We start from the raw sequence: 57,047 nt of genomic DNA, 5'->3' as shown, positions 1-57,047 counted from the left end.
CACGCCTCGTCGTTCGGCGCAGCGGCGGTCGCATACGCCGAGCACCGACCGGACTACGCGCATGCCGCGGTGCGCTGGGCGCTCGAGCCCGCGCCCGGCCCGCGCGTGCTCGACCTCGGCGCCGGAACCGGCAAGCTGACCGCCACGCTGGTCGCACTGGGTGCCGAAGTCATTGCAGTCGAGCCCGACCCGGCGATGCTGACCGAACTGCGCCGCTCGCTGCCGGCTGTCCGTGCCCTGCCGGGCAGTGCCGAGGCGATACCGCTACCAGACGCGTCCGTCGATGCCGTGCTGGCCGGCAACGCCATGCACTGGTTCGACATGGCCGTCGCGGGACCCGAGATCGCCAGGGTCCTCGCACCCAGCGGCATCCTGGCCGGCCTGTGGAACGTCATGGACGACCAGGTCGAGTGGGTTGCCGGGCTCGCGCGGATCAGCGGGAGCGCGGCCATCGGCCCGCGTGACACGCCCACCAGCTGGCGCGCCGAGACGGCGGACATGCACCTTCCAAAGACCGGTGTGCCCGCCCGGTTCGGCTCGCCGGAGCAGGCCGAGTTCCCGCACGGGCAGCGCCGCACCGCCGACACCCTCGTCGCGACCATCGCGACGCGCGCGGGGGTGCTGGTCATGCCGGAACAGGAACAAGAGGCCACGCTGGGCCGGATCCGCGCCTTCCTTGCGAGCAGACCGGAGACCGCCCGCGGCGAGTTCACCCTCCCGATGCTGACCGGCGTGCTGCGCGTCCGCCGGGTCTGAAGCATCAAAAGGCTCATCCGCAGTCTCATCCGGCACCGGCAGTCGGTCCACATCGCTCGGAGAGCAGCAGCGATGTCCAACGCCAACTCATATGCACGCTCGCCGCTTGAGGCGCCGAGAAACAGATGACAACCAGCCCTGACGCGTGCCATGCACCCGTTTTTATCGGCCACGCGCACCCACACATTGCTGTGCAGTCCGGTACTTCCGTCTGCGTAATTGCACCTCCGCAGTCAGGATGCCGTGATCCCTTGGACACCGAGCCGCTGGACTGTCACGCGGCAGGGATCGGGGCGGAGGCAGACCACGCCAGTCCACTCATCGGGTTCCGTGATGCCGCATAGATGGCTTTGAGCCGAGAGTCGATCATCATGAGCGCTGCGCCCACATCCCCGACGGGAGCGTGCTGGGGGTCGCAGGGCGATGGCACAGGATTCCTCCTCAGCTGACCGTGAGCAGCGCGGCGTGTCCGTACAGTAACCCGCCGATGATGCTGGGTCCGAGGATTCCTGGGGATCGGCCGAAGACGCCCTGCACCACTCGAACTTCGACAGCGCAGGCTCAAGATCTGGTTGCACGGAACAAACTGTTGATCTGTCGCATCGAACGTTGAGCGTTTCCTTACGACGTCGCGCCGCCAGTGAAAAGCGGCGCCCCGGCGCCCAGCACGACGGGCGCCAGGTACAGCGTCAGCGCGTCGGACCGGCCCGGCGGCAAGCGCCGGGCCGATGGCGGCGCCGCCGCCCATGGGCCTGGACCCGTCAAACAGGCTGACTGCAGAAGCGACTCACTTCGATCATTTCAGTGTCCAGTCCGCGTTTCACCTGAGGCGACAGGGGCTTGAACGTATCCACCGTGACGGAGCGCCCTTCGTCACGACGACTCCAAGTAGCGATGGTCAGGCCGTCGACGATGACGGTGGGCCGGATGATTCCGCCTCCTGGCCAGACGCGGGCCTGGTGCGCCGCGGGAACGGAGACTTCGCGGGTCCGGTAGCCGACCAGTTAGTTGTCGTAGGCAGGGAGCATGCGCACGTCCGGGGCGTTGTATGGGTACCCCCGCTCCTCCGTCTGTTCGACGAGCGTAGTGAGCTCACGATGTTCGACGAACTGGCTGTTCACCGGCGATCTGGACAACGACGAGGCCGCGATCTGGCGGTGCAACAGCGCCGGATGCCACGTCGCGGTCCACGCAACCCGGCACCTGTGCCGGGCCTCCTACGAGCAGTTCCTCGAAAGCGGCCTGAGCCGCGAGGAGTTCGCCAAGGCGGCCGCCGGGCGGTGGTCCGCTCCCTGCCCGGGGAGCGGCCACCGTGTTCCGTCGACCGCGGCGGCCTGCGCTGTGCACGCGACCCGCGGTCGCAGGGCCTCGCCCTGGGAAGCCGCGATGAGGCCCCAAGTAGCTCTGCGTAGTGTTGCGACTTCTTGGCATCCGGCCACGGAGCCCCCGCAAGAAACCGTTTGGCGGACCACCGCGACCACTGCTACGTTTCCGGAGGCCGTGCTGGAGAACGAGGAGGTGGTACCCGTGAACGCAGTATCGACATGGGTGCTCCCCTCCGGGGTCACGGCCGGGCGATAGGTCGTCCGGGAGCGCCGTTCATGAGCACTCCCGAAAGGCACGACCATGCACTTCACTTCTGAACAGCGTCTCGACGACGGTGTCCTCGAGCGCGAATTCACCCTCGGCGAGATCCCCGGCATCCTGTGGACGCCCGCGTCCGTGTCCGCACCGGCGCCGCTGATCCTGATCGGCCACCCCCCACTGGGACTGCACAAGATGTACCCCCGGCTGGCGGGGCGGGCCCGGTACTACGCGGCGGAGTACGGCTTCGCCGCGGCCACCATCGAGCTCCCCGGGAGCGGTGACCGGCCCCGTTGGGCCGCCGTCGAGCAGGCTCGCGCCGACCTGCGCCGGGCGATGGAGGCCGGTGAGCCGGTCGGCGACGAGATCGTCGACGCCCTTGTCCTCCCGCTGGTCGAGAAGGCGGTCCCGGAATGGCGGACCACCCTGGACGCTCTCCTTGCGCTGCCCGAGATCGGCGGCCCGGTCGGGTACGAGGGGGGAGTGATCTCCATCGGCGTCCGGCTGGCGGTGGTCGAGCCGCGCATCGTGGCCGCCGGCTTCTTCGCCGGGAGTTTCGTACCCGCCGCCATGTTCGAGGAGGCCCGCCAGGTCACCATTCCGCTGCAGGTCCTGCTGCAGTGGGACGATGAAGGCAACGACCGGCAGGCGGCCCTGGACCTGTTCGACGCCTTCGGCTCGAAGGAGAAGACGCTGCATGCCAATCTGGGCGGGCACACCGGCGTCCCGCAGTTCGAGCTCGACGCCGGGGCCCGGTTCTTCGCCCGGCACCTGAAGTGAGGCCGGGCCGTCAGGCCACCAACAGACGGTAAGCCGTGTTGGCCAGGACGCTGCTCGTCGAGGGCAGGTCCCGGCCTCCACGAGCTGCTCGCGCCGGCCGATCGCACGCCACCTGGGCAGGGGGCTCAACACCGTGCTGCGATACGCCCGCGCCGCGCACTGGCAGGACACCCTCCGTGAGAACCGGCCTCGGCCCAGCAGGCTGGCCCCCCCTACAAGCCCTACTTGGAGCGACGCTTCGCCGCGGGACGCACGAGCGTCACCCGCTTGCACCGCGAACTCCTCGCCGAGAACGCTCCCATCACCTACGAGATGGTCCACGCTTACATCGCCACCCTGCGCGCCACCCCGCCGCAGGCGCCGCCTCCGCCACCGACGGTGGGCGACGGGTCACCGGCTGGCTTACCCGCCACCCCACAGCCCTGAGCGAGCCGGATTCGAACTACCCCGCAAGAGGGTCAAGGGACACCGGTGCTCATCTCTCGGGGGCGGGCCAAGTCGCCACAAGGGCTCGCCGATCTGGAAAGCGGGGACCAGAGACCGTCTCCTGGGTGATCTCACCGTTGAGCCAACACACTTGCTCGGGGCCGGCGTCGCCGGTGTCGAACAGGCAACACACTCCGCCGCTGGCGGCGGTGAGGTCGGTGAACACCCTCCTGATGTTGGGCGACCGCGCGAACAAGCGGCTCATCCCCGACGTCGCTGCCCAGAACTCCACCGACGCATAACCAGGGTGCAGGAAGGACTCGAACCGGATCGTCGCGTAGATGTACCCGATCTGGATGCGCCCGTCCGCCTCGGGTTCAGGGCCGTGCGTCTCCGCGTACTCGCGCAGTACGTCATCGACGTCGAACATGATGGACGTGTCGAGCTCGAGCGTGCTGCTCGTGGAGCAGTCGACCGGCTCGCTCTTGAAGTGGGACGTGAACGGGAGGACGAGCCGCTCACCGCCGGGCAGGGTGAGCTCGAGCGGCGGCACGCGAGGGGCCGGTGGCGCCAGCTCGGCCAGATTGGCCAGCGCCTTGGCGACGTTTCGGGGACGCAGGTAGATGTCGTAGCCGTAGGTCAGCCCCATTCTTCCCCCTCTGCCAGGTCGAACTGCACCTTCTCATGACCCACCCTGGCAGAGCCTGCCGGTTTCCCAGGGGCGCGCGCCGATCCGGCGCCATAGCCGTTTGCAACTGCCCCTTGCCTGCGTGGGATCACCGTGAAGCTGGTGCATCCTGGTCCCACCAACACGAACACCAACCCCGCCGACAGGCCGACCACCGAGACGATCAACGGCTTCACCGCGTTCGGGGCGCTTTGCGGACGCGTCCGAGATAGCGGCACGATGTCGGCGCTCCACACGACGGCGAGAGCGAGAGGTTGAGGGCAGCGTCAGCCCGAGCTGCGTCTCTTCGTCTGCGAGACGGCTCACGATTCCGTGAGGCTGCGGACGCATGCCGTCGGGCTTGAACTCGCCGGCCCCGGTCCGAAACCGTCTCGGGGCGATGAGCCGGACCCGTGATCTCTGTCCAGCATAGGTTGCAGGAGATCAGGTCGTTGTTCTCGATGAAGGCGAGATCCGCAGGCTGACCCGGTACAGCCTTGGCCACTGTAAGTCGGGCCACTCAAACTTGAACGACTCTACCGGCAGGTGCTGGAGCTGCTGGCCCACCTGTCCCCGGTCATCCAAGCGCTGCCGCCGACCTGCGCGCCGGTCGAACTCAAGGAATCGTTGCGCTACCCCGGCACCGACGCCCGCACCGGAGGCGTCCTCGCCATCACCCCCGACCAGGTCACGGGGCTGGCTCGGGCCGCTGCCGGTGGAGGTCCTGCCCGGCATCGGCCCCTGCCAGGCCGCCGTACTCGGTGACTACGGCATCCACTGCGTCGGGTTGCTGGCAGCCGTCTCATCGGAAACCGTGCAGCGCCTGCTCGGCAAGAAGGCCGGCCGCCTGGCCGCCGACCACGCCCGAGGTATCGAACCGCTCCCTCTCCTCTCCACGGCGCTGTCGGCCTCCGCTGCGGTGCGCCACCGTTTCGCCCGCCACACCCTCGACGGCGCCACCGTCCGGGCCGCCCTGCTCTATCTCGTCGTCCAGCTCGAACTGCTGCTGCGCCGCCGCGGACAGGCCGTTCCAAGTGCTCACCCTGACTCTGAAGTTTGCGGCGGCACCAGCTGGGAGAAGACCCGTCGACTGCCCGAGCCCTCCGCGCACGACGAAGACCCGCGCACCCTCGCCCACCAACTGATGCACGCCACCGGCCTCCAGCGCGCTCGACTGACCGGTATCACTCTCAGGGGCGAGGACCTCCTCGATGCCACCGGGTGCGCCCAGAAGATCAGCCTCGATGAGGCGCGCGAGTCCCGGCTTGTGACCGAAGAGGCCATGGACCGGCAGGTCATGAAGCGCGGCGGAGATTCGCGGTGGCGGCGGGGCCGACCGAGCCGGGGCCGAACTTCGCGCGGCAGGCCTCCGGCTGCCTGGCGGTGGCCTCACCCGGCAGGGTCATCCGGTGTGAGCCGGCTTCGGCTTCCAGATGCGCAGCGGGTCGAGCGACTTGACTGGCGCTGTCCTTGAGGAGGCTCCAGTTGTGGTCCTGGGCTGCTTGGAGACATTGCGTGAGGTGACCGCAAAGCGCGGCGTGTGCGTCGACGGCGCCGGCAGGCTTCTTCACGTCTTCGGCCGTGATGCATGGGCCATGGTGAGCAGGAGGAGTCCGCAGGCGGCGACCACGATCCAGCCCGGGTGCGAGGCGTGCGCGAGTTCCTCCGGCCTGGCATGTGCGACCAGGCCGCCGCCGAGGGCGATGCCGAGCGCAGAACCGAATTGTCGTGCGGTGGACGTGATCGCCCCGGCCACGCCGGCTCGGGTGGGAGGCAGCCCGTTGACCGCGGTGTTGGTGAGCGGGGCGTTGGCGAAGCCGAAGCCGATGCCGATGAGCAGGTAGGCCAGCAGGAGCAGAGGTATGCCCGTGTGCCGATCAAGCCCGACCAGGCACAGTCCGCCTGCCGTGATGAAGCCGCCGGCCAGGGTCAGCGGCAGCCGCGGTCCGATGCGACCGACCAGACGGCCGGACCAGGGTGCGCACACGGTGGCGCCGACGGCCATGGGCAGGGTCGCCACCCCGGCGGCAAGTGGCGTGAATCCCCGCGTTTTTTGCAGGTAGAGAGTATTGAGCAGCAGCGTCACGTTCAGCGCGACGAAGACCGCCATGGCGCCCAGCACCGCGCTGCTGAACACCGGACTACGGAAGAGGCGCAGATCCATCAGCGGCGCGTGTCGGTGGGACTCCACCCATACGAATCCGGCAGTCGCGAGGGAGGCCAACCCATAGGCGGTCAGCGCTGCGGGCGACGTCCAGCCGATGCGCGGCCCTTCGATGAGGGCCCCGACCCAGACGCCGATGACCACGGTCAGCAGGGTCTGCCCCGGAACGTCGAGCCGCTGCGCCCGCGGCGCCCGGGAATTGGGCACGAACAGCGCGCTGAGCACCAGGGCGGTCGCGATGACCGGGGCGTTGATCCAGAACAGTGACCGCCAGCCGAACCCCGCTAGGAGAGCGCCGCCCGTGACCGGTCCGACGGCCATGCTGAGCCCGAACACGGACGCCCAGACGCCGATCGCCTGCGCGCGCTCCCTCGGGTCGGGCATCGCGTTCACCACGATCGCGAGAGCCACGGGACTGAGCATCGAGGCGCCGATGCCCTGAACGGCACGGGATGCGACGAGCGCGCCAACCGAAGGTGCGATCGCGCAGGCCAGCGAGGCCGCCCCGAACACGACCAACCCGGACTGGAAGATCCGTCGGCGTCCGAACCGGTCCGCCAGCGCGCCGGAGGAGATCAGCAGACCAGCCAGGACGATGGTGTACGCGTCCACGGTCCACTCGAGACTGCGAGTGCCGACGCTCAGGCCGTGCCCGATGGCGGGCAGGCCCACGTTGACGATGGTGGTGTCCAGGCCCACCAGGAACATGCTCAGACAGCAGACGGCCAGCACCGTCCAGCGCCTGCGCGCGCTCAGAGGGGGCGGAACAGAGTGAGTCGTCGTCGCAGTCACTGGTTGCCTCTCACGTCCGGGAGTACCTGCCCGGCAAGGCTCAGTCAGGCCGACAAGCACCGACCAGCACTTTTGCGAGGACCGCAAAGAACCGCACACTGAGCCATGTGGACGCAGAACTGGAGCAGATCCTCGACAACATCGGGCCACGGCTTCGCACGTTGCGCCGGGACCGAGGACTCACGCTGGAGGCGCTGGCAACCACGACCGGGATCTCAGTGAGCACACTGTCCCGTCTTGAGTCGGGCATACGGCGCCCGACCCTGGACCTGCTCATCCCGCTCGCGCGGGCGCACCATGTCGCGCTGGACCAGCTGGTGGCCGCACCGGCCACCGGTGACCCCCGGGCGCATCTGAGGCCCTTGCGCAGAGGTGACGGCAGCATCCTCGTGCCCCTGACCCAGTACCCGGGCCGGGTGCAGGTGTTCAAGCACGTACTGGCTCCCCGCGAGCCGAAGCTGGTGACTCACGACGGCTATGAGTGGCTCTACGTCCTCGCAGGCCGGCTACGCCTCATGCTCGGAGAACACGAATGCATTCTCCACCCCGGCGAAGTCGCCGAGTTCGACACCAGAGAACCCCACTGGTTCGGTCCGGCGAACACGAGCGCCGTGGAGATCCTGCACTTGTTCGGGCCACGAGGCGACCAAGCCGTCGTCCGCGCAAGACCCCCGGCGGCCACCGATCCCTCCCTGGCGACTGCCGCCTCCAACCCAACAGTGTCATGACCGCAACACATAGCCCCCGACACTCTTGTCGGCCAGGTGCGCCGCGTCCTGGGACCGGGGGAGTGTTCGTCCACACGGTGCGGCACACCGGCGACGTCCACTACGGCGCCGGCACCGCTCATGGCGACGACATCTGGGACCACGGAGGCTTTGCCGTGCATTTCTTCCCCCGCGACCTGGTCGACGCGCTCGCCGAGGGATGGGTCCTGGCCGGCCAATCAGCGAGCTCGGGGTGGCCAACTGGCGGGTTCTGACCGTGCTGCCGTGAAACATCGACTCGCCGAGGTACCGACAGACGATGCGTCGATCGTAGCCGTCACGGGAGCGCGGCCAGAACCTCTCAGCCGGCCTTACGTTCCCGCTACGGGATGGTCGAGACCTTCGTACGAGGGCGGTAAGGACAGCATCAGTGCGGGGCTCGAGTGGCTCATTGGCCCTTCTCCGTGAACATGTCGATCAGGCCGTGAGCTGTGTTGTCGTCGGAGTCGGTCCTGTGGACCTCGATACCTTCGTAAGTGGCGCCCTCGGCGCTGCGGGGGAACATGGCCTGCTCATACTCGGTGAGCGCGGCCTCGACGTCGTCGGGGTGCGCGGCGAGGGCCTTGGCGAGTTCCGCGCCGTCGAGCATGGCCAGGTTGGCGCCTTCGCCGTTCGGGGCCTGGAGGTGGGCGGCGTCGCCGAGCAGGGTAACTCCCGGCACCCGGTCCCATCGGAGCCCGGTCGGCAGGGCGTGGAGCGAGCGCAGCACGGGCGGGGTGTCACCGTCGGTGATCAGCGAGGTGAGCTCCGGCGCCCAGCCGTCGAACTCCGCCGCGATGCGCGCGGTCGCCGCCGCGGCATCGGTGAAGTCGATGGTGGCGAACCAGTCCTGCGGCTTGCTGAGCCCCACGTAGATGTGCAGAGTGTCGCCGCTCTCCCGGTGCGCGAAGATCTCCTTGCCCGGCGAGGGCGCGATCATCGACCCGTCGCCGACCGTCTTCGCTGCGGCGGGGTGGCGGGTGTCGGCCTCGTACAGATAGAACTCGACGCACGACGTACCGGTGTACGTTGGGGTGGCATCGGAGAGCAGCGGCCGCACCCGTGACCACGCGCCGTCCGCGCCGACCAGCAGGCCGGCGACGACGGTGCCACCGTCGGCGAACGACACCTCGTAGCGGCCCTCGCCCACGGCACGGGTGCTGCTGACCTTGTGCCCCCACCGGACGGTGCCGGCCGGGAGCGATTCGAGCAGGATCCGCCGCAGGTCGCCGCGCATCACCTCGGGGCGTCCGCCCGTGCCGTCGTCGTCGGCCTGTTCGGACAGGACGGTCCCGTCCCGGTCGAGGACCCGCATCGCCTCGCGGCCCTCCAGGACGATGGCGCGGAACTCGTCCATCAGACCGGCCGCCTCGAGGGCGAGCTGACCGTTGTAGTCGTGGATGTCGAGCATCCCGCCCTGCCTGCGCGCCAAGGGGGAGGGATCGGCCTCGTAGACCGTGACCGGGATTCCGTGGACGTGCAGGACGCGGGCCAGTGTGAGTCCGCCGAGTCCGGCGCCGATGATCGTGACGGGAGTGTGCATGGTGGCTCCTTCGGGATCGGGCCGCCCGGTGACCTCCGGTCGGCCGTCTCTCGAAAGGTGTCAGCCTCCGCCGACGAGCCGCCGACATCCGACCGACAGCCGCCGACATCCGACCGACAGCCCCCGACATGTACGGCGCGCTCTGCGCATGGACACCGGCCTTGGCACTGGTGGGCGCGCCGGTGGCGCTGAGATTGAACTTGGTTCTGAGCTGACGTTCGTGGCTGGGTGGCCCGTCTTCTTGAGCGCCGGCGGGAGGCTCGCCGCAGGCGAGGGCCTCGACGGCGCTCGTGGGAGGAGGCCGCCCTGCAGGCGGCGGACGTCCTGGCAGGCCGCTGGTTACGTCGGCTTGGGGCCAGTTGCTGATCAGGCTGATGCGTCGGGTACGGCTTGGGCCAGTGGGCCGAGGTCGCCGTACAGGGCGGCGTGAAGTGCGGCGGCGAGTTCGCGGGTTCTGTCCTGGCTCTCCAGGTCGTACAGGGCGAAGTAGACCGGTCCGGCGCAGGAGTCGGGGCGGATCTCGCGGGAGCGGATCAGGCGGATGACCGCGTTGCGGACGGCGTCGTACACCGTGGCAGCGATGGTGTGCTGCCACCCGAGACGCCGCGCCGCCGACCGAGCTCTCGCCACCTGGGCTCGCCGCAACGCCGCCGACCTGCGCCGCATCGCCGGCCGGATCACCGCACTCACCGACCTTCCCACCGCTGCCCGCCTCCCCGTCAGCCAACTCGACCAAGCCCTCGCCCAGGACGACCCCGCCGCCCTGATCCGCCTCCGTGAACGCGGCCCGTCTGTCAGCTCCGCGCGGCAGGCGGGAGCGGCTTGGCTGCCGGGGTGAAGGACTGCCGTACGCCTCGCTCCCGCCCCGGTGCACTCCGCGCGGGCGGGGCCGGCCCGGTGACCTCCACGGTGGCCGGCCGCAGCAGGTGGTCGCCAAGACGGTAGCCGGGCCTGAGCACCGCCGAGCACACCAGGCGGTCCGACTCGGGGGCAACGTGGTGCGTCAGGGCGTCGTGGCAGGCGGGATCGAACCGATCGCCCACCTCGCCGAACGATGTGATGCCCAGCGAGCCGAGCTGCTCCTGCAGGCTGTCGGCGATGTCCTTCAGGCCCGGTGTCAGCGGCTCGTTGGCACACGCCCGGTCGACGGCGTCGAGCACGGGCAGCAGCGCCTTGAGCACGTTGGCCACCGCGATCTCGCGTACGGCCCGGCGATCCCGCCGCACCCGCTTGCGGTAGTTGTCGTACTCCGCCTTCACCCGCTGCAGGTCGGCGGTCCGCTCCTGAACCAGGCACCGTAGCTGCGCCAGCTCGGTGCGCAGCTGTGCCAGCTCCTCGCTCCGCGGCCCGGCTCCGGTCATCGTCAGCCAGCCTCCGGCTTGTCCTCGTCAACGATCTCGGCGTCCACCACCTCGTCCTCAGCCGGACCACCGCTCGCGCCGCCGCCTGCGGCACCGGTGGGCTGTTCGGCCCGCGACCTCTCGTACAGAGCCGTGCCGATCTTCTGCGCGGCCTGCGCGGTACGGTCGATCGCCTGCCGGATTGCCGCCGTGTCCGCACCCTCCTCCTTCAGCTTCTCCTTCAGGTCGGTCAGCGCCGTCTCCGTCTCGGACTTGGCGTCCGCCGGGATGTTCTCCGCGTTGTCCTTGAGGAGCTTCTCGGTGGAGTAGACGAGTTGCTCGCCCTGGTTGCGGGTCTCCGCCGCCTCGCGCCGCTTGCGGTCCTCCTCGGCGTGCTGCTCGGCCTCGCGGACCATGCGGTCGATGTCGTCCTTGGGCAGCGCCGAGCCGCCCGTGACGGTCATCTTCTGCTCCTTGCCGGTGCCCAGGTCCTTCGCCGAGACGTGCATGATTCCGTTGGCGTCGATGTCGAAGGCGACCTCGATCTGCGGCACCCCGCGCGGCGCCGGGGGCAGGCCGGTCAGCTCGAACATGCCGAGCTTCTTGTTGTACGCCGCGATCTCCCGTTCGCCCTGGTAGACCTGGACGGTCACCGAGGGCTGGTTGTCCTCGGCGGTGGTGAAGATCTCCGAACGGCGGGTGGGGATGGTGGTGTTGCGCTCGATGAGCTTGGTCATGATGCCGCCCTTGGTCTCGATGCCCAGGGACAGCGGAGTGACGTCGAGCAGCAGGACGTCCTTGACCTCGCCCTTGAGGACACCCGCCTGCAGGCTCGCGCCGACGGCCACGACCTCGTCGGGGTTGACACCCTTGTGCGGGTCCTTGCCGGTCAGCTCCTTCACCAGCTCGGTCACCGCCGGCATACGGGTCGAGCCGCCCACCAGGACGACGTGGTCGATGTCGGAGACCTTGATCCCGGCATCCTTGATCGCGTTGTGGAACGGCGCCTTGCACCGCTCCAGCAGATCCGACGTCAGCTGCTCGAACTGGGCGCGGGTCAGCTTCTCGTCCAGGTGCAGCGGCCCTTCGGCCGAGGCGGTGATGTAGGGCAGGTTGATGGTCGTCTCGGTGGACGACGACAGCTCGACCTTCGCCTTTTCCGCCGCCTCCCTGAGGCGCTGCACGGCCATCTTGTCCTTGGCCAGGTCGACGCCGTAGTGGTTCTTGAACTGCGTGACCAGGTGGTCGACGATCCGCTGGTCCCAGTCGTCACCGCCCAGGTGGGTGTCGCCGTTGGTGGCCTTCACCTCGATGACGCCCTCGCCCATCTCCAGCAGCGACACGTCGAAGGTGCCGCCGCCCAGATCGAAGACGAGGACGGTCTGGTCGTTCTCCTTGTCCAGGCCGTAGGCCAGTGCGGCGGCCGTCGGCTCGTTGATGATCCGCAGCACGTTCAGGCCCGCGATCTCCCCGGCCTCCTTGGTCGCCTGCCGCTGAGCGTCGTCGAAGTACGCGGGCACGGTGACCACGGCATCGGTGACGTCCTCACCCAGGTACGCCTCCGCGTCGCGCTTGAGCTTCTGCAGCACGCGCGCGGAGATCTCCTGCGCGGTGTACCGCTTGCCGTCGACGTCCCCGTGCTCCGGGAACCGCCAGGCGTGGTCGCCCATGTGCCGCTTGACGGAGCGTGCCGTGCGCTCCACGTTCGTCACGGCCTGCCGCTTGGCGACCTCGCCGACCAGCACCTCGCCGTTCTTGGAGAACGCCACCACCGACGGGGTCGTCCGCGCGCCTTCCGTGTTGGTGATGACGGTGGGCTCGCCGCCCTCCAGGACCGAGACCACCGAGTTCGTCGTACCCAGGTCGATACCAACCGCACGTGCCATCTGTGCTCTCCCTCCTCGTCCTCACCTCGTTCTTCGTCTCACCGGCCGGGAATCCACCGGACCGGACCCGCACGCAGCGGCGGCTCGGGACGGACATCCCCGAGCACCATGACGTAAGACCACGCGGGCCGCGCGGGCGCGGTAGGGGCAGACCCCCGATCGGACGCCGGCAGCGTGTGCTCGTAGCGCTGGTCGTAGGCCGCCCGCAGGACCGGATCGCGCAGCGTCTCGTACGCCGACCGCACCTCACCGAACCGTGCGGCGGTGACCGCATCCACGCGGGTGTCGGGGCGCAGCTCCCGCACCCGGGCGCGGAAGGCAGAGGTGATCACCTCGGCCGTCGCCGAGGGCTCCACTCCCAACACCGCGTACAGGTCCGATACCGGCTCCCGCGTCGGCACGTCCGGCCACCTCCCTTTCCCGTGGTGAGCTGTGCTTTCATACCGACTTGCCTACCTTCCTGAAATAAAACTTGAGTCTTTCCTTGTCAAGTCTTGTCGAACGCAGTGCAGTGGGCGAAGGGCCACTGCCCGGGAACTGAAGGACTTCGCGGCCTCCGTCACCGCGCGGCACCGGCATCAGCACCTGGTCCTGGACCTGTCCGAGCTGGCCCATGCCGACACAGAGCCTCGACGCGGCTCAGTCAGCACCCCGGACCGCGCCCGTGCACCGGATGGGAGGTGCTGTGCGGTGATCACCGAGATCGCCGTCGAGCGTGTGGAGTTCACTTGCGGCTCGTGCTGGCACAGCTGGACCGTCGACTACGACGTGCAGCGCTACCGGGACGAGACCAGGGACGAGTGGGGGTCTTCCAGGGCGACAACACCGCCGTTCCCGACCCCTACACGCCGCAGGGCGCGCCGCCCTGCGAGCACTGCGGCCGCCGCTGGGTCGGGCGTCTGGTAGCGCGTCGGCCCGTGCCGCTCCCCGGTGACGGTGAGGCGCCCCGCCGCCGTGTCCCGGCCGAGGGCGACCATCGTCCCGAGCGGCACACCGCGCCGATGCTTCACGCCCTCCGTCACCCGCCTCCCGCAGATCCTCGGCCTCCAGGCGCTCGCGATGCCGGCGGCCAGCGCCTTGGCCCGTCCAGTGTCAGGACGCGCAGGCGGCACGAGTTGAGCGGGGGCCCGCGCGGGCTCCCGAACTCAATCTGGGCGCTTGATGATCGCCGCCAACGACTTGGTTGACCACCGGTCGCGTCAAACCGGCCCAAGGCGGACCCGCTGGGGCTTGAGCGTCGGTGCTGACGAGCAGGCCGCGCTCGCTGATGTCCTGAACAGTTGCCCGGACGTTCCCGTCACCGTGACCCGGGCCCGCTGACTACCGGCCCATTACGGCTCCTGCTGTCGGTTCGTCAGCGTTCAGCAGTGTGAGAGTGGGGGAGCGCGGTATGCACAGCAGGAAGACCTTTCCTCGAGGCGCTGCGGGGTGTTGCTGAACCGGCTACGCCGCCACCGCGTGCGTGACCCGGATCTTCGACTGGCCGTGCGGGCGCCGTTCCCAGTCGTCCATGAAGCGGGCTGTCAGGCCATGCCGTTCGGCCAGCGAGAGGAGGGTTTCGGTGCGGTAGTAGAAGTCCTCGCGGAGCACCTGGTGCTCGGGGCCCTCCGTGCGATCGTAGGTGAAGTCGAAGAAGCCGCCGGGGGCGAGCACCCGCCCGACGTTGGACAGGCACTCGTCGATCACCTCGAGCGGCGAGTGTGAGAAGACGCTGTGGGCGTGCACCACGGTGAACCAGCCCGGGGGCAGGAAGTCGAGCGTCAGGTTCTCGACGAGGGCCAGGTGGGGGAGGCGGCCCTGCAGGCTCCGGCGGACGAGGGTGCGCTGTGCCTCGAGGAGGATGTCCGGCGAGATGTCGATCCCGTAGTAGTGACCGGGGTCGAGGTAGTCGATGAACCGCCACCCCGCGCGCAGGTTCCCGCAGCCGATTTCCAGCATCCGGTCCTGCGGCTTCAGTCCGTGTTCGAGCAGGTAGTCGAACTGCATCTGGCCGAGCGCCAGCCACCGTGCCTCCGAGCCGCTGCCGACGGCACGCTCGGGGCTGCGCGCGGTGTCGGAGGCCATGACGGCGCGGTAGTACGCGACGTGGTCACGGTGGCGGAAGCCCAGCCAGGTGTCCCGCGCGGCCCGGCGCAGATACGGAGGGATCCGCCCGGGATGCCGTACGGCATATCGGAGCTTGTGCCCCAGAGACGACCGGTTCCTCGACAGCTCGGGCTTCGGCATGGCTGGCTCCATGATCCACGACGGCCCCCCGCTGGCAGCGTAGCCCGGGGCGAGCGGTACGGCCTCTCAGGGACCGGTGCGGGCGGCGTGTGCAGATCAGCGTGGACGGCGGCAGCGCCGCGACGCAGGCGATCTCGTTCGTTGGCCATGGTTCAATCGGTCATGGGCCAGGTCTCCCAGACCAAGTCAAGGCGCTGGTATGCGTCGTCGAACCAGGCATCGACCAGTGGGACGATGACCGTCACCGTCGTCAGGGACATTGACTGGTCCTTGATCGTGACCTGGCACCGGTCATCGTCCTCGTCGAGTTCGATGAACAGCCACGGACTGCGTTTCCCCTCGCGCCAGGCGATGTCCTGTCCCGCGTCGAGCGAGTCCAGAGCCTGCTGCCACTGCCGGAGGTCCTCGGGGAAGACCCATGTCTTGAGGGTGCCACGGACGAAGGGCGTATCGACCAGGAACTCTCCGACCAGGGCATCGGCTTCGGTGGGACGTTTCCGCACCTCCATGCCCACGATGCGGAGAATGACGCTCTTGCCATCTCCCTCCAGTCGGATCAGGTCGATCGGATCCTCAGCCATGACTGCCCCTCCGGACTCTCGCATGTGGCCGAACACTAATCGTCGGCACGGACACCGGATCCGTTGAGGTGTGTCAGGCTGCGCCTTCGGGACGTTCGACGAGGTGTCCTCGTTCGAAGTGTTGATTGCCCGTCTAGGGGCGGGTCAGGGTGTGGGCCTCTGCAGGAGGGCGGCGAACTGCTCCAGGGCGAGATCGGTGCGCTCGCGTTCGCCGGTGGTAGTGAGGTCGAACAGCAGGCCTCGCATGACGGCCATGACGAGGGTGGGGGTGGCGGTGTCGTCGTTCCCGGTGGCGACGTCGGCGAAGACGGTGCGCAGTGGGCCAAACCAGTCGGTGACGGCCCCCGCCTGGTCCGGGTAGAGCTCGGGGTGAGCCAGCAGGTCGGCGTGGACTTCGAAGAAGAGTCGAACAAACGGGGCTCGTTCGGGCGCACTCAGCCACGTCCAGATCCCGCGCAGCCGCTCCTCGACGTCGGCGCCGCTCGGCGGCAGGTCGTGCGTCAGGCGCTCAGCGCCGCGCCGGCGCGCCTCGGCGAGAACCGCTGCCACCAACTCCTGCTTGCTGCCGAAGTCGTACAGCAGCATCCGCGGACTGGTACCCAGTGCCTTGGCCAGCGGACGAAGACTCAATCCGGCCAGCCCCTGGGCGAGGACGTAGTCGGTGGCCTGCGCCAGAACGCGGTCGCGTCGGTCGGGATCGGAAGGTCGTCCCACAGTCCACCGTCCTCTCGTGCGATAGCGCTGTGCAAGTATATGACACGGGCGTTTCAATAACGGACGGAGAGTCATGGACACCGACGGCACGCACGACCTCGACCGGGCACTGGTCCTGGGGCCCGGCGGGCGTCTTGGCACCGCATGGACGGCTGGACTGACGGCGGGCCTACGCAGCTTCGGGGTGGACCTGGGCGAGGCCGACCTCATCGTGGGCACCTCTGCCGGGGCGATCGTCGCCGCAGTCCTCGCCACCGGGCAGGACCCCGCCCGCCTCGCCACCGTCCGGCCCTCCGCCAGCGCCTCGTCCGCGCCGCACCGCCCCGACTCGGCAGTGACAGGCGCGGTGTTCGCCGTCCTCGGCGACCCGGGCCTTGACCCTGCGGATGCCCGTCGCCGGGTGGGCCGCATCGCACTGGAAACGGTCGACGCGGAGGCGGAGAACCAGCTGATCGCCCAGCGCGCCGCACTGATCGCCGCCGACAGTTGGCCGCGACGCCCTCTGCTGATCCCGGCCGTTGACGCCGAGAGCGGCGAGCCGATCGTGTGGGACGCCGCCGCGGGCGTCCCACTGGTTCGCGCGGTCGCCGCGTCCAGCGCCTTCCCCGGGATCGAGCCACCCGTCGCCGTCGACGGCCGCCGCTACCTGGACGGGGCTTTGCGAGCCGGCACCAACGCCGACCTGGCGGGCGGTGCCCGCACGGTGGTGGTCGACCCGCTCGCCCATCGCCACCCCCACCCCACAGCCGGCTGCGCCCACGTCCTGGCCCCCGATCCGGCCGCGGTGCGCCTCTTGGACGCCGAGCAGAGCGACCCTGAAGCGTGGAAGGCGGCCTACCAGGCGGGCAGGGCACAGGCGGGCGCGGCAGCTGAGGGACTACGCGCGCACTGGCGGCCTGCGTCGGCCCGCGGCTGAAGGGTTCCGAGTCGCTCTTCGCCCCACTTCTTACGCCGAGCACGGGCGGCGAGATCCAAGGTTCTGGCACAACTTCCCTGACGTCCCTGGCGTGCATACGCTGAGGACGATCAGACGCCTGATCGGGGTTCGGGAAAAGGCCAGGGAGTACCCTGCACCGTGGGGACTCCCTGATCGGTTCGTCGATATTTCGGCACGCGAACGTGTCCGCTGGATCATGACCGACGCCGGACATCTCTCCGAGACCGACGCAGCCGAGCTCAAAGCGATACGGGCCGCCTGCCCCACCTTGACCCCGCAGGCCACGCCCGCGATTTCGCCCGCATGCTGCGCGATCTGCGTATCAAGGACGTGCCCGCATGGACGGATCGCGTCCTCACCGATGACCTGCCCGCCCTGCACTCCCTGGTCAACGGCAGCGCATTCGCCGATCTGGTGCGTCACCGGCGGGGAGTTGCTGCCGGAGTGGTTCCGTCAAGCTGGGCAAGTCAGCCGAAGCCGATACAGGGCTTCGCCGGCCTCCTCCGCCAGGGCGTCGACGCCGTCACTGCCGGCCCACCCCTGCCATGGAGTTCCGGTGCCGTTGAGGGGCACGTGCGCCGCGTGAAGACGCTGAAGCGAGAGATGCGCGGCCGGGCCTCGTACGTACTCCTCCGGGCCCGGATTCTCACCCGGTCATGAGGAATGCGGCTCGGGTTCGGCTTTGCGGGGCGGGACGGCCGAACCTCACCGCCCCCGCGGGCGTCGAACTCACGTGAAGTCGAAGACGCTCAATCATCACGTCGTGCCGGTGGCCATCGTCACGCTGTTTGTCCTGACAGGCTGCTCAACAATGGGAGGAACCACAAGGACTGAATCAAGGAACGAGCCGATCAGCGGACCGGTCACAGTGAGCGGCGACGATCGCATCCTCACGGTCATGGTGGACTGGGGCGGGTGCGAGGAAGCCCCTCGCCTCCGTGCGTTCGAGACCCCAACCGCTGTCTCTCTGTCCGTGCAGGTCACCACACGAATGCGCCCTGGCTTCGTCTGCCCGGCTGATGCCCGATTCGGGCCCACGCGGGTTGCCCTGCACAACGTCCTCGGATCGAGGGCCGTGACCGACAGGACAACCGGCCATCGACTAGCACTTCGGAGAAACTGACCACTTCCCCGGCCGTTCACGCAATCCCGGCCCGCGCCGGGTTGTGCGGCCCTGCCGAGCAGGTCTCTCGGAAGCAGTCATCTGTGAGAGGCGGCGGGCCGGGTGCGCGGTGGGATCAGGATGGTGCAGATGTCGTCGTCGGTGCAGGCGGCCGGGTCGGTGGCGGCGGCACGCCGGGCGAGGCCGCGCAGCGCCTCGCGGGTGGCGGTCAGTTCGGCAAGGCGGTGTTCGATGTCGGCGAGGTGCTGGTCGATGAGCGCGGTGACGTGTGCGCAAGGGGCCTGGCCGCAGTCGCGCAGGCCGAGGACGGAGCGGATCTCGGCGAGGCTGAGGCCGGCGCCCTGGGCGTCGCGGATGAAGGCGAGCCGGGCGGCGGTCTGCTCGGGGTAGTCGCGGTATCCGCCGGGGGTGCGGGGTGGGGCGAGCAGCAGGCCGGCCTGCTCGTAGAAGCGGATGGTCTTGGTGGTCAGTCCGCTGACCGCCGCGAGGTCGCCGATGCGCATGCCGCCAGGCTAGGCCTTGACCTTCCAGTGCGCTGGAAGGTCTAACGTCGCGGCAGACGATGAGCCGGGAGGACGATCACGATGCGGATCACGGTGCTGACGGTTCCGGAGTGCCCGAACGCCCCGCTGGCCATGGAGCGGGTCACCGCGGCACTGGCAGGCCGGGCGGCGGAGGTGGAGCTGGTCGAGGTCCATGACCAGAGGCAGGCAGCCGCGCGAGGGATGACCGGCTCGCCGACGATCCTGCTGGACGGCGTGGACCCCTTCGCGCCGGCCGCGGCGGTGCCGGGCGTGTCCTGCCGCCTGTACCGGGGCGCCGACGGCAATGTCTCCGGTGTCCCCAGCGTGGCCGCGTTGCGCGAGGCATTCAACGGCGCCGGGTGGCGGCGCGGGAGGGTGCGGTGGGTCGGCGGTCAGTACAGGCTGCTCAGCAGCATCCGTGCGTCGTCCCGGGCGGCAGCCACCGCCGGCTCCCCGAGCCCGCACAGGCGCAGGCATGACGACGCGATGGCATCGGTGTCCGCCGCATCCGGCTCACGGGAGCGCCGTATCTGGATCACGACCTCCACCAGCTGGATCAGCAGTTCTCCGATCCGCTCGGCGGGCATGCCGCGCGCGACGTCCTCGGTCGCCGCCAGGGCGCCGAGGGTGCCGTAGCTCGACTGCAGACGGCCCCGCTCGGCCCGGAAGGTGTCGAACCGCTCGGCCTGCACTTCCGGCAGCAGATAGAGCGTGCCGATGTTGTACGGAGTGCGGGAGAGGGTGCGTACGTCCATGGCGGCCACGGCGTACAGCGCGGCGGCCGGATTCGCCCGCTCGGGCACCAGTGCCCGGATTCGGTCCACCATCTGCAGACTGGGCCGCACGGACGTCGCCAGCAACTCGGCGAGGATCTCCTCCTTGGTGGCGAAGTGGTAGTAGAGCGAGGCCTGCCTGATGCCGACCCGCTCGGCGATCATGCGGGTGCTGGTGCTGGTGATCCCATGGTCGACGAAGAGCGCCCCCGCAGCATCGAGGATCTGTTCCCGCGCCGAGGTGCCGGGGTCGGACGGCGGCGTGTGCCGGGGCCTGCCTTGACGGGGACGCGTCGTCGTCATGCCCCCATCCTGCCACCTGGGTTTCCGCTCTGTGGCCTCCGGTCACGCGCACGCCGTGTAGGCATCACGCGCACGCCGTGTAGGCCCGCCAGCCACCGAAGCGGGTGATGTCGGGCGCGCCCTCGACGGCATACGGCTCGACGAGGAAGCCGCAGACGTGCCGCCCGTCGGCCAGTTCGACGGTGCCGATGGTCATCGGGGCGGGCACGGCGGCGGTCAACGCCCCGAAACCGGAAGCCGACAGCCGCCAGATCTCGCCTTCGATTCCCGTGCCCACGTCGCCGCCTGACGCCGTGCCGTGACCCGCCCCGGTGCCGGCGGCCCGCCGGCCCCCGGTGACCCGGAGCAGGCCGGGCTTGGGCGGCTCGGTGGCCAGGGCGTACAGCCGGTAGCCGCCTGCGGTGCGAGCCGGGCCGACCAGGGTGGCGCCGGCTTGCACCAACTGGGCGTTGAGCGGCTGACCGGTGAGGTGGGCGCCGACCACGAACAGGTCGAGCCCGGGGTTGGCGAACCGCTCGGCCAGCGCGGCCAGGGCGCGGTCGGAGAAGGCCGGTCCGGTGAACATCACGCCGAACGGCAGGCCGTCCACGAACCCGGCGGGAACGGCGAGCGAGGCACAGTCCAGCAGGTTGGCGAAGTTGGTGAAGTGTCCCAACCGGGCGTTGGCGCCGACCGGGTCGGCCGCCACCTCCTCGAGGGTGGGGTGCCAGGTGGTGGTCGGGGTCAGGAGGGCCGTGCAGCCGTCGAGCACCGCGCGTCCGGCGGCGCCCAGCAGGGCGAGCCTGGCGGTGTCGGCGGCCCAGTCGGCGGCGGTCTTCTCCCGGCCGGCCAGCACGATGGAGGCGACGGTCGGATCCAGGTCCGCCCCGATCAGGTCGCGGTGCTTCTCCAGGTGCGTACCGACGGCGGCGTACCGCTCGGCGACGAACGCGCCGCCGTAGAGCAGTTCCGCGGCCTGAAGCAGCGGGGTGATGTCGGTTTCGACGATCTCCGCCCCGGTGCTCGCCATGCGGGCGACGGCGGCGTCGAAGGCCTCGCGCCAGCCGTCGGCCATGCCCTTCAGATGTTCCCCGGCCGGTACGGCGATCCGGGCGCGCGCTGGGGGCGGCGGGAGCTGCATGCCGGTGCGGGAGAGCGGGTCGGCCGGGTCGGGGCCCTCGGTGAACTCCGCGGCAGTGCGGGCGAGTTGCAGATCGCGGGCGAAGACGGTCACGCAGTCGAGGGTGTAGCAGGCGGGGACCACCCCGGTCACGGGCACCAGGCCCTTGGTGGGCTTGACGCCGACGATGCCGTTGAGGGCGGCGGGTACCCGCCCGGAGCCGGCCGTGTCGGTGCCGAGCGCGATGTCGGCGATGCCCAGCGCCACCGCGACGGCGGATCCGGAGGACGACCCACCGGAGATGCGGGCCGCGTCCCAGGCGTTGCGCACCGCACCGTAGGGGCTGCGGGTGCCGACCAGGCCGGTGGCGAACTGGTCGAGGTTGGTCTTGCCGAGCACCACCGCGCCGGCCGCGCGCAGCCGCGCCACCGCCGGCGCGTCGGTCTGCGGTTCGTAGGCGTACGACGGGGCGCCCGCGGTGGTGGGAAGGCCGGCGACGTCGATGTTGTCCTTGACGGCCACCACCAGGCCGGCCAGCGGCAGCGCCGGGTCGATGCCGGCCGCCTCGGCGAGCACCTCTTCGCGTGGCCTGAGGCGGATCCAGATCTCGGGCCGGCCGACGCCCTCGATGCGGTCGTAGGCGGCCTGGACGCGGGCGGCCGGTGCCATGGCGTTCATGCCCGCACCGCCGCGACGATCTGGCCGGGGGCGACCTGTTCCCCGGGCTTGACGTAGATCTCCAGCAGCGTCCCGGCGGCGGGGGCGTTCACGGGGGACTCCATTTTCATCGCCTCCAGGGAGAGGATCGCATCGCCGCTCGCTACGGTGGCGCCTGGCTCGGCGGCGATCTGCCAGACGGTGGCGGTGAACGGCGCGGTGACCGGGATCGCCCCGTCCGGCACGGTGACGGCAGCGGCGGCGGTCGGGGGGTCGGGATCGTCGTCGCGGTCGAACTCTCCTGCGGCTCGCCAGCATTCCTTCTCGGCCTCGAAAGCGGTGCTCTGCCGCCGGCGGAACGCGGCGATCGAGTCGGCCTCCGCGGCCAGGAACGCGTTGTACTCGGCGACCGAGAAGGTGCCCTCCTCGGTCGGGAAGTCACCACGCCCGGCGTCGGTCTCGGCCCGCAGTTCGAGCAGTTCCTCCGCGGTGACGGGATACCACTCGATGCGGTCGAAGAAGCGCAGCGCCCACGGCGAGTCCTGGAACAGGCCGCCCTTGCGGAACCGGTTCCAGATCTGCACGGTGCGGCCGACGAACTGGTAGCCGCCGGGGCCTTCCATGCCGTAGATGCACAGGTAGGCGCCGCCGATGCCGACGGAGTTCTCCGCGGTCCAGGTGCGGGCGGGGTTGTACTTGGTGGTGACCAGGCGGTGCCGTGGGTCGAGCGGGGTGGCGACGGGGGCGCCGAGATAGACGTCGCCGAGGCCGAGCACCAGGTAGGAGGCATCGAAAACGGTGCGGTAGACGTCGTCGGCGGTCCGAAGGCCGTTGACTCGGCGGATGAACTCGATGTTCCACGGGCACCACGGGGCGTCGTCGCGCACACCGGCCATGTACCGCTCGATGGCGAGCCGGGTCGCCGGATCGTCCCAGCTGAGCGGCAGCCGCACCGTGCGGGAGGGAACCACCAGTTCGTCGCTGGGCGGGACTTCGTCCTCCAGTTCGCGCAGCAGGGCGGTGAGATCACGTGCCTTCAGCCGGCGGGCGTCGGTGTGGATCTGGAGGGAGCGGATGCCCGGGGTGACGTCGAGGATGCCGTCGGGCGCGTGCGCGGCGAGGGTCTCCTGCAGGGCGTGGACCCGCATCCTCAGGCCGAGGTCGAGCACCATGGGGCCGTACTCGACCAGGACGTTGTCGTCGCCGTCCCGGCGGTAGGTGACGGCGGGGCGGGCGCCGGTGGCCTCCAGGCGGCCGAGTACGCCGTCGTCGCCGTCTCCGCCCGTGCTGATCAGCGTGGGGGAGGAGCGGCGGGCATCGAGAGCGGCCGCCTCGGCCTCCCGGACCGGTACGAAGCGGACGGTGTCGCCGGGGCGGAGCTGGCCGAGTTTCCACAGTTCGCCGCTGGCGACCACCGCGGGGCAGACGAAACCGCCGAGGGACGGACCGTCGGGGCCCAGGATGATCGGCGTGTCGCCGGTGAAGTCCAGGGCACCCACCGCGTACGGCGTGTCGTGGATGTTGGAGGGGTGCAGCCCGGCCTCACCGCCGTCCTGGCGGGCCCACCGCGGCTTGGGCCCGATCAGGCGGACGCCGGTGCGGGCCGAGTTGTGGTGGACCTTGTAGTCGGTGGCGTAGAGGGTGTCGATGTCCTCGCGGGTGAAGAACTCGGGCGCCGCGTGCGGCCCTTCGGTGACACCGATCTGCCAGTGCGAGGTGATCGCCGGCCGGCGCCCGGGCGGGGTGGGGCCGCCGCCGGCGGTCGACGAAGCTCCGGGCCGCAGTACGTCTCCGGCGCGCAGCGCCCGACCGGCGTGCCCGCCGAAGCCGCCGAGGGTGAACGTGGAGGCGCTGCCCAGGTATTCGGGTACGTCGATGCCGCCCCGGACGGCCACATAGCTGCGCAGGCCCGGCCCTCGGCAGGCGCCGAGCACCAGGGTGGCGCCGGCCGGGACCGTGACCGGCTCCCAGAGGGCTACCGCGCAGCCGTCGACTGTGACCGGGACGGGAGCGCCGGTGACGGCGACCACGGTGGTGGCCGAGAAGCGCAGGCTCAGCCCGCCCGCGGTGACCTCCAGGCCAGGCACCTGGGCCGGGTTGCCGACGGCCAGATTGGCCTCGGCGAAGGAGACGGCGTCGAAGGGGCCGCTCGGCGGCACGCCCACGTGCCAGTGGCCGAGCCGGCCCGGAAGGTCCTGGACGGTGGTCATCGTCCCCGGCACCAGGACGTCGATGCGCGGCTCGGGGTCGGCCGCGGTGGCGAGCGTGCTGGTACTGTGCACGGCCTCGCGCACCTCGCCCCGCGAGGTCAGCTCGCGCAGCAGGCCCAGGTTGGTGACGATGCCGTCGACCCGGCTCGCGGCCAGGGCCTGGCCGAGCACCTCGAACGCGGCCTCCCGGGTGGGTCCCTTCGCGATCACCTTGGCGAGCATGGGGTCGTAGTACGGCGAGACCTCCAGACCGGTTTCGGCAAAGCCGTCGACACGCACGCCGGGGATCTCGCCGGCGCCCTGGCCGGGGAAGGCCGCCCTGGTGATGAGGCCCGAGGACGGCAGCGAGTCCTTGCCGGGGTCCTCGGCGTAGACGCGGGCCTCCACGGCATGGCCGGCGGGCGTCCACCTCCGCTCGAACACCGCGTCCTCGACCCAGCCGTCGCGGGCCAGGACGAGCATGAGTTCGACGAGGTCGACGCCGTACGCCTCCTCAGTCACCGGGTGCTCGACCTGGAGGCGGGTGTTGACCTCAAGGAAGGCAGCCTCCTCGCGCACGGGGTCGTAGACGAACTCCACGGTCCCCGCGCCCCGGTAGCCGACCGAGGCGAGCAGCCGGCGCGAGGAGTCGTGCAACAGTTCCCGCACATGGGGAGGCAGGGCCGGGGCCGGGGCCTCCTCGATCACCTTCTGGTTGCGGCGCTGCAACGAGCAGTCCCGGTCGCCGAAGACGGCGATCCGGCCGCAGCCGTCGCCGAAGACCTGCACCTCGACATGGCGGGCGGGGCGCACCAGGCGCTCCAGGAACACCCCGGCGGACCCGAAGTTGGACTCCGCGAGCGCCGCGACGCGGGCGAAGGCCCCGCGTACCTCATCGGCGGTGGCGCAGGCCTGCATGCCGATGCCGCCGCCACCGCCGGTGGCCTTGACCATCACGGGCAGCCCGATCGAGGAGGCCGCGGTGACGGCCTCCTCGGCGCTTGCGAGTAGCTCCGTCCCGGCCAGCAGCGGCACCCCGGCGGCCTTGGCCAGGGCGCGCGCGGTGTGCTTCTCGCCGAAGGCGGTGATCTGGTCGGCGGTCGGTCCCGCGAAACGCAGACCGGCCTCCTCCACGGCACGGGCGAAGGCGGTGTTCTCGGAGAGGAAGCCGTAGCCGGGGTGAACGATGCCCGCGCCATGGGCGAGCGCGGCCTCGATGATCGCCTCCCCGCGCAGATACGAGGCGCGGGCGGGCGCCGGACCGAGGCGGACCGCGTGATCGGCCTCGCGGACGTGCGGGGCGGCGCGGTCGGCGTCGGAGAAGACGGCGACGGTGCCCAGGCCCATCCTCCTGGCGGTGCGGATCACGCGGCGGGCTATCTCGCCGCGGTTGGCGACGAGAACGGCGGTGGGGCGGGTCACGCGGCTCCCTCCGCGGTGCGAGCGGCTTGCGCGGACCGTGCGTCGACGTCGACCGGTGCCGGTTCCACGACGATCATCCGCAGCGGAGTGGGGTTGAAGTCGTTGCAGGGGTTGTTCATCTGCGGGCAGTTGGACACCACCACCAGCACGTCCCTCTCGGCGCGCACCGCGACCCGGCGGCCCGGCGCCGACATGCCGTCCACGATGCCGAGCGCGCCGTCCGCCTCGACGGGCACGTTCATGAACCAGTTGAGGTTGGAGACGATGTCCCGCACCCCGAGGCCATGCCGGCCGGCCTCGGCGAGGAAGTTCTCGCGGCAGCCGTGCTGGAACATCACATGATGTCCGTAGCGCAGGGTGTTGGACTCCTTGCCGCACGCGCCGCCGATGGTGTCCTGGCGGTCGACCTCGTTGGCGACGACGGTCATCAACGGGCGGCCCTCGCTGCTGCGCAGCACGGTGCCGGTGCGTACGTAGGCGTTGCCCTGCCAGGCCAGGGTGTCGGGGACGCTGTAGCGCTCCTCGGGATCGTCGGCGTTGTAGAGCAGACAGTCGGCCGACTGGTTGCCGCCGACGTCGACGATCGTCAGGACGTGCCCCTTGCGCACCACCGCCGACCAGGGCGCGTTGGGGGCCACCGTCTCGTCCAGGACGATGCCGCCCTCGACCAGGCTCGCTCCCCAGTCCAGGGGGGATCCCTCCGCGTGGACGGCGCCGACCGGGACGGTGGAGGCGACCGTGCCGCCGTCGGCGGCCGGGTAGCTGACGGGCGTGGTCCCGGTCCGTGTGGTCGCCATGTCACAGCCCCCGGGCTTCGCAGTAGTCGACGGTGTTGAGGTACGCCCGGTGCAGTTCCGGAGTCGCCGTGAACCGCGGCTCGTCCGGGCCGGTCGGGGCACCGCGCCAGGCGTGCACCCGCAGTGGGCCGACGACGTAGCCGGGACGAGGGTCCAGCGGATGGGCGGCATTGGCGAGCAGCACCAGCAGGGGCATCTCCGCGACGAGTTCGACATGCGTGCCCGCACCCGCGCTGCCCTGCCAGGCCAGGGTGCCGTCCGGCTCGACGCGCACGCCCTGGAAGAAGGAGAGACTGGGCGGCAGGTCGCGCCGGCTCAGACCGTGCTTGGCGGCCGCCTTGAGGAAGAGCCCGCGGCCGGACGGCGACGGCCCCTCGTGGCGGGCGTCACCGTATTTGCGCTCGTTCCAGGCGTCCGTGGTGGTGCCGCAGAAGGCGTCGTGCCGACCGGAGGAGTCACCGCTGACCACGGCCAGGACCCGGCCGTCGCCGGACAGCAGCGGATGGTTCTGGCCCGGATACGCCTGCCACGGCACCTTCTGGGTGTCGGCCACGTTCAGCCGCTCCACCGGCTCCAGGGCGTTGAAGAGCAGCAGGTGGGCGCAGGCGTCACCGCTCGGGTCGTCGAAGCGCAGCCGCGTGCCGCGGGCAAGTACCTTGTGCGTGTAGCCGCCGGGCGCCACCGTCTCCGCCCACACCAGGGCGGCCGCGTCCACCCCCGGCGGGCAGTACGGGCTGTCCGACGCCGGAAGGTACGGCATCCATGCGCCGGCCTGACCGCCTTGGGCGCGGGCGTCCTCGCGGGCACTTCGGACGCTGTCGGTCAGGTGCAGATCACGGGCGCGGGCGGGAGCCTGCCCGGTCGGGTAGCGGCCGTGCTGCGGTACGGCCGTCGAGCTCTCGGCGGTGGTCATGGATGTCCCGTCGTCCCTTCGTCGGTACGTCATCGGTGCGTCCCCTCGCGTCACACGGGCCCTCAGGCGGGCTCGGCGACGGCCTGCGCGTCCAGGGACGGTTCGGTGTGCGTGTGGGGTACGTGCCTCAGCTCGATACGGCGGTGCAGCCGGCGGGCGAGGAAGTAGCCGGCACCGGCGGCGAGGCTGAGCCCGATGAACAGCAGGGCGCTCCACCGCAACCACCACGTGCCGCCGGTGAGGTCGTAGATCTCCGCACGGGGCCAGATCAGGTTGACCGTCATGCCGGCCTGGTAGAGCACGGCGAGCGCGTTGACCGCCACTCCCCATCGGCCCAGCGAGAACAGGGGTCGACCGGTCTCGTCGACGCCTACCGGCAGCCCGCCGCTGCGCCTTCGCCGGATCCGGGTGACCAGCAGCGGCACCGTCACGCCCAGATAGGCCAGGTACAGCAGGGCGATGCAGAGGCTGGAGAGAGCGGTGAAGATCGCCGACTGGCGGATGTTGACCACGAGCGCGATCGCGGCGCCGACGCCCACCACGACCGACGTGCTGATCGGCGTACCGGTGCGGGCCGAGACCTTGCCGAGGTGCCGGTGGAAGGGCAGGGCGCCTTCGCGCGCCATGGAGTACATCATCCGCGCCCCGGAGGTCTGTACGGCCAGGGTGCAGGCGAACACCGCGACTGCCACGCAGCACAGCAGCAGGCGGCCCAGAACCCCGCCGAGCCGGTCGGTGAGCACCCAGGACAGACCACCGGCTGCCAGTTTTCCGTCGGTCAGGCTGTGCGCCGCCATCAGCCCCGACAGGATCAGCAACGCGCCGCCGACACCCGAGGTGATCAGGGCCCGCAGGATGGTCCGGGGAGTGGTTCGGCGCGGGCTGTGGGTCTCCTCCGCCAGCTCGCCCGCCGAGTCGAAGCCGACCATCACGTACGCCGCCATCAGTGAGGATGCGAGGAAGGCCCCGAAGTAGCCGCCGTGGCCGGCCCAGCCGGTGGGGTGGGCCACCACCTGCGGACCCCGCTCGGGCAGGAAGAAGAGGATGAGCACCAGCGCGAGCACGCCGATGATCTCGACCGTGACGCCGAAGCTGGTGGCGGCGGCCATCTGGCGGATGCCCAGGATGTTCACCACCGTGGTGATCACCAGCAGAACGCATCCCAGCAGGACCGCGTTCTGCGCGCCGGTCGGGGAGCCGACCGACGGATCGGCACCCGGACCGCCGACGATCTGGAAACCGGACCAGATACCCGGCAGTACCGCCTGCGCCGCGATCGCGGCCGCCGCGACCGTGAGTATCTGCCCGATGATCATGATCCAGCCGATGAACCAGCCCGTCGTGGTGCCGGCCAGCCGGCTCGACCACTGGTAGATCGCCCCGGATATGGGCCAGCGTGCGGCCAGTTCGGCGAAACACAGCGCGACGAGCAGTTGGCCCGCGAAGACCAGCGGCCAGGTCCAGAAGAACGCCGCGCCGCCGAGACCGAAGCCCAACCCGAACAGCTGGAAGACGGTGGTGAGGATCGACACGAAGGAGAACCCCGCGGCGAACGACGCGAAGCTGCCCACGCCGCGGCGGAGTTCCTGCTGATAGCCGAAGAGGGCCGGGCTGGTCGTACCACCGCCGCCAGGGCTCTGCGCAAGAGGGAGTTCGGGCCGGCTCATCGCCGCACCTCCGATCGTTCGACAGATACCTGTCGCTTGATAGGTATTGCGATCGTCGGCCGGACCGGTCTCACCCCCGAGTCCGGGAAGTTAACTTCGCGTATCCGCGGAACTCGCCCTCGGAAAGGACTGGGTGGCACGGTCGGGGTCCCGCTCGCGGACCCTGCGCAGCGAGGGAATTGTGAGGCGCACCGGCCATGCCCAGAGCAAGCGAGTGCCGGATGCCCGCGACGGGGAGATGCCCTCCGGTCGCCCCTCGGGCGCGGGCGGCGTTCCGACCTCCCGGGCGTGCAACATCGGCTGCACGCCGGTCATCGACGCCGACGACGAGGCTCTCACGCGGGCCCGAGAGCCAGCGTGCAACCGTTCGCCGAGGGCCGCGGCCCGTTCGCGCATGCCGATCAGACCGTAGCGGGAGCCGGGGTGACTTCCGTGTGAACCAGCGGGGTGTCGCCGGGGTTGGTGACGGTGACGGTGAGTCGGTAGCCGGTGTAGGTGAGCCGGACCTTCGCGGTGGTGGCAGCGGAGTGCTTGGTGACGTTGGTCAGGGCTTCCTGGATGATGCGGTAGGCGGCCAGGTCCGTGCCGGGCGGCAGTGGCTGCGGCTCGCCGTCGGTGGTGACGGCGACGTCCAGGTCGGCGGGGTGGAACGACGCGGCCGGCTCGGGCAGCAGCTGGAGTCCCGGGGCGGGTACGAGGGGCCAGTTGACGGCTTCCCTTCTGGCTGGGGCCGGTGCCGTACATCAGTGCCCGTACGGGCAGGGACGGCGTTCCCCGGCTGCGGCGGGTTGTGGCCGTGGACGACGACACGGGGCCGCGGCTGTGCCGTGGGGGCGGCACTGCGCTGATGCCGGCGGCGAAGGCGACGGCGGTGTTCTGCTCGTCGGTGTGCCGGTCGCGGCCGGCGCCGGATGCGGCGGGCACGGGGGATGACCGAGGCGGTGAACGCCGGCGTGATGGCCAACGCCCGGAGCGCGGCACGTCCTGGACGGTCGGCGTCGACCGACCAGTCTCGGCTCAGTTCGCCTATGCAGAAAGCCACAAGCTGTGAGCCGCAGTACGGCAGGCCATGAACGCCGGCAAGAGCATCCGCTGACGCACAATGGAGGCCCGGACTGCCACTGACCGTCGGGCCCCTGCGGCAGCGGAGTAGCAGCGCCAACTACGTGACGATGAGCAGGACGATCCACATGACGGCGGCGAGAATCGGAAGCGCATAGGCGATCAGCGGCATCGCGCTGGGACCAGAGATGCGGCTGGCTGTATAGGTTTCCGCGTAGTCCGGTAGGCGCTCTGCAGTACGTCGTTGGATCGCCCGGTTGTAGCGGTGATATCGGTGTCCTACGTATGCCCAGATGGCGGTGAGAGCGAGCCCGAAGCCGGCCAAGACACGTGCTGCCGCGTGAGTGGTGCCCGATGTGGCAGTGGTGCTGTAGGCAACCGCCAGGAGAGATTGGGCGAGGAGGAACAGGTTTCCGCGCTCGAAGATCATGGTGTCGGTGTGGAGGTGGTGCTCCCACAGACGGGCGTCTGCGTCGCGCCGCTGGTCGTCGTACTCTGCCGTCGTCATGCGGCAGGTCTGCCCGCGGCTTCAGGGGAACAGTCGACTCCGGCAAGGGGCACAGCAGCACGACCGGCGTGAACCGCGCCGAGGGAGCGCTGTCGTCGCAGAGTCACACGGTGGCGACCGCGGCGACGTCGACGTCGTGTTGCCTCGCGACGTCGCGTCGGCTTCCCTGGCAGGCCTGGGCGGTGGAGCAGTCGTGCTGGACCTGGGCGCGGACGGCCTCGGCATCGATGGTGATGTCGGTCTGGGAACGCCGCAGGCGGTGCATGGTTCTGCGTGACAAACCGGCGGCGAAAGGCGACGGCGGTGTCCTGCTCCCAGCCTTCCTCAAACGGGCCCGCGCAGGCGGCGCATACAGCAGCGCGGGGTGCGAGACCGCGTATCCGGCGGCCATAGGATCGCTCCGCACCCGGGGTCGCACGCCCATTCGCGAACTGGTCGGAACCGACGGGCCGGGCGGGCCAGGCGGGGCGGCGGACGGGTCACGCTGGAGCGCGGGACCGTGTTCACCCTTGCCGAGGTCGAACGCCTCATGGAGAAGGGCTCCCGAACCGGCGAGGACCTGGACGGCCGCTACTTCTGGTGCTCCGACGGCCTCATCGTTCGAGACCCCGGCATCGACAACATCACGCAGGTGCTGACCGGCCTGCTCGACTGCGGTGACTTCGCGCAGGTCCTTCACCGGCTCGACGACGAATGACTGTCCGGCGCCCATTCTGAAACGATCAGTTGGACGGCCGAGGAGTACAACGGCACCAGGGCCGGGACGTTCTCTTCGGCCGTGACCTCGAACTGGTGGCCGCGGCGTACAGGGTCATCCTCGGCGAGCACGGCCACCACGCACCGCTCCGGCTCGAACGCCCATGTAACCAGGCATCCGCGCACGCGCCACATGAGCTGGTCCACGTCTAGAGGCCGACCGGGCCCAGCGCCCGCATCACGACCACTGACGCGTCGTACGCGGCCAGGATGCCGTGGTCACGGGCACCGAGGCGCTCCATGGTCACCTGGCACCGGCGCCACCTGTAGAACACCGTCCGGCCGGGGAGCCGACCCGGCCACGATCTCCACCGCACACTGCGGCCCGTACGGGAAGCGCGACTCCGGCAGCTCGTACGGGGTCGACGTCATGGCAGGCAGCGTGCCACTCAACAAGAAGCCATGGCACCGCAGTCCGGTGCCGACGGCAGGCCGAAGGCCGACGGGGAACCGCGCGACAGGAGAGGCACCCGTTCGGCGGTGAGCCGCAGGCGGTGAGAACCCGTTCCCGCGTCGAACTCATATCCCATCGTGACGTACGACTTTCCCGACACCAGAAGGAGAGACTTCTGCGGAAACCCACCGCGTTATGCCGAAACGATCGGCATGCCGGGGGCGTAGTGCGTACCATTTCAGCGCCCGGAGTTCGAGTCGGTCCAAGGGGGAGAGCAATGATCGAGCTGTCGGCCGTTCTGAGAGATCTGCGGGAAGAACTTGAGCAGTCCATCGCAGCAGCCAACGGGCAGGCCCTCAAATTCGAACTGGGATCGGTCGAGCTGGAGGTGTCGCTCGCGCTGGAGAAGAAAGCCGGAACCTCTGCGAAGGTGAAGTTCTGGGTCGTGGATCTCGGCGTGGACGGATCGCTCAACCACAATGCCGTCCAGCGGGTGAAGTTGTCTCTGCAGCCCACGGTCGAGTCGGGTGGTGTCAGAACGCGTCCCTTCGTCTCCGGTACGGCCGGCTCTCATGAGCAGTGACGCAGGCGGACTTCGTGTTCTGAGCGGGCTGGACGATCGTCAGGTCGTCCAGATCGTCACCGTGAGCGAAGACGGTGGTGGCAGACGGGGATCCGGCTATCAGGTCGCATCGGGCCGGGTGCTCACCGCTGCGCATGTCCTTGACGGCGCGTGCCATGTCCGGGTTCGCTTTCTGGACGACGGTGGCGCCCCCAGCGACATCGAGGCCGACACGGAATTTCTGCACTCCGGGCTTGATATCGCGGTCTTGAGGCTTCGTTCGGTATCGGGCGCCGGTGGTGACGATGTCCCGCCGCAGGTGCAGGGGGCTCCTCGGTACGGGCGGCTGAGCGGTGCCGTGCCGTGCGAAGCGATGGGCTTTCCCCTCTTCAAGCTTCGCCGTGAAGGGGGCACGCGCGAGAGCGGGATCGAGTATCGTGACACCCGGCATGCGTACGGGCACGCCGCCGGTCTGTCGGGGCGGCGCGAAGGCACGCTCGAGATCACCGTCGAACCTCCCGGCGACATCCCGGACTCCGCCCGTCATTCGCCCTGGGAGGGCATGTCCGGGGCAGCGGTGTGGAGCGGGGGCTGTCTGATAGGTGTCGTCAGCGAGCACCGCGCCACCGACGGCGCGGGGACTCTGACCGCGAGCCGGGTCGACCGGTGGCATCAGAAGCTCTCCCGCGAGGAACGCGACACGCTCCACACCTTGATCGGCCTGCCCCACCACCCGGGCAGGCTGAGAGACACCGACCCGCGAGCACAGCGTATTCACGCCTACCTGTCTGCGGCACTCGCTTCGACGCGAGAACACCCGTACATCGGCAGCATCCTGGGCGCGGCCCCACCGCTGACCGACATCCATGTCGGTCAGCGAGCCCGCCCGCGCGGATCAGGGGCCGCTGCCATCGTGTCGGCCGAACTTTCCGCGGACGAGCTGATGCATCGCCTGCTCCACCAGCCCGAGGGTGTGACGCTACTGACGGCCGGGTCGGGAGGCGGCAAGTCGACCTTGCTGCGCATGGTGCTGGCATCCCTCGCCGCACGACGTCTCGCAGGTGAGGACGTGGCTGTGCTGCCGGTTCTCCTCCGAGCCAGCGACCTGGTGAGGAAGGAGTCGTTACCGCAGGCCATTTGCCGCGCTGTCACCCGGGACCTGAGCAGGTTCGGGCTGCTGGAGGAGCCATCCCTGGACGTCTTCCGCGCCGAGCCGGAACGCGGCGTTCCATGGCTGGTGATGGTGGACGCCCTGGACGAGATCCTTTTGCCGGAGCAACGACGCGAAGCGCTGCAGACCATCGCGGCTTTCGGCTGCCGGGACCAGGCCGAACACGGCAGCAGCCCCTTCCGATTCCTTGTCACCACCAGACCCCTCCCTGAAGACCACCTGAGCATCCTGGGAGCGGACACTCAAGCTTTCGAACTGCTCCCCTTCGACGCGATAGAACTCCACCAGCTCGCGGTGAACTGGTTCCGCGCGTTCGGCCGTGCCAGTGCTGAGCCGATGGCGCCAGGATCGGTGCGGTCCCCCTGGGCCACGGACGGGATGGGCACAGTCCCCCTCATGGGCGCCCTCCTGTGTGCTCTTCGCCTGGCAGCACCGGACGAGCCTCTACCGGCCGACCGAGGCGACCTCTTCCGGCGTTTCGTCGGAGCTCTCGCCGACCGCCATCATGCCGCCGGCCTCGCAGGCATCAGGGAGCAGACACGCCAGGCACTCGGCCGCTATGGAGACGCGGTGCTGCACCAGGCCCAGCTGACCGTCGACAGCTTCTTCACGATGGTGGCCGAGGTCGCCTCCAGGCAGATCGCCCTCTCCGCCGCCCTCATCGCGCCTGCCGCCCCGGTCCGCAGAGACTTCAGCGTCCTCGACGCCGTGCGCGGGCGCCCGGAGGCGACACGGCCCGACCCCGTCCCGGAGGAGACCTGGCTGCAGTTCCTCGGCGATCTCCTCAGACACAGCGGCCTGTTCACGGAGGACGAATCCGGGTTCCACTTTCTCCACCAGACACTCGCCGACTACCTCGCGGCTGAGGCCGCCACCCGATCCGCCAAGCAGTGGAAGAAGGAACTCCGTGCGTTCCTCGGCCCCGGCCTCCTTCCCGATCTGCCGGGTGGCCGCCGAGCCCGGACGGCCCGTCGCACCGCCCACATGTCGTACATCGGTTTCCTGCTGGACGCGGAAGCGGCGGACGGGAGCGGCGGCCGTACGCTGCACCGGCTGGCCCGCGACGGAGAGCTTTCGGACCTGGAGTTCATCGCCTCCCAGGCACGGCTGGGGACCCGGCTGAAGCGAGAAACGGTGACGACGGCGACCGAAGCGCTGGCCTCGATAGCCGGCCGACCGAACCTCCTGCACAACTCGTCGCTCCGGGCGGCCCTGGCACTGGCCGATCTCAATGATGCTCGTGCACAGTCGATCCTCCTCGGCATCGCCCGGGACGCGAACGCGGCCGGCCTCTCACCCCTGCCTGTCATCCGGTCCAACGAGGCAGCCGGGAAACTCATGCCTCTGTTCAACGGCCTGGCCAGAGTCCAGGCGGCGTTCAGGGTCGCCGAAGGCGGGGACGAGCGCGGAGCGAAGATTCTGCTGGAACTGGTGCACGGAGACGGTCTCCATCCGCTCGCCCGGGTCTTCGCGGCAGGCGGCCTTTCCCAGCTCGGGCACGACAACGCCCAGGAGCTGCTGTTGTCCCTGGCCAAAGACAGCCGCTTCGACGGTTCCGGGCGTGCCCTTGCGGCTCGCCTGCTCGGGGTGCGGTTCGGCGACCCGCGCGCCCGCGCGATACTCGTGGCCATGACCCGCGACCAGGGCCTCGATCCCGTATCACGTGTCAACGCCGCACATTCGCTGTCCAGGCTGGAGGATTCACGGGCCCGGACCGTTCTTCTGGAACTGGCCAATCCTGCCAGCTGTTCGGACTGCAGTGTTCTGATCAAGTCCTTCGTCCACGTCAAGGCAGCCAGAGTTCTCGCCGAATTCGACGATAAGCGCGCACCGGAGCTCTTGCGTTCACTGGCGCAGAACGCGAACGTGCATCGCTACTACCGCCGTCGCGCGAAGATCATCCGGGCCATGATCCACAAGGGTATCCCGCTTCGGGCGCGCTCGGAGGAGGACCGCCTCAGACTGGAAACAGACATCCGCGAAATGACCTATGGCCGGCAGATCCGGCTCCTCACAGCGTACTTCCACCTACAGAACCGCATTCTGCTGCCCTTCGCGCTGAGGAGATCGGAACGATGGACCGAACGCGGTCCGCTGTGACCGTGATTGGCTGGTCAGCGTGTTCAGGCTGCGGGGAACCGACTGCGCTGCGTGTGGGGCCTGTTCTACGGTGAGTGCTCTGCAACACCACCAAAGAGGGCGCCCATCGCGCCGCCTGCGGCCCGGCGCGGCAGAAGGGCGCCGGTGGATTGAGCCAGGGCCGTGGTGGGGCAGATCCAGATCTCCGGGCCCTGCCCGACAGCGAAGACGGTCTCACCGAAAGTACCCAACCGCCACATGGCAGCCTGGTCGTCCCCGGCTTCCGCTACCGCGGCCAGCACCGTACTCAGCAGCGCGGCGAACCGGGCGTCGATCTCCGCCACGGCCCGGGCTTCCTCGCACGCAGCGGGGACCGCCGCCCGCCGCGCCATCACCTGATCTGGATCGGGCTCCTGCGTCTGGAGCAGGTCAGAGTACGGTTGCCACAGCCGGCGCAAGATGACCGCCGCCGCATCCACGTCCGGCTGGGTGATCTGCCACGAACCGGCTTGCAGGGTCCGCGTTGCGGTGGTGAGTGCTTCCTCGTACGACGTCGCATACCGAGACCCTCGGCGCGCGGCCCCAGCCGCAGGCAGCAGGTGGTCCTCGACGCAACGGGGCATGACCATGCCCGGCAGTAGCGGTGACCCACCGACGGTGGGAGGCCAGCAGGGCGAAGGGATGGGGACTGGGGGACGGCCCCGAGCTACAACGTCACCAGCAACCGCTCGACAACCTCGATGCCGCCCTGGGGAGTCGTGGTGACGACGGCTCAGGACGTCGCGTGGGACCTGCTCGCGCCCGCGGGCTCAAGCGCGAGCACCGCATCGACTCCAAGACTCTGTTCGATCCTGGTGAAGCTGTCCTTCGGAGTGGTCGCAGGGGCCGGCGCTCTTGTCGCCCCGGTCGTCGCCTACCGGCGCCAGCGCGTCGACGAGGAAGGCGCCATGGTTCAGGTATGCAGGGCGGACCACCCCCGCATCGGCGGGGAGGACCGCAGAGCGGGCCATTGCTCGCACCGCCGCGGTGGCCGCACCGCCGGAGCCTTCGTGACCTGGACGGTTGTCACCTCCGGCGATGTTCAGCGGACGCCGGCACAGAACGCGGCGCTTCGGACGAGCTTCATCCACGCGGATGATCTACACCACCCCGGCCCCGTCCACGGGCCACGCTCTACGGGCGGCGGGCCAGCAAATGGGTGTCGAGGAAGCCCCGTTCGGACGCTGGATCGTGGAGCAACCGAGCCACCATGATGAGTCCGGCCCCGGCCAGCAACTCGGCAAACTGCTCCGCCGGCCAGCTATAGGCGGGCGCCACCTTGTGGTCGAACCGGACCGGCTCCGGCCCCTCGGTCCCGAAGAAGGACACCAGGAGCAGGCCCCCTGGTGCCAGGACACGCACCTGCTCAGCGAGCAGCGCGGGCAATTCTCCAGGTGGGGTATGGATCATCGAGTAGTGGGCCAGCACTCCGCCGAGCGCGCCGTCCTCGACCGGCAGGGCCTCCATTCGCGCTTCGTCGAACCGCAGCGCCGGATGGGCCCGCCGGGCGTGGGCGACCATAGCCGGGGAGAGATCGAGCCCGAAGGCGTCCAACCCCAAGTCGTGCAGCATGGCGGTCAGATGGCCGGGTCCGCACCCGACGTCGGCTGCCCGCAGATTCCCCGTGCCACGCACGAGCTCGGCGAAGATGCCGATCATGTTCCGCGCGAACGGCCGCGTCTCCAACCGATTATCGAACATCGACGCATACAGCTCGACGACCCCGTCGTAGGCCGCCCTGGTCTCGTCCTGGTGGTTTAACACGGGAAGGAAACCTAACACGCGTGCCGTTCGCCGCCGTTCTCCGGCCCCATACCGACCCTTCCACATGGCGGCCGACCCTCCACGGACAAGGGTGCGTTCGCGTGAGTCACGATGTGGTCGAGGCTGTATGGGATGCGTGGTGCCGTGCGCCGGTGACGATAAGTGAGACGTTCTGTCCACCGAAGCCGAAGGAGTTGCTGAGCACGGCCTCCTGGGGGACGTCTCGTCGCTCTGCGACGACATCGAGATCGATGTCGGGACCGACGCCAGCCGTGGTGAGGTTGCGGGTCGGTGGGATGACGCCGTGCTCCACACTGAGGACGGCGATGAGCGCTTCGATCGCGCCGGCTGCGCCAAAGAGATGGCCGAGCGCTGCCTTGGGGGCTGTCACGGTGGCGCGGCCGAAGACCTTCCCGATCGCGTGTGCCTCGGCGACGTCGCCGACCGGAGTTCCGGTGGCGTGGGCGTTGATGTGGCTGATCTGCTCGGGAGCCAAGCCGGCTTGCGCGAGGGCCTTTCGCATAGCCGAGATCTGACCGGAGCCGTCGGGAGCGGGCGCCGTGATGTGGTGAGCGTCGGCGGCGATGCCGGCGCCCGCGAGCACCGCATGGACGCGCGCGCTCCGGGCGTTGGCATGCTCGGCGCTTTCGAGCACCACGACAGCGGCGCCTTCGCTGAGGACGAATCCGCTGCGGTCCGCGGCGAACGGCCGGGACGCTGACGCGGGCTCGGCGGTGTGCCGCGACAGTGCTTGTGCCTGGGCGAAGCCGGCGACGGTGATCGGGGTGATCGCGGCCTCGGTCCCGCCCGCGATGACCACGTCCGCTTCGCCGGCACGGATGAGCCTGGCCCCCAGGGCGATCGCCTCAGCACCGGAAGAGCACGCCGAGACGGGCGTGTAGACACCAGCCCGTGCGCCGTACTCGATACTGATCAGCGCCGCCGCCGCATTGGGCATGAGCATCGGCACCGTGCGTGGCGAGACGCGCCGAGTCCCGGCCGCCTCCAGTACGTCGTCTTGCTTCAACAGCGTGCGTACGCCACCGATGCCCGTGCCGATCGCCGATGCGAGCCTGTCCGGGTCCACCCCCGGGGCACCTGCATCGGCCCAGGCTTCGGCCGCCGCGGCGAAGGCCGCCTGCTGCGCGCGGTCGAGCCGCCTGGCCTGCACCGGCAGCAGCAACTCTGCGGGGTCGATCGCCATTGTCCCCACGACGGTGTCGGGAAGGCCGGCGTCCTCGTGGCCGTGCAGGACGCCGCCGCGGATGCCGGACTCGCCGGCAAGCAGGGCGTCCCAGGTGGACACCACGTCTCCACCGAGTGGTGTGATCGCGCCGAGCCCGGTCACGACGACTTCAGTGCGTTGCATGTGCTTCGACCTTTCTTGTATGCCATACAAGCTGGCGGGCTTTGTTGTATCACATACAATCGAGGGGTGGAGAAGAAGCGAACCGAAGCCCGAGCAACGCCGACTCCGGCGCTCGACCGTGGTCGCGCAACGAGGCGCCGGCTGATTGAGGTCACTGCCCGGCTATGCAAGGAGCGGCCCGGCGCCGAGGTGAGTGTTGCGGAGATCGCGAACGCGGCAGGCGCGTTCCCCAATCAGGTCACCTACTACTTCGGCTCCAAGGACTCGCTGCTCGTACACGCCGCCTTTCTCGGTTTGCTGCACGACACCCGACGGATTGAGCGCATCGGTCGCCAAGCCCCGGATGCGGCGACATTTCGGCGCAACATCGCCCGCGCCGTACTGGCCATGCCCTCGCTCCCATCGGTCGCGCGAGCCCTCGCAACCGGGATCTCCAAGCCCGAACTCGCCCCCGTGGTCGACCAGCACCTCCAGTTGCTGTTCCGGCAATCCGAGCGCTTCGTGAGCCAGCTCATCGACGGTCGCGGCTGGAGGGCCCGTCGACCACTCGACGTGGAGGCGAGGACGTTCTGGAGCACCGCGCTCGGCGCAGTGCTACTCGTCCGCGCCGGGGCACACGGCACCAACGGCGACCTCGACCTCGCTGGAGCATTGACCATCCACGACGACCCCGAGCCCGGCTAGCTCAGCCGACCGGGTCGACGGCGGCAACGTGCGTGGTTCCCGTGCGACGGCCACCTCGCCCGCCGGCTCGGATCGGCCGGCAGCCGGCGCCGGCTGCCGGGATGGGGTGGGGAAGCCGACCGGGGCGCTCAGCGGCCTCGTCAGGCGCCCCTTCGCCCACTGCTCGGCCGCCTCGGGGTCGGCCGGCACCGCGTGCAGCGTGTCCTGGACCTCCTGCCGGGTGTCGTCGCTGATGCGCTGCCCCGCGTGGGCCGTCAGCTCGCCGGCCTGCCGGAGCCAAGCGAACGTGAGCTGGTGCCGCTGCGCCGACGGCTTTTGCAGCTGCTCACCGTCCAGATCCCGGTGGGCCTGTCGCAGCGTCTCACCCAACTGCAGCAGCCGCTGCACCTTGTCGGGCTGTTCGCACACCAGCAGGTTGCTGGCCACGCCGCCTGGGTCGGGCGTCGCAGACGCCGGATCTGGTCGGCCAGCTCGCGGTCCCCGCAGCGCGGGCCGACTGCGCCCGTTCGTCGCGGGCAGCGGTGAACTCGCCCGGCGGCAGGCCGTAGAGCTCATCAGCAACAGCGTCCAGATCCACGCTTCCCTCCCGCCCGCCAGGCCTGATATGCCGATTTTGTCACTAGTTGTTCATCAACTCAGCGAAGGCGCGGACGTGTTCGGCGGTGCGGTCGAGTTCTGGGCAGCGGGCGAGGATCTTCTTGAGGTGCTGAGTCTGGTCGTCGAGGCGGTCGGGGTGTCGGGTGAGCCAGCCGGTGACGTCCCGAACGGACGGGTGTTTGCGGGGCGGGTCGTTGTGTGGGTGGGCGTCCCGGAGTGGCCTCGGGAGCGGTTCAGTCGGCGGTCTCGATCCGCTGCGGAGCGATGCCTAGGATGAGTTTCTCAAGCGCCTCCGGGGCGGGGCCGAATGTGGCCAGCCAGGTCTCGACCAGGTAGATCTCGCTGGTCTCGTCGATGCCGAGGAAGAATCTGCCCTGATCGAGTTCGCCGATGGGGAAGATTGCGCGCCCGGTTGTCGCGCTCCAGTCGGCGAAGCGGTCCTCCTCGCCGATCAGGTTGTCAGGGTCGAAGTTGAAGGGGGTCTTCGCGCAGGTGATGCCTGGTCCGCTGATCTGCACGTCCAGGTCGCCGAACTCCGTCAGGAAGGCTTCGGCGGCATCGTGCATGCGGACCAAGCCGTTCTTCTCGAGCGTCTCGCGCCAGCGGTCGATCGGGATGCGCCGTCCCGGCCACCAGCCGGCGGTGCGCAGAGTGTCCTCGATCACGCCGGTTTCCCGTAGTGACACCGCAGCCGCATCGACCCATGCCTGGTCCACCGGCACGTTCTCGGGCCAGCCTGGCCGCCAGTTCGCCTGCCACTGGGCGAAGTCGTCACGGAGGAACTGCGGGTCCACTGGCTTGAGTCGCAGTTGCGGTCGGTGATCGGCCCACCAGACCTCGAATTCGGCCTCGGTTCCATTGCCTGGCCAGCGTTCTGCGACCGTCGGCAGAAGCAGAACATCGACGAACCCTCCGACCGGAAGACCGATGTCGACGAAGATCCCGATCGCACCCGGCCTCGGGACTGCCGTCACCGTCCCTCGGAACCTTTGCCCGAACCGCAGGCCGCGACGGATTCGAATCCACTCTTCAGCGCTGACCACCCGGACATCCTGGCATTTCGCTGTTGCGCGTGGCGGCCGGACAGTCGTGGTGGTGGGGCTGGGGGCTAACGACGTTGAGGATGGGGTCTTCTCCTTCCGGGATTTCGAAGACGAAGACGACGCCGGAGGGGGTGGCCTGGACGGCGCACTGGTTGGCGAAGGTCAGGGGTGTGTATGGCTGCCAGGCGCAACCGACGTGGCCGAGAGCTTCGATCACTTCGGCGTACGTGGGGTGGCCGGTGAACGCCCGCTTCTCGACCAGCTCCGCAGGGAGTTCAACGGTGTCTCGCCAGGTCTGGAGGCAGATCAGGACGATCTTCTGGCAGCGGCAGACGCTCAGCTCAAGGTCGCCGTAGGCGAACAGACGCGGCCATGACCGACGCTTCCCGACGACCACTTCAAAGGGCTCGCCGAGCGCTTCGGTGACCGCGCCCCAGGCGGCGCCGTTCGCGACCGGACCCAGCTGCCCCGACCGGGCAAGTTCCGTCAGGACGTCGAGTAGCTCCATGTGGCGGGAGCCTGCCATCTGCGGCGATGGACTGTCGAACGGCTTTGGGCGGCCTCAGGCCGTCTTCTTCGGCTGGCTCTTCTGGCGCCGCAACTCACGGATGCGGTCCTGCGCCGTGAACAAGGATGGCGTCCCTTGTGGTGGTGTAGCCGATCACGGTTGGGGAGTGCGCCGGGGCGTGTGCTGACGTGATTTCCGCTTCCTGCCCGCAGGGCGGGCTACCGTGCAACTCTCCGTTGTGAACGGCCAGTTCAACGCGGGAGGTGCAGGGTGGCCCTGTCTCAGCATGACCTACTCCGGTTGTTGGAGTCACTACGTTCAACGGACGGGCTCGAACTCGTTCGGGGTGTGGCCGAGCGAATGCTCCAGGAGCTGATCGAGGCCGAGGCCCCGGCCCGGATCGGCGCGGAGTGGAACGAGCACCTGCAGAACCCGTGGACCCGCGAACGGGCCCAGGACTGGGCGGACGCCCGGAACGAGACGCGCACCGCGCTTCGCAACGGCAACCGCGACAAGACGCTCAGCACCCAGGCCGGCGACTTGGACCTCGCGATCCCTAAGAGCACCTCACAGAAAGCCTGGTCGTAGCCATATCCCCTTCCTGGCTGAGTCAGCAGTGCTGCGGGAGGCGCGCGGGCCCGAGCTGTACGAGGCCGTACTGGCCGTCCGACGCGTGGAGGCGGAGCTGTTCGCGATGTTCACCGACGCGGACGTCATCGAGGCCGTCCGCTGGCGGTATTGACTGGCTACTCCTCGGGCTCCCAGGCGATCAGCTGCTCGAACACCTGCTGGTCGCCCTCGATCTTCAGGTCGCTCAGCGTGAGTCGGCCCCAGACGAAGAGGAGCAGCTGCTCGGCCGTGCCCGTGGCCGACGCGGAGGCGGGCGCGGCGTCGTCCGTGAGGGGGGCGGGCCAGGCGCCGGTGCCGTCCAGCGCGAGGAGCCAGGAGCGGCCCTCGGTGGCGTGGTAGTGGATGGTGGCGGCCTCGTGCGGCCAGGCCGCCGGGGTGGAGTTGCAGGTGTCGAGAAACTCGGCCACGCCGTCGATCGCGACGTCCGCCGGCATCGGCTGCACGGCGCCTGCGGCGAGCTGGGCGTCGTAGGTGTGCACCAGCACCTCGTGCACCCGGCGCCGGGCAACGCCCCAGGAATTCGCCGGCGACACGCCGGCGCCCCACCACGCCCAGCACTCGCGCTCCGGGCCAGCCTCGCGCAGCGCACTCAGCAGCAGCTCGTTCGACTCGGCGTACCAGGCCAGCAGCGCCTCGAGCTCGCGCGGAACCTCCGCGGCATCCTTGGTCGGCGGAGCCTCGGCCGGGCCCGCGGCGACGATCGCGGCCCACCAGCGCTGGCCCGTACCCAGGTGCTGCACCAGATCGAACAACGTCCACTCGGGGCAGGACGGCACCGGCGCGTCAAGGCTGGGCGCGGCGGCAACCGCACTCCGGAACGCGGCCGACCGCTCGTCGATCAGTTGCAGCAGGGCGGAATACTCAAGACTCTCTGTCACATCGCTTACCTATCACCCCAGCTCAGCCGACCGCACCCTACTTTCCAGGCCGTCAGCTGCGGGAGTTGGAGCACCTAATAGAAAGCCCGGTCGTAGCCATATCCCCTTCCTGGCTGGCTCGTTGAACGAGTCATGGGGTAGGGGAACGGTCCTCCGTGGATGGTGCCGGATGACCTGTGGGGGGCGGATCGAGCCGTTGCTGCCGGTCAGGCAGCGGCGTCCGCGCCATCCCGGCCGGCTGCCACTGGACGACCGTGGTTGCCTGCAGGGCATCCTGTTCGTGCTGCACACCGGGATCCAGTGGGAGTGGCTGCCGCAGGAGCTCGGCTTCGGGTCCGGGATGACGTGCTGGCGTCGGCTGCGGGACTGGCACGAGGCCGGGGTGTGGGACCGGCTGCACCAGGTGCTGCTGACCGAGCTGCACCGTGCCGGGAAGCTGGACTGGTCCCGGGCGGTGATCGACGGCTCCCACCACCAGGCCCGTCGGGGCGGCCCAAAACCGGGCCGAGCCCGGTCGACCGTGCACGGCCCGGCTCGAAGCACCACGCCATCACCGACGCAGGCGGCACCCCGCTCGCCATCACCCTGACCGGTGGCAACCGCCACGACATCACCCAGCTGCTGCCCCTGCTCGACGCGATCCCGCGGATCCGCGGATCGACCGGTCGCCCCCGTCACCGGCCGCGGCAGTGGTTCGCCGACCGGGGCTACGACTTTGACACGTACCGTCGGCTCCTGTGGAAGCGCGGCATCAAGCCGGTCATCGCCCGACGCGGAGTTCCGCACGGCTCCGGCCTGGGCTCGGTCCGCTGGGTAGTCGAGCGGACGAACGCGTGGATCCACGGCTGCCGACGGCTACGGATCCGCTGGGAGATCCGCGACGACATCCACGAGGCGTTCCTGAAGCTCGCCTGCTGTGTGATCACCTACAGGCGAGTCCAGGCAATGTGTTAGCTCCTCTAAGGGCGTGCAGATCTTTAACTCGTGGCTTTCTGCTTGTTGATTCGTTGGTCTGGCATGAGCGGGTTGGATGGCCAACGGACCGCGCTGGCAGCCAAGTCCGAGGCGATTCTGCCGCACCTGAACGAGCGGCAGCGACGGTTGACGTGTGCGACGGAGGCCCGGCTGCTCGGGCACGGCGGCATCTGAGCCGTCGCCCGTGCAGCCAAGGTGAGCGAGACGACGGTCCGCCGAGGCGTCGTCGAGCTGGAGTCCGGCGAGCTCATGCTTCCTGAAGGTCGGGTACGCAGGCCGGGCGGGGGACGCAAACGCGCTGAGGAGGCCGATTCCGGGGCACTGCCCACGCTGATGGCGCTGGTCGAGCCGGATGAGCGAGGCGATCCGATGTCGCCACTGCGCTGGACGACGAAATCGCTGCGGAGCTTGGCCCAGGAACCCGCCAGGGTCACCCCGTCTCGGCGATGACGGTGAGCCGGCTGCTGAAGGAGAACGGGTTCAGCCTGCAGGCCCAGGCCAAGACGCTGGAGGGCAAGCAACCCGGACCGAGACGCCCAGTTCCGCTGCATCAACGAGCAGGTCAAGTACCACCAGGCTGACGGCGAGCCGGTGATCAGCGTGGACACGAAGAAGGAGATGCTCGGCCAGCTGCCGAACGTCGGCCGCCAGTGGCGGCCGAAGGGCGACCCGGTCCAGGTGGAGGACCACAGCTTCTTCACCGGCCCGAAGGGCGATGCGGCCATCCCACACGCCTCACACTTGCGCGTCGCAATGGTCGGCGCCCTCCTGGCCGTACCGTTCCTGCTGGATGTCGTCCCGTACTGGGCCAGCCTGCTGTTGGGCGTGTTCTCCGGGGCCTTGGGGCTTTGCGCCGGGATGACGATGGACAGCGTGGGCGTGGACCAGGAGCCGTGGACCCGCCGCGAGACGTCGCATCCGGCGCTGCAGTAACCACGGTGGTGCTGTCGCAACCGATCAACATTTCGATTCGGTGGTCGGCGCCCGCTGCCTCCCCGCACCGGTGGACAAACACTGTCCGTTCTCGGGTTCTGACTCAACTTCTGTGATCGGTAACGGCGGCGTCCTCTCTCCTCATCGCGCCGGGCCTTTCTCGGACCGGCTCGGAGATGTCACGCACCGGGAACCGCTCGGGACGGTTACCGGAATGATTTCGAGATACACCATATCCCCAACGCGGATTCCTGCGGACGAGTCTGGTAAAGGCGCCAGGGTCATGGAGTCATAATCTCTGTCAATCGCCCGAGCCCTCACCGGCACGCTGGATGAGGGCCGCGACGAAGTCCTCCAGGTCGGCTGCGAGCGGGGTGCGGTTGTCCCAGACGGCTTCATATGCGATCTCCACGGGAGCCCCGGCCTGGATGAGGGGGCGGTAGTTGCCGTGGTCGTGTGTGATCTTGGACTGGGGTAGCAGCGCGGCGCCCACGCCCATGCGCGCCCACTCGTCCAGCACGCGGTAGTTGGAGGCTTCGCCGGGGTAGGTGCGCAGCGCCAGGTCGTGACTGCGGAAGAGCTCGGTGGTGAAGGTGGTCAGTCCGCAGCTGTCCGGTACGAGGATGTAGGCGGCGCCGGCCGCGGCCTGCAGCTCGACCGGGCTCTTGGTCCGGGAGTCGGCAGGGTCGAGCACGACGACCGGTTCGCGGGCGATGACGCGATGCCGGAACGTGGGCATGGCCTGCACGGCCGGCACCAGGAGGATGTCCAGGAGCCCTGCCTTGAGGTCCTCGCGAAGGTGTGTGAGATCCGCCTCGCGCAGCACCAGGTCACGCGGACGGTCCAGGTTGCGGGCGGCGTCGAAGGCCCGGGCGACGAGGTCGGCCCCGATCAGCGGGGAGACGCCCATCCGGATCGTGTCGGAGGCCGGCTGGGCCAGCCGGCGGGCCTCGGCGACGACCGCGTCCAGGGCATCGAGGGCTTGGTCGATCATGGGCAGGATCCGCGTGCCGTCCGCGGTCGGCCGCACCCCGCGCGGCGAGCGCTCGAACAGTGTCACGCCGAGCTCCTGCTCCAGCCGCGCGATGCCGTTGGACAGGGCGGGCTGGGTGACGCCGTAGGCGCGGGCTGCCGCACTGAACGACTTCGTCGTGGAGACGGCGCGGGCGTAGCGCAGCCCCTCGATGTTCATACTGCCCTCCTCGTGGCTATAGCCGCTCTTTATACCTCCATTCACCTTGATCCTCTACCGGGCTCGTCCGGGACGCTCTACGGTGCAGACGGAGTCACGTCCGAGGTATTTCCGTGGATATCCGCTTCCTTTTCTATTTCAAGGAGGGATTTTCGTGTCCCCAGACGCTAACCATGTTCACAGGGCCGCACAAGTCGCGGAGCCCAGGGCCGCCCTGCAGGTCGTCCCGGTGCGGGAGCGGGCACCCGGGATCGGCGAGGTGCGTATCGACGTGCAGGCGACCGGCATCTGCGGCGCCGACATCGGTACGGTCCGCAATCCCGCTCCGGCGACCGGTTTCCCCATCACTCCGGGCCATGAGGTCGCCGGTGTGATCGCGGAGCTGGGTCCCCAGGTGCAGGGGTGGGACGTGGGGGAGCGGGTGACCGTCGGCTGGTTCGGCGGTAGCTGCGGGCACTGCTCCGCCTGCCGTACCGGCGATGTCGTCCACTGTCCGGAACGGAAGGTCCCGGGCATGTCGTATCCCGGTGGCTGGTCGAGCACCATCACGGTTCCCGTCTCCACCCTCGCCCGGATCCCCGAGGGCCTGTCCGCGGCGGAGGCCGCGCCCTTCGGCTGCGCGGGCGTCACCACCTTCAACGCCCTGCGGCACTCCGGTGCCGGGCCGGGTGACCTGGTCGCCGTCCTCGGGATCGGCGGTCTGGGGCATCTGGCGGTGCAGTTCGCCGCAGCCATGGGATTCGAGACGGTGGCGATCGGCCGGGGCGAGCAGAAGCGGAAGCTCGCCGAAGAGCTGGGAGCGCGGCACTACATCGACACCGAGCGGGAGGAACCCGGAGCCGCACTCGGCAAGTTGGGCGCGGCGCGGTTGATCCTGTCCACGGCCTCCAGCAGCAAGCCGCTCACGGAGCTGGTGGACGGACTCGCCCCGCACGGTCGGCTCACCGTCGTCGGCTTCGACGGATCTCCCCTCCAACTGCCCCTGGCCAAGCTCGTCATGGGCGCGCGCAGTGTCACCGGTCATCTGACCGGCAGCCCCGCCGACACCGAACAGGCCATGCGCTTCGCGGTCGCCACCGGTGTCCGCCCGCAGGTGCAGACCCACCCGCTGGAGGAGGCACAGCAGGCGCTCGACACCCAGCAAGAAGGCAAAGCCCGCTTCCGGATGGTCCTCATTCCCGGCGCCTGACCGCCGCCACAGAAGCAGAGAGGGAGCCGTAGATGCTCCACCATCATGGCCACGACGTCGTCGTGGTCGGTGCCGGGATCGCCGGCCTTGCCGCGACCGCCGCCCTGGTCGCCGCCGGCCGCGACACCGTGTGCCTGGAAGCTCGCGAGCGCGTCGGCGGGCGTCTGCTCAGCAGGCCTGCTCCACCCGGGGCCCTCGACCTGGGGGCCATCTGGTTCTGGGACGGGGAGCGGCGCGGCGCGGATCTCGCTGCGCGGCTCGGCATCGACACCTTCGAGCAGCATCTGGTGGGGGACACCCTGGTGCAGGACGCCACGGGTGTGCGACGGCTGCACGGCAACCTGGTCGACGCCCCCGCCCGCCGTTTCACACCGGGGGCGAAGCCCTCGTCCGCGCGCTCGCGGTCGAACTTCCCGCGGACGTCATACGACTGGACAGTCCCGTCAGCGCGATCCACCGCCGCGCCACCGGCGGGCTCGACGTCCGTACGCCGGGCGCGGTGCTGCACGCCGGGCAGGTCGTGGTGGCCATACCTACCGCACTCGCCCTCGCGCGCATCGACTTCGGCTCGCAGATGTCGCCGGAACTGGTTCGCCTCGCCCGGGCGACCCCGGTGTGGATGGGGGCGGTCGCGAAGGTCGTCGCACGCTACCCTGCCCCCTTGTGGCGGGTCGCGGGGCTCGCGGGGGCGGCGGTCAGCAGAACCGGCCCGCTGCAGGAACTGCACGACATGTCGGGTCCCGACGGGCGGCCCGCCGCGCTGTTCGGCTTCGCCGCCGCCCAGGACGTCGGCCCCGACTTCGAGCAGGCGGTGACCGCCCCGCTGGCCCAGCTCTTCGGCCCTGCCGCCGCCGAACCCGAGACACTCCTCATACAGGACTGGAGCGGCGAGCGGTGGACCGCGCCGCCCGCCGTCCACCGCCTGACCGACTACTCCCTGTTCGGGCACCCCCTCTACCAACGGCCCGCGCTGGACGGAAGGCTGCACTGGGCCTCGACCGAGACGGCCACCCAGTACGCCGGGCACATCGAGGGCGCCCTGGCCGCCGCCGAGCGAGCGGTGACCGCGTCCCTGATCACGAAGGAGGCGAACTCATGCTCCCGATAAGCGTGTTGCTGCGCGAGTACGACCGCGCTCGTGCCTACACCGACGACCTGTGGAAGGACCTCACCCCGGACGAGGTGACCTGGCGCCCGCATGAGAACTCCAGCGCCATCGGCTGGCACCTGGGCCACCAGGCCCACGTCGCCCACTTCATGGTCCGCAACCTCACCGCGGCCGAGCCCAGCCCGGACCCGGAGCTGGATGCCCTGATGGACTCGGCAAACCCGGAGAAGTTCCGCGGCACGCTGCCCACCGTCAAGCGGCTCACCGAGTTCCGTGAGACCGTCGCCGAACGCGTCCACGCCCGCATCGGCGACATCGCCGCCGGCCGGGTCGGAGCCCCCACCCAACTCACCATCGTCACCAGCCACTTGCTCACCGTGCTCATCAACCACGAGTACCAGCACGACCAGTGGATCAGCGAGGTCCGCGCGGACAACCTCGGCCACGCACTGCCGCCCGACCCCGACAGCGAGCACCTGCGCCGTATCGACGGCTATCTCGTCGTGGACGTCCTGTAGCCGTAGGGAGAGACTCACCCGTGACAAGCACCGCCCCGGACATCACCGCCGCTATGTCCCCGCGGCCCGAGGCACAGCGCCGCGTCCTCGCCGTCCTGGTCAGCAGCCAGATCCTGAGCGGGGCGGGGCTCGCGGCCGGCGTCACCGTCGGAGCCCTGCTCGCGCAGGACATGCTCGGCTCCACTGACCTCGCGGGCCTGCCCAGCGCCCTGTTCACCGCCGGCTCGGCACTCGCCGCCGTCGCGGTGGGCCGTATCTCGCAGGCCCGGGGCCGCAGACCAGGCCTGGCCGCGGGCTACCTGACCGGCGCCGTCGGCAGCGCGGGCGTCATCGCCGCCGCCGTCGCCCACAACCCCGTACTGCTGTTCATCGCCCTGTTCGTCTACGGCGCCGGCACCGCCACCAACCTTCAGGCCCGGTACGCAGGAGCCGACCTCGCCGCCCCTGCCCACCGCGCCCGTGCCGTCTCCACCGTCCTGGTCGCCACCACCCTCGGCGGCGTCGTCGGCCCCAACCTCGCCGCACCCACCGGCGACCTCGCCGGCCACCTCGGCATACCCACCCTGGCCGGGCCGTTCCTGCTCGCCGGCGTCGCCTACGCGCTGGCCGCTCTCGTCCTCGCCGTCCGGCTGCGCCCCGACCCCCTGCTGCTCGCCCGCAGCCTCGATCTCCAGCAGCCGACGGAGGTCACCACGGCGAAGACTCGCGGGCCAGGGCTGATACCGGGCGCGCTGACGATGATCCTCACCCAGCTCGTCATGGTCGCGATCATGACGATGACCCCCGTGCACATGCACGACCACGGCCACGGCACCGCCGCCTCCGGCCTCGTCATCGCCATACACGTGGGCGCCATGTACCTGCCCTCACCGCTGACCGGCTGGCTCGTCGACCACCACGGTCCCAAAGCAGTCGCCGTAGCCTCCGGCCTCACCCTCCTTGCCGCCGGCATCACGGCCGCTGCGGCGCCTGCGGACTCCGTCGCCCTGCTCGCCCTGGCCCTCGCCCTGCTGGGGCTGGGCTGGAACCTCGGCCTCGTCTCCGGCACCGCGATGATCACCGACGCCGTGCCGCTGGCCACCCGCGCCAAGACCCAGGGCATGGTCGACGTCGCCATCGCCATCGCCGGCGCCACCGGCGGCCTGAGCTCCGGCATCGTCGTGGCCGCCGCCGGCTATCCCGTCCTCGCCCTCGTCGGCGGCGTCCTGGCCCTCGCCGTCCTCCCCGCTGTCGCCGTCAGCGCGAGCAGCCGGTGACCCGGCCCGCCCAGCCTGCCGGTGCCGGACTCACCGTGGACGGCACCGGCCTGCTCTGCGTGACCCTCCTGCTGCGCCTGCGCCGGGCCATTGACGGGGCGGCACCGGGCACTGTCGTCCACATCCAGGTCTTCGAGGTCAACCGGCCCGACAAGACCGCCCGGCGCCAGCAGGGCAAGACCGACTCCGTCGATTGATCGCTCGCTGCGCGAGCAACTGGCGCCTCCGACCAACCCAGCGCTGATACGCGCCTGCGCCGATCTGGCCTCCGGTGGCCACTACCTCGGCCGTGACGACGTCCTGGACGCCGTGCTGGTCACGCTCCAGCTGCCGGTCGAGCGTATCCAGCAGTTGACGGCCCAGGTCATGAGTCCGGGCCCGTCCCCCACTTTTCATGCGGGCAACTGTGGTCCGACCGGCGCGTATGGCGCCCCACAGGGGCAGACCAATGCGCACACCCGGGGCATCAGGATGCGTCGTCCGTCGGGCAGGCGAAGCGGTCATCGGGGCCCCAGTGGGTGACGCGTTGCGCGCCCTTGGCGAGCACACCGCAGGTGAGATCGGTGAGTGGTCCCCCGTTGGGGGGAATCTCGCGGACGTGGATCTCCTTGTCCGGCGGGTAGTTGTGGTCGCTGTTCAGCGTGATGACGCCGGACTCGCCGACGTACTGGGACACGCCTGGGTCCTGGAGCTGGGTGACCAGGGAACTGGGTGTGAACTCGGGATCGGTGGTGAAGATGGCGTCCATGACGTCGGAGAGGACGTTGACCGCGTCGTAGCCGACGGCCGCGTCGTTCTCCGCGGAGAGGTGGAATGCCGCTTGGAAGAGTCCTGCGAACGGTCCCTGGGGGTCGGGCAGGCTGAACTGGTTGTAGAACAGCGTCAGTGCGTCGTATTCCTGCTGCATGCGTTCCGGATGCAGGGTCAGGTCCGGGGCGGGACTCTCGGCCATGACCGCAACCCGGTTCTGGCGGGCGCGGCATCCCGGGTCGCCCTGCATGTAGTGGAACAGGTCCTCCATGACGCCGGAGCGGCCTGCGTACAGGACGAACCCGTTGGTCCGGTGAACCAGTGCGCAGACCGTCTGGGCGACGTCAGAGGTTCGCCGGTCGTCCACCTCGCCGTACGGCACCCGGTACACCGGCCCGGCCGCGTGGTAGTCCGTGTCGAAGCGGTTGGCCAGGTCGTTGCTGAAGTACTTGTCGCTCGGGTCGTAGACGACCACGGCGGCCGGTGCGGAGTGGCCTGCGGTGGGCTTGGCCAGGGCACCCAGCCGGGGCGAGTGCTGGGCGAAGGCGGCCATGACCGAGGCGATGCGCGCGTCGGGCGGGGAGAGCTGGAAGTAGGACACGGGCGATTCGCCCTCCACCATCCGTTGGCCCGTGACACCGGTGCCGAGTACGGCGAGGCCTTTGGTACCGAGTTCGATCGCGGCCTGCTGGGACTCCGGACGGCTCTGGGTCAGGCCGATGACGGCCGCGATGTGGTCCGCGCTCGCCCTGTCGAGGATCATCTGTGCGACGTCCACGCCGGTGTGATTGGTGGTGTTGAGACCGCCGCTCGAGCCGTAGCTGAAGTACTCGCCCGCGTTGGCCACGAGCAGCCGGACGGGCACCTGGGACTTCAGATGCCGGTCGTTCACCTCCTTCTGGGCCAGCAGGGCGCCACGCAGCATCTGGAATCCGGTGGGAACGGTGCGCTTCGACTCCGAACCCACACTGAGCGGTGCGAAGAAGACGAGCGTGCGGTACGGGCGGTTCGTGTCGACCAGTTCGTTCTGCTGACCGAGCGTCCGCTCCAGCTTCCGCAGCTCCGGCGCGTACAGGCCATGCGCCAGGTCGCAGCCGTCGTTACCGTCGGTGAGGCCCACGACCTGCCCGGTCGCCTCCTGCCGGCAGGAGGCGGCGGAGCGTCCGCCGGGCAGGAGGGACAGCACCGCCCGGTAGCCGGCGAAGCCACCGGCAAGCAACAAGGTGGCCGCGAGGGCGGCGGCCACAGGCCGCCACCAGTCCCAGGCGCCGGCGCGACGAGACCCGATGACACGGTGCCCGGCGAGCCACTCCGCCGCGGTGCCGTCGTCCGGGGTCCGGGGCAGCGGCAGCACGTGCACGGCCTCGTTGCTCCGGCCGGCCACCGCCGCAGAGAACAGCGCGGCCACCGCGCGGCCTGCTCGGTGGGCGCGGGAACCGCTCTGGTCCGGTACGGCCTGGCGTGGGGGAGGCGTGGCGTACGAGGGGATGTCATCCGTGGCAGCGCCCAGAACCAGCAGAGGGCTGGGACCGGCGTCGCCGGCTGTGGCGGCATAGGTGTCCAGGAGCTTGCGGCAGGCGGACCCCTCGCCGCCCACGGTCGGCAGCAGCAGGACGAACGACCATCCGCGCCGCGGGCGGCGCCGGCTCCACACCGGGGGCCGTGCCGCCTTGGCCAGGTCGTGGATCAGCGCGATGAGCAGTACCTGGCGGACCACCGCTTCGTCCCGGGCCGCCATGGCGGCCGACTCCGGGGGCTGGATCTGTGCCGTGTCATGGGCCCTTGAGTACTGGTGCGCCGCGCGCAGGGCCAGCGCCGCATCGAGGAAACTGCGGCCGGGCTGGTTCAGCCGGGAACCCAGCCAAGGCTGCTGCCGGTCGACACGTATGCCGTACCACAGGCGCCAGAGCCATCCGACCGGTACAGCAGTGACCCACCGCACGGCTGTCGCCCACGCTCCACCGACGGCCTCACCGAGCTGCGCGGCTCCAGGGGCCGGCTGGAACCTACGGGCCTCTCTGTCGACCAGCATGTCCCGCAGAGCTTTCCGGCCGGTCTCGGTGTCGTCCCCCGGTGCCAGCGGGGCACGCAGTACCGCCAGAAGTGTGCCGAACTCGCGCAGCCGTAACGCCCCGGCCTGGTCCGGCATGGAGGTGCGCAGCTGACGGGCCACTTCGTCCAGGAGCAGCACGTGAGGCCCGCCCGCCTCCTCCTCCCGCGGGCCGCCCCTGGCGAGAAGTCCGTCGTCGACGACCGCGTGCGGTGCCAGGCCGGCGAGGTGCTGGACCGGCTCATGTCCCGTGGACAGCAGCCGCTGCCGGTACGCCAGGACCAGAGCGGTGAGTGCTGGGTCCGGTTCGGCGGCGCCTGCCGCCGGGTCGCCCTCCGGTTCGCGTGCGAGGAGCACGGCCGGTAGCCGGCGCCCGCGGGAGCGTGCCCGCCACGGCAGGCCGGCCCGTCGGTCGGCGACGTAACGGTCGAGCACGCGGACGACCGCATCGAACCCGTTGGGCAGGACGAGCTGTTGCGCGTCCTCTGGGGGTGGGTGCAGCACGCAGAACCTCCGTGAGTCATATGTCGGCGGACTGTTCGGCGAGCCTAGGGACGCGGCCGGGGAGGCGGGGGATTTAGCTCTATTCGATCGCTTCCGAAACAAAGTGAGTGCGTTTTGCCTACGGGTGGCGCTTCCCACGCGGTCAGCAGCCGTGCAGGGCTCCGGTTGAGCCGGCCAGATCGCACCGCCGCTGTCGCGGTCCACGAGGTGGGGCCGGCCGACCTGCCCGACGTCCGCTCGGTCCACGACATTCCCGGAGGCAAGGATGTCTGCGGTTCCGGAGCGGTCGCTGTCCGACGGCATCAAGCTGGCTGCCCACGGAGGCCGCTCAGCACGAGGATGATGTCGCAGACCATCAACAGCCTGCAGGTGATGAACGCCCGGAGGGACGCCACCTCGGCGGTGGTGTCCCTCTCCGACGGCATGACCGAGGTCGCTCGTGCATGGGGTTTCCGACGGTCAACTGGTCTTGTGGCCCCACTGCGGCCCGACCAGGGTCCACTCCCTGTCCCACTCCTTGATGCGCCTACGGTCGAGGTACCTACGGCCGACGCTCCCGAACCCGAACACCACGCCGCTCAGGGCGAGGGCGGCGGAGGCTCCGAAGAGTCCCGCCTCGACGGCCGCCTTGCCGGGCGTCGGCGGCTGTGCGCTCAGCTTCCCTTGGGTGTCGATCCAGATCCTCACCGTGGAGCCGGTCTTCTTCCCGGTGGTCACCAGCGTCATGCCGCTGTGCGGGGAGCCGTCCGAAGTCGTCCAGCGGACCCTTGCCGAGGCCAGGGCTCTGCCCGTCCCCGAGGTCGCGGTGTGAGGGACGTCATCGAGGAGAACGGCGCGGACGGGGGTCCGTTCGGCCCGCTGCCGGGCGAAGACCTGGTCGGCCGCATGGGCCGTCACCACACCGACCGCCGTGCCACCCACCGCGACGAGCACCCATATGGCCGGCAGGAGCCATGCCTCGAGGACGTCGTCGCGACGCCGGATCGGGTTACTCCGCCATCGCCACAGCGGTACCCTCGTTCGCTTGCGCCTCCTGTTCGCGGGCCCGTCCTCGCGCATGTCTCCGCACCTCCTCGTCGTCACACCCACGAAGGTGACAGCGGCCGCCTTGCGGTGACATGGGCCGGTCAGGTGGAAGCGGAGGGCCGATGGGGCCAAGCCCAGGCCGCGGTGGGCCGTTCGGCCCAGCACTCGTACGGCTCGTTGACCCGCCGTGGTGCTGTGCCCGTGCGCAGTGGTCGGTGTGCACTGAACGGGCCCGGCAAGGAGACCATCGGCCCCTCACCGTTCTGCCGCGGTGTCACGCTCGTAGGACATCCGCACGGGCCCGTGCGGTCGACGCCGCGGTCGTCGCCTTCGAGGCAGACGCGGTCGACGTGGACGCACACTCCGGCTGGAGCGTCGTCGTCACCGGCCGGGCCGAGATCGTGACGGATCCGGCCGAGGCGGCACGCCTGGAGCGGGTCGGCCCGCGCTCCTGGGCTCCCTCACCCGAGGAGGTCTTCGTGCGCATCGAGCCTGAACTGGTCACCGGGCGCGAACTCGTCGCGGGCCGCACGATGTACGGCCTGCACCTGTCCGCCTGACCGCCGGGCGCCTGCGACCTGGCCCGAACGGCCCTACGGCGCGGGGGCCGGACGGCGCGGCGACGGTTCCCGCCGGCCCTGCCCCCGGCAGGGGCACGCGAGGAGCATCGTCGGCGGAGCCGCCCACGGAACCTTCCGTGTGCGGTGTCGCGAACGATGCGGAGGCAGTGATGACCGTGGCAACCCGTCCTGACGTGGACGCTCCCGCCGAGGCCTGGCGTGGATTCGCCGGCCGACGCTGGCGCGAACGGATCGACGTACGCGACTTCATCCAGGCCAACTACACGCCCTACGAAGGCGGCCCGGAGTTCCTGACCGGTCCGACCGAGCGCACACTCGCCGTCTGGCACAAGGTCAGCGCCCTGTTCCCCGAGGAACGCCGCAAGGGCATCCTCGACGTGGACACCGCCACCCCTTCCACGATCACCTCGCACGCCCCTGGCTACATCGACCGGGAGCGCGATCTGATCGTCGGACTCCAGACCGACGCCCCGCTGAAGCGCGCGATCATGCCCAACGGCGGACTCCGGATGGTCGAGAACGGCCTGAAGGCGTACGGATACGAGCCCGACCCGTTCGTCACCAAGGTCTTCGGTACCTACCGCAAGACCCACAACGACGGCGTCTTCGACGCCTACACCCCCAAGATGCGAGCCGCCCGCAAGGCCGGCATCATCACCGGGCTCCCGGACGCCTACGGCCGGGGCCGGATCATCGGCGACTACCGGCGCGTCGCTCTGTACGGCACCGACCGGCTGATCGAGGCCAAGCGGGCCGAGCGGACTCTGCTGGACAGCCGGCCCTCCGCTCCACACGTCATCCGTGATCGCGAGGAACTCGCAGAGCAGATACGGGCGTTGGGCGAGCTGGCGCGGATGGCCGCCTCCTACGGCTGTGACGTCACCCGCCCCGCGTCCACCGCCCGCGAGGCGGTGCAGTGGCTCTACCTCGGCTTCCTGGCCGCGGTGAAGGAGCAGAACGGCGCCGCGATGTCGCTCGGCCGCACCTCGACCTTCCTGGACGTCTACGTTCAGCGCGACCTCGACGAGGGGCGTATCGACGAGCCCCGGGCCCAGGAGCTGATCGACGACTTCGTGATCAAGCTGCGGATCGTGCGCTTCCTGCGCACACCCGAGTACGACCAACTGTTCTCCGGCGATCCGACCTGGGTGACGGAGTCCATCGGCGGCATCGGCACCGACGGCCGCACACTCGTCACCCGTAGCTCCTTCCGCTTTCTGCAGACGCTCTACAACCTCGGGCCCGCACCGGAGCCGAACCTCACGGTGCTGTGGTCGCCGCAGTTGCCCGAGGACTTCAAGCGGTTCTGCGCCCAGGTCTCGATCGACACCAGCTCCATCCAGTACGAGTCCGACGACCTGATACGCCCGCGCACCGGCGACGACACCGCGATCGCCTGCTGCGTGTCGGCGATGGCGGTGGGCAGGCAGATGCAGTTCTTCGGCGCCCGGGTCAACCTCGCCAAGGCCCTGCTGTACGCGATCAACGGCGGCCGGGACGAGATGACCGGCGAGCAAGTCGCCCCCGAGATGCCCGCCCTGACAGGGGAGTACCTGGACTACGAGGAGCTGTCGGCGGCGTACGACCGGATGCTGGACTGGCTGGCGAAGACGTACGTCAACACGCTCAACGTCATCCACTACATGCACGACAAGTACGCCTACGAGCGCATCGAGATGGCCCTGCACAACCACCCCGTCCACCGCTACATGGTATGCGGCATCGCCGGGCTCTCCGTGGCCGCCGACAGCCTGGCAGCCGTCAAGTACGCCCGTGTGAAGGTGATCCGGGACGACACCGGGCTGGCGGTGGACTACCAGGTCGAAGGCGAGTACCCGGCGTACGGCAACAACGACGACCGAGCCGACGGCCTCGCGGTCGACCTGGTGGAGTCCTTCATGGCCAAGGTGCGCAAGCACCCCACCTACCGGGACGCCGAGCACACCCAGTCGGTCCTGACGATCACCTCCAACGTGGTCTACGGCAAGCACACCGGCAACACCCCCGACGGACGGCGCGCCGGACAGCCCTTCGCACCCGGCGCCAACCCGATGAACGGCCGGGACCGGCACGGGGTCGTCGCCTCGGCCCTGTCGGTGGCGAAGCTGCCGTACGAGGAGGCCCGCGACGGGATCTCCCTGACCACGACCATCACGCCCGAGGGACTGGGCCTCAATCCCACGGAGCGTGCCGGAAACCTGGTCGGCATCCTCGACGGGTACATGACCTTCGGTGGTTTCCACATGAACGTCAACGTGCTGAACCGGGCGACGCTCGAGGACGCCATGGAACACCCTGAGAAATACCCCGAG

At 69.8% G+C, this 57,047-nt stretch carries 52 protein-coding genes and 7 pseudogenes (2 of these 59 cut by a window edge); 25 read left to right on the top strand and 34 right to left on the bottom strand.

Annotation, left to right across the window (positions count from 1 at the left end; all coding sequences use genetic code 11):
* Positions 1–756, top strand: the 3' portion of a protein-coding gene (locus ACZ418_RS38275; protein ID WP_468372241.1) for a class I SAM-dependent methyltransferase. It extends 24 nt beyond the left edge of the window; the window shows 756 of its 780 coding nt (coding positions 25–780); its start codon lies off the left edge, out of view; it ends in the stop codon at positions 754–756.
* Positions 757–1,517: 761 nt separating this feature from the next.
* On the opposite strand, the gene ACZ418_RS38270 is transcribed toward ACZ418_RS38275, so the two are convergent.
* Complete coding sequence (locus ACZ418_RS38270) at positions 1,518–1,760, bottom strand: DNA glycosylase AlkZ-like family protein (protein WP_468372303.1); 243 nt, start codon at positions 1,758–1,760, stop codon at positions 1,518–1,520.
* 622 nt (positions 1,761–2,382) lie between these two features.
* On the opposite strand from ACZ418_RS38270, the gene ACZ418_RS38265 reads away from it, so the two are divergent.
* The gene (locus ACZ418_RS38265; protein WP_468372239.1) at positions 2,383–3,120 is read left to right on the top strand and encodes an alpha/beta hydrolase; all 738 of its coding nucleotides are present in this window, start codon (positions 2,383–2,385) and stop codon (positions 3,118–3,120) included.
* A gap of 475 nt (positions 3,121–3,595) precedes the next feature.
* Here ACZ418_RS38265 and ACZ418_RS38260 read toward each other — a convergent pair whose 3' ends face one another.
* Positions 3,596–4,195, bottom strand: coding sequence for a hypothetical protein (locus tag ACZ418_RS38260; protein ID WP_468372237.1), 600 nt, complete (start codon positions 4,193–4,195; stop codon positions 3,596–3,598).
* A 564-nt stretch (positions 4,196–4,759) separates the two neighbouring features.
* On the opposite strand from ACZ418_RS38260, the gene ACZ418_RS38255 reads away from it, so the two are divergent.
* Positions 4,760–4,978, top strand: a complete 219-nt coding sequence (locus ACZ418_RS38255) for a hypothetical protein (RefSeq protein WP_468372234.1) — start codon at positions 4,760–4,762, stop codon at positions 4,976–4,978.
* Positions 4,979–5,015: 37 nt separating this feature from the next.
* Here the strand turns inward: ACZ418_RS38255 and ACZ418_RS38250 are convergent, their stop codons facing one another.
* The 3 genes from ACZ418_RS38250 to ACZ418_RS38240 form a co-directional block, all read right to left on the bottom strand.
* On the bottom strand, positions 5,016–5,255 hold the full coding sequence (locus ACZ418_RS38250; protein ID WP_468372231.1) for a hypothetical protein: 240 nt from the start codon (positions 5,253–5,255) through the stop codon (positions 5,016–5,018).
* 253 nt (positions 5,256–5,508) lie between these two features.
* The gene (locus tag ACZ418_RS38245) at positions 5,509–5,784 is read right to left on the bottom strand and encodes a hypothetical protein (RefSeq protein ID WP_468372228.1); all 276 of its coding nucleotides are present in this window, start codon (positions 5,782–5,784) and stop codon (positions 5,509–5,511) included.
* Positions 5,781–7,109, bottom strand: a complete 1,329-nt coding sequence (locus tag ACZ418_RS38240; RefSeq protein WP_468372301.1) for an MFS transporter — start codon at positions 7,107–7,109, stop codon at positions 5,781–5,783. The genes ACZ418_RS38245 and ACZ418_RS38240 overlap by 4 nt, the downstream gene beginning before the upstream one ends.
* 167 nt (positions 7,110–7,276) lie before the next feature.
* Here ACZ418_RS38240 and ACZ418_RS38235 point away from each other — a divergent pair, with 167 nt between their 5' ends.
* Both ACZ418_RS38235 and ACZ418_RS38230 read left to right on the top strand, forming a co-directional pair.
* Entirely contained in the window at positions 7,277–7,897 is a 621-nt protein-coding gene (locus tag ACZ418_RS38235; RefSeq protein ID WP_468372225.1) for a helix-turn-helix domain-containing protein, read from the top strand.
* 62 nt (positions 7,898–7,959) lie between these two features.
* Entirely contained in the window at positions 7,960–8,151 is a 192-nt protein-coding gene (locus ACZ418_RS38230; protein ID WP_468372223.1) for a hypothetical protein, read from the top strand.
* 173 nt (positions 8,152–8,324) lie between these two features.
* Here the strand turns inward: ACZ418_RS38230 and ACZ418_RS38225 are convergent, their stop codons facing one another.
* A complete protein-coding gene (locus ACZ418_RS38225) occupies positions 8,325–9,458 on the bottom strand; it encodes an FAD-dependent oxidoreductase (protein ID WP_468372222.1) in 1,134 nt (377 codons plus the stop codon).
* A gap of 366 nt (positions 9,459–9,824) precedes the next feature.
* A complete protein-coding gene (locus ACZ418_RS38220) occupies positions 9,825–10,028 on the bottom strand; it encodes a hypothetical protein (protein WP_468372219.1) in 204 nt (67 codons plus the stop codon).
* A 31-nt stretch (positions 10,029–10,059) separates the two neighbouring features.
* On the opposite strand from ACZ418_RS38220, the pseudogene ACZ418_RS38215 reads away from it, so the two are divergent.
* Positions 10,060–10,296: pseudogene (locus tag ACZ418_RS38215) on the top strand (type III effector protein); the annotation flags it as partial.
* Here the strand turns inward: ACZ418_RS38215 and grpE are convergent.
* The 7 genes from grpE to ACZ418_RS38180 form a co-directional block, all read right to left on the bottom strand.
* Positions 10,253–10,819, bottom strand: a complete 567-nt coding sequence (grpE, locus tag ACZ418_RS38210) for a nucleotide exchange factor GrpE (protein ID WP_468372216.1) — start codon at positions 10,817–10,819, stop codon at positions 10,253–10,255. The pseudogene ACZ418_RS38215 and the gene grpE sit on opposite strands and share 44 nt — an antisense overlap.
* A 2-nt stretch (positions 10,820–10,821) precedes the next feature.
* Positions 10,822–12,684: a molecular chaperone DnaK gene (dnaK, locus tag ACZ418_RS38205; RefSeq protein WP_468372214.1), complete on the bottom strand. Its 1,863-nt coding sequence runs from the start codon at positions 12,682–12,684 to the stop codon at positions 10,822–10,824.
* A gap of 38 nt (positions 12,685–12,722) precedes the next feature.
* Positions 12,723–13,085 carry a J domain-containing protein gene (locus ACZ418_RS38200; protein ID WP_468372212.1) on the bottom strand — a complete coding sequence of 121 codons (363 nt, stop codon included), beginning with the start codon at positions 13,083–13,085 and terminating at the stop codon, positions 12,723–12,725.
* A gap of 375 nt (positions 13,086–13,460) precedes the next feature.
* Positions 13,461–13,694, bottom strand: a complete 234-nt coding sequence (locus tag ACZ418_RS38195) for a hypothetical protein (protein WP_468372210.1) — start codon at positions 13,692–13,694, stop codon at positions 13,461–13,463.
* Between the two features lie 433 nt (positions 13,695–14,127).
* Entirely contained in the window at positions 14,128–14,910 is a 783-nt protein-coding gene (locus tag ACZ418_RS38190) for a class I SAM-dependent methyltransferase (RefSeq protein ID WP_468372208.1), read from the bottom strand.
* 152 nt (positions 14,911–15,062) lie between these two features.
* A complete protein-coding gene (locus ACZ418_RS38185; protein ID WP_468372207.1) occupies positions 15,063–15,491 on the bottom strand; it encodes a DUF5959 family protein in 429 nt (142 codons plus the stop codon).
* A gap of 144 nt (positions 15,492–15,635) precedes the next feature.
* Complete coding sequence (locus tag ACZ418_RS38180; protein WP_468372204.1) at positions 15,636–16,205, bottom strand: TetR/AcrR family transcriptional regulator; 570 nt, start codon at positions 16,203–16,205, stop codon at positions 15,636–15,638.
* Between the two features lie 73 nt (positions 16,206–16,278).
* Here ACZ418_RS38180 and ACZ418_RS38175 point away from each other — a divergent pair, with 73 nt between their 5' ends.
* Together ACZ418_RS38175 and ACZ418_RS38170 are read left to right on the top strand one after the other, a co-directional pair.
* Positions 16,279–17,121 (top strand): patatin-like phospholipase family protein, encoded by an 843-nt coding sequence (locus ACZ418_RS38175; protein WP_468372202.1) that lies wholly within the window; start codon positions 16,279–16,281, stop codon positions 17,119–17,121.
* A gap of 324 nt (positions 17,122–17,445) precedes the next feature.
* Complete coding sequence (locus ACZ418_RS38170) at positions 17,446–17,802, top strand: hypothetical protein (RefSeq protein ID WP_468372200.1); 357 nt, start codon at positions 17,446–17,448, stop codon at positions 17,800–17,802.
* Between the two features lie 540 nt (positions 17,803–18,342).
* On the opposite strand, the gene ACZ418_RS38165 is transcribed toward ACZ418_RS38170, so the two are convergent.
* The 9 genes from ACZ418_RS38165 to ACZ418_RS38125 form a co-directional block, all read right to left on the bottom strand.
* Entirely contained in the window at positions 18,343–18,768 is a 426-nt protein-coding gene (locus ACZ418_RS38165; protein ID WP_468372197.1) for a heavy metal-responsive transcriptional regulator, read from the bottom strand.
* Positions 18,769–19,181: 413 nt separating this feature from the next.
* A complete protein-coding gene (locus tag ACZ418_RS38160) occupies positions 19,182–19,865 on the bottom strand; it encodes a TetR/AcrR family transcriptional regulator (protein WP_468372195.1) in 684 nt (227 codons plus the stop codon).
* A 64-nt stretch (positions 19,866–19,929) separates the two neighbouring features.
* Entirely contained in the window at positions 19,930–21,633 is a 1,704-nt protein-coding gene (locus ACZ418_RS38155) for an allophanate hydrolase (RefSeq protein ID WP_468372298.1), read from the bottom strand.
* Positions 21,634–21,638: 5 nt separating this feature from the next.
* Positions 21,639–25,232 carry an urea carboxylase gene (gene uca / locus ACZ418_RS38150; RefSeq protein ID WP_468372192.1) on the bottom strand — a complete coding sequence of 1,198 codons (3,594 nt, stop codon included), beginning with the start codon at positions 25,230–25,232 and terminating at the stop codon, positions 21,639–21,641.
* The gene (locus ACZ418_RS38145) at positions 25,229–26,029 is read right to left on the bottom strand and encodes an urea amidolyase associated protein UAAP2 (protein ID WP_468372190.1); all 801 of its coding nucleotides are present in this window, start codon (positions 26,027–26,029) and stop codon (positions 25,229–25,231) included. Before ACZ418_RS38145 ends, uca begins: the two co-directional genes overlap by 4 nt.
* A 1-nt stretch (position 26,030) precedes the next feature.
* Positions 26,031–26,942 carry an urea amidolyase associated protein UAAP1 gene (locus ACZ418_RS38140; RefSeq protein WP_468372187.1) on the bottom strand — a complete coding sequence of 304 codons (912 nt, stop codon included), beginning with the start codon at positions 26,940–26,942 and terminating at the stop codon, positions 26,031–26,033.
* 62 nt (positions 26,943–27,004) lie between these two features.
* The gene (locus tag ACZ418_RS38135; protein WP_468372185.1) at positions 27,005–28,609 is read right to left on the bottom strand and encodes an amino acid permease; all 1,605 of its coding nucleotides are present in this window, start codon (positions 28,607–28,609) and stop codon (positions 27,005–27,007) included.
* Positions 28,610–29,771: 1,162 nt separating this feature from the next.
* Positions 29,772–30,179 carry a hypothetical protein gene (locus ACZ418_RS38130; RefSeq protein WP_468372182.1) on the bottom strand — a complete coding sequence of 136 codons (408 nt, stop codon included), beginning with the start codon at positions 30,177–30,179 and terminating at the stop codon, positions 29,772–29,774.
* A gap of 103 nt (positions 30,180–30,282) precedes the next feature.
* Positions 30,283–30,444, bottom strand: coding sequence for a hypothetical protein (locus ACZ418_RS38125; RefSeq protein ID WP_468372179.1), 162 nt, complete (start codon positions 30,442–30,444; stop codon positions 30,283–30,285).
* A gap of 234 nt (positions 30,445–30,678) precedes the next feature.
* On the opposite strand from ACZ418_RS38125, the gene ACZ418_RS38120 reads away from it, so the two are divergent.
* A complete protein-coding gene (locus tag ACZ418_RS38120) occupies positions 30,679–30,876 on the top strand; it encodes a hypothetical protein (protein WP_468372176.1) in 198 nt (65 codons plus the stop codon).
* Here ACZ418_RS38120 and ACZ418_RS38115 read toward each other — a convergent pair.
* Positions 30,855–31,082 (bottom strand): hypothetical protein, encoded by a 228-nt coding sequence (locus tag ACZ418_RS38115; protein WP_468372174.1) that lies wholly within the window; start codon positions 31,080–31,082, stop codon positions 30,855–30,857. The genes ACZ418_RS38120 and ACZ418_RS38115 overlap by 22 nt on opposite strands.
* A gap of 524 nt (positions 31,083–31,606) precedes the next feature.
* Between ACZ418_RS38115 and ACZ418_RS38110 the strand changes: the two genes are divergently transcribed.
* Together ACZ418_RS38110 and ACZ418_RS38105 are read left to right on the top strand one after the other, a co-directional pair.
* The gene (locus ACZ418_RS38110) at positions 31,607–31,912 is read left to right on the top strand and encodes a trypco2 family protein (protein ID WP_468372172.1); all 306 of its coding nucleotides are present in this window, start codon (positions 31,607–31,609) and stop codon (positions 31,910–31,912) included.
* The gene (locus ACZ418_RS38105) at positions 31,902–35,162 is read left to right on the top strand and encodes a trypsin-like peptidase domain-containing protein (protein WP_468372169.1); all 3,261 of its coding nucleotides are present in this window, start codon (positions 31,902–31,904) and stop codon (positions 35,160–35,162) included. Before ACZ418_RS38110 ends, ACZ418_RS38105 begins: the two co-directional genes overlap by 11 nt.
* A gap of 65 nt (positions 35,163–35,227) precedes the next feature.
* Here the strand turns inward: ACZ418_RS38105 and ACZ418_RS38100 are convergent, their stop codons facing one another.
* Positions 35,228–35,770 (bottom strand): hypothetical protein, encoded by a 543-nt coding sequence (locus ACZ418_RS38100; RefSeq protein WP_468372166.1) that lies wholly within the window; start codon positions 35,768–35,770, stop codon positions 35,228–35,230.
* A 111-nt stretch (positions 35,771–35,881) separates the two neighbouring features.
* Here ACZ418_RS38100 and ACZ418_RS38095 point away from each other — a divergent pair.
* Positions 35,882–36,106: pseudogene (locus ACZ418_RS38095) on the top strand (hypothetical protein); the annotation flags it as partial.
* Positions 36,107–36,314: 208 nt separating this feature from the next.
* On the opposite strand, the gene ACZ418_RS38090 reads toward ACZ418_RS38095, so the two are convergent.
* Together ACZ418_RS38090 and ACZ418_RS38085 are read right to left on the bottom strand one after the other, a co-directional pair.
* Complete coding sequence (locus ACZ418_RS38090) at positions 36,315–36,944, bottom strand: class I SAM-dependent methyltransferase (protein WP_468372163.1); 630 nt, start codon at positions 36,942–36,944, stop codon at positions 36,315–36,317.
* Positions 36,945–37,050: 106 nt separating this feature from the next.
* On the bottom strand, positions 37,051–38,313 hold the full coding sequence (locus ACZ418_RS38085; protein WP_468372161.1) for a beta-ketoacyl-[acyl-carrier-protein] synthase family protein: 1,263 nt from the start codon (positions 38,311–38,313) through the stop codon (positions 37,051–37,053).
* 66 nt (positions 38,314–38,379) lie between these two features.
* Here ACZ418_RS38085 and ACZ418_RS38080 point away from each other — a divergent pair, with 66 nt between their 5' ends.
* Positions 38,380–38,997 (top strand): TetR/AcrR family transcriptional regulator C-terminal domain-containing protein, encoded by a 618-nt coding sequence (locus ACZ418_RS38080; protein WP_468372158.1) that lies wholly within the window; start codon positions 38,380–38,382, stop codon positions 38,995–38,997.
* Here ACZ418_RS38080 and ACZ418_RS38075 read toward each other — a convergent pair.
* The 3 genes from ACZ418_RS38075 to ACZ418_RS38065 form a co-directional block, all read right to left on the bottom strand.
* A complete protein-coding gene (locus ACZ418_RS38075; protein WP_468372156.1) occupies positions 38,908–39,423 on the bottom strand; it encodes a hypothetical protein in 516 nt (171 codons plus the stop codon). The two genes, ACZ418_RS38080 and ACZ418_RS38075, sit on opposite strands and share 90 nt — an antisense overlap.
* Before the next feature lie 404 nt (positions 39,424–39,827).
* Complete coding sequence (locus ACZ418_RS38070; RefSeq protein WP_468372154.1) at positions 39,828–40,568, bottom strand: SUKH-3 domain-containing protein; 741 nt, start codon at positions 40,566–40,568, stop codon at positions 39,828–39,830.
* Positions 40,569–40,623: 55 nt separating this feature from the next.
* On the bottom strand, positions 40,624–41,145 hold the full coding sequence (locus ACZ418_RS38065) for a hypothetical protein (protein WP_468372152.1): 522 nt from the start codon (positions 41,143–41,145) through the stop codon (positions 40,624–40,626).
* A gap of 270 nt (positions 41,146–41,415) precedes the next feature.
* Between ACZ418_RS38065 and ACZ418_RS38060 the strand changes: the two are divergent.
* Positions 41,416–41,706, top strand: a pseudogene (locus ACZ418_RS38060) (transposase); the annotation flags it as partial.
* Positions 41,707–41,761: 55 nt separating this feature from the next.
* A complete protein-coding gene (locus ACZ418_RS38055; protein ID WP_468372149.1) occupies positions 41,762–41,887 on the top strand; it encodes a hypothetical protein in 126 nt (41 codons plus the stop codon).
* A gap of 4 nt (positions 41,888–41,891) precedes the next feature.
* On the opposite strand, the gene ACZ418_RS38050 is transcribed toward ACZ418_RS38055, so the two are convergent.
* Positions 41,892–42,653: a maleylpyruvate isomerase family mycothiol-dependent enzyme gene (locus ACZ418_RS38050; protein WP_468372147.1), complete on the bottom strand. Its 762-nt coding sequence runs from the start codon at positions 42,651–42,653 to the stop codon at positions 41,892–41,894.
* Positions 42,654–42,812: 159 nt separating this feature from the next.
* Between ACZ418_RS38050 and ACZ418_RS38045 the strand changes: the two are divergent.
* Positions 42,813–43,607, top strand: a pseudogene (locus ACZ418_RS38045) (IS5 family transposase).
* 63 nt (positions 43,608–43,670) lie between these two features.
* Positions 43,671–44,360 (top strand): annotated as a pseudogene (locus ACZ418_RS38040) (ISAzo13 family transposase); the annotation flags it as partial.
* Between the two features lie 502 nt (positions 44,361–44,862).
* On the opposite strand, the gene ACZ418_RS38035 reads toward ACZ418_RS38040, so the two are convergent.
* Positions 44,863–45,753, bottom strand: a complete 891-nt coding sequence (locus tag ACZ418_RS38035; RefSeq protein WP_468372145.1) for a LysR family transcriptional regulator — start codon at positions 45,751–45,753, stop codon at positions 44,863–44,865.
* 154 nt (positions 45,754–45,907) lie between these two features.
* On the opposite strand from ACZ418_RS38035, the gene ACZ418_RS38030 reads away from it, so the two are divergent.
* The 6 genes and pseudogenes from ACZ418_RS38030 (at position 45,908) to ACZ418_RS38005 (ending at position 50,021) form a co-directional block, all read left to right on the top strand.
* Positions 45,908–46,942 (top strand): alcohol dehydrogenase catalytic domain-containing protein, encoded by a 1,035-nt coding sequence (locus ACZ418_RS38030; RefSeq protein ID WP_468372142.1) that lies wholly within the window; start codon positions 45,908–45,910, stop codon positions 46,940–46,942.
* Positions 46,943–46,974: 32 nt separating this feature from the next.
* Positions 46,975–47,247, top strand: a pseudogene (locus tag ACZ418_RS38025) (NAD(P)-binding protein); the annotation flags it as partial.
* Complete coding sequence (locus tag ACZ418_RS38020; RefSeq protein ID WP_468372296.1) at positions 47,154–48,050, top strand: flavin monoamine oxidase family protein; 897 nt, start codon at positions 47,154–47,156, stop codon at positions 48,048–48,050. The pseudogene ACZ418_RS38025 and the gene ACZ418_RS38020, both read left to right, overlap by 94 nt.
* A complete protein-coding gene (locus tag ACZ418_RS38015; protein ID WP_468372139.1) occupies positions 48,038–48,568 on the top strand; it encodes a DinB family protein in 531 nt (176 codons plus the stop codon). Before ACZ418_RS38020 ends, ACZ418_RS38015 begins: the two co-directional genes overlap by 13 nt.
* Positions 48,569–48,588: 20 nt before the next feature.
* Positions 48,589–49,824 carry an MFS transporter gene (locus ACZ418_RS38010; protein WP_468372137.1) on the top strand — a complete coding sequence of 412 codons (1,236 nt, stop codon included), beginning with the start codon at positions 48,589–48,591 and terminating at the stop codon, positions 49,822–49,824.
* Complete coding sequence (locus ACZ418_RS38005) at positions 49,821–50,021, top strand: hypothetical protein (RefSeq protein WP_468372134.1); 201 nt, start codon at positions 49,821–49,823, stop codon at positions 50,019–50,021. Before ACZ418_RS38010 ends, ACZ418_RS38005 begins: the two co-directional genes overlap by 4 nt.
* Before the next feature lie 269 nt (positions 50,022–50,290).
* Here the strand turns inward: ACZ418_RS38005 and ACZ418_RS38000 are convergent, their stop codons facing one another.
* Positions 50,291–53,128 carry a type 1 periplasmic-binding domain-containing protein gene (locus ACZ418_RS38000; protein WP_468372131.1) on the bottom strand — a complete coding sequence of 946 codons (2,838 nt, stop codon included), beginning with the start codon at positions 53,126–53,128 and terminating at the stop codon, positions 50,291–50,293.
* 459 nt (positions 53,129–53,587) lie between these two features.
* Positions 53,588–54,187: an Rv1733c family protein gene (locus tag ACZ418_RS37995; RefSeq protein ID WP_468372128.1), complete on the bottom strand. Its 600-nt coding sequence runs from the start codon at positions 54,185–54,187 to the stop codon at positions 53,588–53,590.
* 257 nt (positions 54,188–54,444) lie between these two features.
* Between ACZ418_RS37995 and ACZ418_RS37990 the strand changes: the two are divergent.
* Together ACZ418_RS37990 and pflB are read left to right on the top strand one after the other, a co-directional pair.
* A pseudogene (locus ACZ418_RS37990) lies at positions 54,445–54,714 on the top strand (pyridoxamine 5'-phosphate oxidase family protein); the annotation flags it as partial.
* A gap of 170 nt (positions 54,715–54,884) precedes the next feature.
* Positions 54,885–57,047, top strand: partial view of a formate C-acetyltransferase gene (pflB, locus tag ACZ418_RS37985; RefSeq protein WP_468372126.1) — the 5' portion only. The gene runs 99 nt beyond the window's last position; only the first 2,163 of its 2,262 coding nucleotides appear in the window; the start codon lies at positions 54,885–54,887; the stop codon falls past the right edge of the window.

The organism is Streptomyces sp. NPDC030820, from assembly GCF_055572075.1.
The sequence above is the reverse complement of the archived record's forward strand: the minus strand, read 5'-3'. Positions and strand labels throughout refer to the sequence as shown.

Excerpts from the sequence above, each read along its gene's own strand:
- dnaK (WP_468372214.1), bottom strand. The coding sequence starts at position 12,684 with ATGGCACGTGCGGTTGGTATCGACCTGGGTACGACGAACTCGGTGGTC.
- ACZ418_RS38125 (WP_468372179.1), bottom strand. The coding sequence starts at position 30,444 with ATGCACCGCCTGCGGCGTTCCCAGACCGACATCACCATCGATGCCGAG.
- ACZ418_RS38155 (WP_468372298.1), bottom strand. The coding sequence starts at position 21,633 with ATGGCACCGGCCGCCCGCGTCCAGGCCGCCTACGACCGCATCGAGGGC.
- ACZ418_RS38265 (WP_468372239.1), top strand. The coding sequence starts at position 2,383 with ATGCACTTCACTTCTGAACAGCGTCTCGACGACGGTGTCCTCGAGCGC.
- ACZ418_RS38140 (WP_468372187.1), bottom strand. The coding sequence starts at position 26,942 with ATGACCACCGCCGAGAGCTCGACGGCCGTACCGCAGCACGGCCGCTAC.
- ACZ418_RS38085 (WP_468372161.1), bottom strand. The coding sequence starts at position 38,313 with ATGCAACGCACTGAAGTCGTCGTGACCGGGCTCGGCGCGATCACACCA.
- ACZ418_RS38130 (WP_468372182.1), bottom strand. The coding sequence starts at position 30,179 with ATGACGACGGCAGAGTACGACGACCAGCGGCGCGACGCAGACGCCCGT.
- ACZ418_RS38110 (WP_468372172.1), top strand. The coding sequence starts at position 31,607 with ATGATCGAGCTGTCGGCCGTTCTGAGAGATCTGCGGGAAGAACTTGAG.
- ACZ418_RS38170 (WP_468372200.1), top strand. The coding sequence starts at position 17,446 with ATGCTGCGCGATCTGCGTATCAAGGACGTGCCCGCATGGACGGATCGC.
- ACZ418_RS38190 (WP_468372208.1), bottom strand. The coding sequence starts at position 14,910 with ATGCCGAAGCCCGAGCTGTCGAGGAACCGGTCGTCTCTGGGGCACAAG.
- ACZ418_RS38225 (WP_468372222.1), bottom strand. The coding sequence starts at position 9,458 with ATGCACACTCCCGTCACGATCATCGGCGCCGGACTCGGCGGACTCACA.
- ACZ418_RS38100 (WP_468372166.1), bottom strand. The coding sequence starts at position 35,770 with ATGGTCATGCCCCGTTGCGTCGAGGACCACCTGCTGCCTGCGGCTGGG.
- grpE (WP_468372216.1), bottom strand. The coding sequence starts at position 10,819 with ATGACCGGAGCCGGGCCGCGGAGCGAGGAGCTGGCACAGCTGCGCACC.
- ACZ418_RS38105 (WP_468372169.1), top strand. The coding sequence starts at position 31,902 with ATGAGCAGTGACGCAGGCGGACTTCGTGTTCTGAGCGGGCTGGACGAT.
- ACZ418_RS38015 (WP_468372139.1), top strand. The coding sequence starts at position 48,038 with ATGCTCCCGATAAGCGTGTTGCTGCGCGAGTACGACCGCGCTCGTGCC.
- ACZ418_RS38260 (WP_468372237.1), bottom strand. The coding sequence starts at position 4,195 with ATGGGGCTGACCTACGGCTACGACATCTACCTGCGTCCCCGAAACGTC.
- ACZ418_RS38135 (WP_468372185.1), bottom strand. The coding sequence starts at position 28,609 with ATGAGCCGGCCCGAACTCCCTCTTGCGCAGAGCCCTGGCGGCGGTGGT.
- ACZ418_RS38185 (WP_468372207.1), bottom strand. The coding sequence starts at position 15,491 with ATGGCTGAGGATCCGATCGACCTGATCCGACTGGAGGGAGATGGCAAG.
- ACZ418_RS38145 (WP_468372190.1), bottom strand. The coding sequence starts at position 26,029 with ATGGCGACCACACGGACCGGGACCACGCCCGTCAGCTACCCGGCCGCC.
- ACZ418_RS38165 (WP_468372197.1), bottom strand. The coding sequence starts at position 18,768 with ATGCGCATCGGCGACCTCGCGGCGGTCAGCGGACTGACCACCAAGACC.
- ACZ418_RS38065 (WP_468372152.1), bottom strand. The coding sequence starts at position 41,145 with ATGGAGCTACTCGACGTCCTGACGGAACTTGCCCGGTCGGGGCAGCTG.
- ACZ418_RS37995 (WP_468372128.1), bottom strand. The coding sequence starts at position 54,187 with ATGCGCGAGGACGGGCCCGCGAACAGGAGGCGCAAGCGAACGAGGGTA.
- ACZ418_RS38035 (WP_468372145.1), bottom strand. The coding sequence starts at position 45,753 with ATGAACATCGAGGGGCTGCGCTACGCCCGCGCCGTCTCCACGACGAAG.
- ACZ418_RS38160 (WP_468372195.1), bottom strand. The coding sequence starts at position 19,865 with ATGACGACGACGCGTCCCCGTCAAGGCAGGCCCCGGCACACGCCGCCG.
- ACZ418_RS38175 (WP_468372202.1), top strand. The coding sequence starts at position 16,279 with ATGGACACCGACGGCACGCACGACCTCGACCGGGCACTGGTCCTGGGG.